At 68.7% G+C, this 57,671-nt stretch carries 40 protein-coding genes (2 of these 40 cut by a window edge); 21 read left to right on the top strand and 19 right to left on the bottom strand.

Annotated elements, in window-relative coordinates; translation table 11 throughout:
- From IF01_RS0127050 to IF01_RS44300, 9 genes are all read left to right on the top strand, one after another.
- Positions 1-2,725, top strand: the 3' portion of a protein-coding gene (locus IF01_RS0127050) for a helix-turn-helix transcriptional regulator (RefSeq protein ID WP_341845507.1). 119 nt of this gene lie to the left of the window's left edge; 2,725 of the gene's 2,844 nt are visible here — the last part of the coding sequence; the start codon falls outside the window, past its left edge; it ends in the stop codon at positions 2,723-2,725.
- A gap of 138 nt (positions 2,726-2,863) precedes the next feature.
- Positions 2,864-4,111, top strand: coding sequence for a PucR family transcriptional regulator (locus IF01_RS0127045; protein WP_030396155.1), 1,248 nt, complete (start codon positions 2,864-2,866; stop codon positions 4,109-4,111).
- 211 nt (positions 4,112-4,322) lie between these two features.
- Positions 4,323-5,174, top strand: coding sequence for an alpha/beta fold hydrolase (locus tag IF01_RS0127040; protein WP_030396154.1), 852 nt, complete (start codon positions 4,323-4,325; stop codon positions 5,172-5,174).
- Between the two features lie 140 nt (positions 5,175-5,314).
- Positions 5,315-6,136, top strand: a complete 822-nt coding sequence (locus IF01_RS0127035) for a helix-turn-helix transcriptional regulator (protein ID WP_244215642.1) — start codon at positions 5,315-5,317, stop codon at positions 6,134-6,136.
- A gap of 19 nt (positions 6,137-6,155) precedes the next feature.
- Positions 6,156-6,869 carry an alpha/beta fold hydrolase gene (locus IF01_RS0127030; RefSeq protein WP_030396152.1) on the top strand — a complete coding sequence of 238 codons (714 nt, stop codon included), beginning with the start codon at positions 6,156-6,158 and terminating at the stop codon, positions 6,867-6,869.
- 152 nt (positions 6,870-7,021) lie between these two features.
- Positions 7,022-7,450 (top strand): SsgA family sporulation/cell division regulator, encoded by a 429-nt coding sequence (locus IF01_RS44305; protein WP_051740837.1) that lies wholly within the window; start codon positions 7,022-7,024, stop codon positions 7,448-7,450.
- Positions 7,451-7,744: 294 nt separating this feature from the next.
- The gene (locus IF01_RS0127020; RefSeq protein ID WP_030396150.1) at positions 7,745-8,578 is read left to right on the top strand and encodes an alpha/beta fold hydrolase; all 834 of its coding nucleotides are present in this window, start codon (positions 7,745-7,747) and stop codon (positions 8,576-8,578) included.
- A 73-nt stretch (positions 8,579-8,651) separates the two neighbouring features.
- Positions 8,652-10,562, top strand: a complete 1,911-nt coding sequence (locus IF01_RS0127015; RefSeq protein WP_030396149.1) for an amidohydrolase — start codon at positions 8,652-8,654, stop codon at positions 10,560-10,562.
- Between the two features lie 616 nt (positions 10,563-11,178).
- Positions 11,179-12,123: a tyrosine-type recombinase/integrase gene (locus IF01_RS44300; protein ID WP_030396148.1), complete on the top strand. Its 945-nt coding sequence runs from the start codon at positions 11,179-11,181 to the stop codon at positions 12,121-12,123.
- A 156-nt stretch (positions 12,124-12,279) separates the two neighbouring features.
- Here IF01_RS44300 and IF01_RS0127000 read toward each other — a convergent pair whose 3' ends face one another.
- From IF01_RS0127000 to IF01_RS0126980, 5 genes are all read right to left on the bottom strand, one after another.
- Positions 12,280-13,029 carry a thioesterase II family protein gene (locus IF01_RS0127000; RefSeq protein ID WP_063764306.1) on the bottom strand — a complete coding sequence of 250 codons (750 nt, stop codon included), beginning with the start codon at positions 13,027-13,029 and terminating at the stop codon, positions 12,280-12,282.
- Positions 13,030-13,189: 160 nt separating this feature from the next.
- On the bottom strand, positions 13,190-14,476 hold the full coding sequence (locus tag IF01_RS0126995; RefSeq protein ID WP_030396146.1) for an MFS transporter: 1,287 nt from the start codon (positions 14,474-14,476) through the stop codon (positions 13,190-13,192).
- 37 nt (positions 14,477-14,513) lie between these two features.
- Positions 14,514-14,708 (bottom strand): MbtH family protein, encoded by a 195-nt coding sequence (locus IF01_RS0126990; protein WP_030396145.1) that lies wholly within the window; start codon positions 14,706-14,708, stop codon positions 14,514-14,516.
- A gap of 5 nt (positions 14,709-14,713) precedes the next feature.
- Positions 14,714-19,369 (bottom strand): non-ribosomal peptide synthetase, encoded by a 4,656-nt coding sequence (locus tag IF01_RS0126985; protein WP_030396144.1) that lies wholly within the window; start codon positions 19,367-19,369, stop codon positions 14,714-14,716.
- Positions 19,366-24,351, bottom strand: a complete 4,986-nt coding sequence (locus tag IF01_RS0126980; RefSeq protein WP_078880332.1) for a non-ribosomal peptide synthetase — start codon at positions 24,349-24,351, stop codon at positions 19,366-19,368. Before IF01_RS0126980 ends, IF01_RS0126985 begins: the two co-directional genes overlap by 4 nt.
- Positions 24,352-24,654: 303 nt before the next feature.
- Here IF01_RS0126980 and IF01_RS45940 point away from each other — a divergent pair, with 303 nt between their 5' ends.
- A complete protein-coding gene (locus IF01_RS45940; protein WP_078880331.1) occupies positions 24,655-25,686 on the top strand; it encodes a winged helix-turn-helix domain-containing protein in 1,032 nt (343 codons plus the stop codon).
- Positions 25,687-26,519: 833 nt separating this feature from the next.
- On the opposite strand, the gene IF01_RS0126975 is transcribed toward IF01_RS45940, so the two are convergent.
- The 3 genes from IF01_RS0126975 to IF01_RS47005 all read right to left on the bottom strand — a co-directional run bounded on the left by IF01_RS0126975 (position 26,520) and on the right by IF01_RS47005 (position 29,183).
- Entirely contained in the window at positions 26,520-26,828 is a 309-nt protein-coding gene (locus IF01_RS0126975) for a DUF6924 domain-containing protein (protein ID WP_157855358.1), read from the bottom strand.
- 271 nt (positions 26,829-27,099) lie between these two features.
- Entirely contained in the window at positions 27,100-27,489 is a 390-nt protein-coding gene (locus IF01_RS48520) for a hypothetical protein (protein ID WP_157855357.1), read from the bottom strand.
- An 83-nt stretch (positions 27,490-27,572) separates the two neighbouring features.
- Positions 27,573-29,183 carry a helix-turn-helix domain-containing protein gene (locus tag IF01_RS47005; RefSeq protein ID WP_157855356.1) on the bottom strand — a complete coding sequence of 537 codons (1,611 nt, stop codon included), beginning with the start codon at positions 29,181-29,183 and terminating at the stop codon, positions 27,573-27,575.
- Between the two features lie 213 nt (positions 29,184-29,396).
- Here IF01_RS47005 and IF01_RS0126965 point away from each other — a divergent pair, with 213 nt between their 5' ends.
- The 4 genes from IF01_RS0126965 to IF01_RS44290 all read left to right on the top strand — a co-directional run bounded on the left by IF01_RS0126965 (position 29,397) and on the right by IF01_RS44290 (position 32,492).
- Entirely contained in the window at positions 29,397-29,597 is a 201-nt protein-coding gene (locus IF01_RS0126965; RefSeq protein WP_375341003.1) for a hypothetical protein, read from the top strand.
- 205 nt (positions 29,598-29,802) lie between these two features.
- A complete protein-coding gene (locus IF01_RS42320) occupies positions 29,803-30,129 on the top strand; it encodes a hypothetical protein (RefSeq protein ID WP_037781251.1) in 327 nt (108 codons plus the stop codon).
- Between the two features lie 98 nt (positions 30,130-30,227).
- On the top strand, positions 30,228-30,950 hold the full coding sequence (locus IF01_RS42315; RefSeq protein ID WP_037781249.1) for a hypothetical protein: 723 nt from the start codon (positions 30,228-30,230) through the stop codon (positions 30,948-30,950).
- 186 nt (positions 30,951-31,136) lie between these two features.
- Positions 31,137-32,492 carry a tyrosine-type recombinase/integrase gene (locus IF01_RS44290; protein ID WP_051756251.1) on the top strand — a complete coding sequence of 452 codons (1,356 nt, stop codon included), beginning with the start codon at positions 31,137-31,139 and terminating at the stop codon, positions 32,490-32,492.
- A gap of 644 nt (positions 32,493-33,136) precedes the next feature.
- Here the strand turns inward: IF01_RS44290 and IF01_RS44285 are convergent.
- Positions 33,137-35,824 carry an NACHT domain-containing protein gene (locus IF01_RS44285; protein ID WP_051756250.1) on the bottom strand — a complete coding sequence of 896 codons (2,688 nt, stop codon included), beginning with the start codon at positions 35,822-35,824 and terminating at the stop codon, positions 33,137-33,139.
- A gap of 267 nt (positions 35,825-36,091) precedes the next feature.
- Positions 36,092-36,406, bottom strand: coding sequence for a hypothetical protein (locus tag IF01_RS0126945; protein ID WP_157855355.1), 315 nt, complete (start codon positions 36,404-36,406; stop codon positions 36,092-36,094).
- A 726-nt stretch (positions 36,407-37,132) separates the two neighbouring features.
- Between IF01_RS0126945 and IF01_RS0126940 the strand changes: the two genes are divergently transcribed.
- From IF01_RS0126940 to IF01_RS0126930, 3 genes are all read left to right on the top strand, one after another.
- Positions 37,133-37,378, top strand: a complete 246-nt coding sequence (locus tag IF01_RS0126940; protein ID WP_030396137.1) for a hypothetical protein — start codon at positions 37,133-37,135, stop codon at positions 37,376-37,378.
- Between the two features lie 10 nt (positions 37,379-37,388).
- The gene (locus tag IF01_RS51590; protein ID WP_078880328.1) at positions 37,389-38,216 is read left to right on the top strand and encodes a helix-turn-helix domain-containing protein; all 828 of its coding nucleotides are present in this window, start codon (positions 37,389-37,391) and stop codon (positions 38,214-38,216) included.
- A gap of 298 nt (positions 38,217-38,514) precedes the next feature.
- Positions 38,515-39,489, top strand: coding sequence for a phosphoadenosine phosphosulfate reductase (locus tag IF01_RS0126930; RefSeq protein WP_244215641.1), 975 nt, complete (start codon positions 38,515-38,517; stop codon positions 39,487-39,489).
- Between the two features lie 37 nt (positions 39,490-39,526).
- On the opposite strand, the gene IF01_RS0126925 is transcribed toward IF01_RS0126930, so the two are convergent.
- From IF01_RS0126925 to IF01_RS0126905, 5 genes are all read right to left on the bottom strand, one after another.
- Positions 39,527-40,045, bottom strand: a complete 519-nt coding sequence (locus tag IF01_RS0126925) for a hypothetical protein (RefSeq protein ID WP_051756249.1) — start codon at positions 40,043-40,045, stop codon at positions 39,527-39,529.
- Positions 40,046-40,237: 192 nt separating this feature from the next.
- A complete protein-coding gene (locus tag IF01_RS0126920) occupies positions 40,238-41,071 on the bottom strand; it encodes a phosphoadenosine phosphosulfate reductase family protein (RefSeq protein ID WP_030396134.1) in 834 nt (277 codons plus the stop codon).
- Entirely contained in the window at positions 41,068-44,679 is a 3,612-nt protein-coding gene (locus IF01_RS0126915) for a hypothetical protein (protein WP_030396133.1), read from the bottom strand. Before IF01_RS0126915 ends, IF01_RS0126920 begins: the two co-directional genes overlap by 4 nt.
- Before the next feature lie 2 nt (positions 44,680-44,681).
- Positions 44,682-45,788 carry a DUF4007 family protein gene (locus IF01_RS0126910; protein WP_030396132.1) on the bottom strand — a complete coding sequence of 369 codons (1,107 nt, stop codon included), beginning with the start codon at positions 45,786-45,788 and terminating at the stop codon, positions 44,682-44,684.
- 61 nt (positions 45,789-45,849) lie between these two features.
- Positions 45,850-47,028, bottom strand: a complete 1,179-nt coding sequence (locus tag IF01_RS0126905; protein ID WP_037781247.1) for a cysteine desulfurase family protein — start codon at positions 47,026-47,028, stop codon at positions 45,850-45,852.
- 524 nt (positions 47,029-47,552) lie between these two features.
- Between IF01_RS0126905 and IF01_RS0126900 the strand changes: the two genes are divergently transcribed.
- Both IF01_RS0126900 and IF01_RS0126895 read left to right on the top strand, forming a co-directional pair.
- The gene (locus IF01_RS0126900; RefSeq protein WP_244215640.1) at positions 47,553-49,883 is read left to right on the top strand and encodes a DUF262 domain-containing HNH endonuclease family protein; all 2,331 of its coding nucleotides are present in this window, start codon (positions 47,553-47,555) and stop codon (positions 49,881-49,883) included.
- Between the two features lie 222 nt (positions 49,884-50,105).
- Positions 50,106-50,600 carry a hypothetical protein gene (locus IF01_RS0126895; protein WP_030396129.1) on the top strand — a complete coding sequence of 165 codons (495 nt, stop codon included), beginning with the start codon at positions 50,106-50,108 and terminating at the stop codon, positions 50,598-50,600.
- On the opposite strand, the gene IF01_RS0126890 is transcribed toward IF01_RS0126895, so the two are convergent.
- Positions 50,566-51,348 carry an IS5 family transposase gene (locus tag IF01_RS0126890; protein ID WP_030396128.1) on the bottom strand — a complete coding sequence of 261 codons (783 nt, stop codon included), beginning with the start codon at positions 51,346-51,348 and terminating at the stop codon, positions 50,566-50,568. The genes IF01_RS0126895 and IF01_RS0126890 overlap by 35 nt on opposite strands.
- 531 nt (positions 51,349-51,879) lie before the next feature.
- On the opposite strand from IF01_RS0126890, the gene IF01_RS0126885 reads away from it, so the two are divergent.
- Positions 51,880-52,218, top strand: a complete 339-nt coding sequence (locus tag IF01_RS0126885; protein ID WP_030396127.1) for a hypothetical protein — start codon at positions 51,880-51,882, stop codon at positions 52,216-52,218.
- Between the two features lie 166 nt (positions 52,219-52,384).
- On the top strand, positions 52,385-53,791 hold the full coding sequence (locus IF01_RS0126880) for an IS1380 family transposase (RefSeq protein WP_030396126.1): 1,407 nt from the start codon (positions 52,385-52,387) through the stop codon (positions 53,789-53,791).
- Here IF01_RS0126880 and IF01_RS0126875 read toward each other — a convergent pair.
- The 3 genes from IF01_RS0126875 to IF01_RS0126865 all read right to left on the bottom strand — a co-directional run.
- Entirely contained in the window at positions 53,771-55,060 is a 1,290-nt protein-coding gene (locus tag IF01_RS0126875) for a hypothetical protein (RefSeq protein WP_208624356.1), read from the bottom strand. The genes IF01_RS0126880 and IF01_RS0126875 overlap by 21 nt on opposite strands.
- The gene (locus IF01_RS0126870; RefSeq protein ID WP_244215639.1) at positions 55,057-56,253 is read right to left on the bottom strand and encodes a tyrosine-type recombinase/integrase; all 1,197 of its coding nucleotides are present in this window, start codon (positions 56,251-56,253) and stop codon (positions 55,057-55,059) included. The genes IF01_RS0126875 and IF01_RS0126870 overlap by 4 nt, the downstream gene beginning before the upstream one ends.
- Positions 56,254-56,659: 406 nt before the next feature.
- On the bottom strand, positions 56,660-57,671 hold the 3' portion of the coding sequence (locus IF01_RS0126865) for a DUF2399 domain-containing protein (RefSeq protein WP_030396123.1). The gene runs 347 nt beyond the window's last position; 1,012 of the gene's 1,359 nt are visible here — the last part of the coding sequence; its start codon lies off the right edge, out of view; the stop codon is at positions 56,660-56,662.

The raw sequence follows: 57,671 nt of genomic DNA, 5'->3' as shown, positions 1-57,671 counted from the left end.
GGCAGGCGGGATCGTCCTCGTCGAAGGCCCTGCGGGCATCGGCAGGTCGCGGATGCTCGCGGAGGCGTCGGCGTCCGCGAAACGGCGCGGGACGAGGGTGTTCCAGGGCGGAGCCGACCCCGACGAACAGTTCGTGCCGCTCGGCCCGTTGCTGGACGGCCTGTTCGCGGGGGAGGAACCGCTCGCGGGTGCCGACCGGCTACGGGACCTCGCCGCGACGCCGGGCCAGCGGTTCTGGCTGCTCCAGGAACTGGGGGACCGCCTGCGGGAGGCCACTCAAAGCGGGCCGCTGCTCATCGTCCTCGACGACCTCCAGTGGTGCGACGAACTGACGCTCCTCACCTTCCACACCCTGGCGGCCGCACTCGCGCCGCACCCGATCCTGTGGCTGGTCGCCGTGCGCCACGGGAGCGTGCCTTCCCGGGTCCGCACGACACTGGACAGGATTCGGCAGGCCGGGGCGCACGAATTGCTTCTGGGGCCGCTCGGTGACCCGGCGGTCGCCCGGATCGCGGAGGACGTCCTGGGCGCGGTTCCCGACCCGGGCGTCCTCCGTGTCGCGCGCCGCGCCGAGGGGGTGCCGCTGCTGCTCGAAGAACTGCTCGACGCGGTGCGGGACGAGGGGCTGGTGACGATCGAGAACGGCACAGCACGGCTCACGGCCGGTTCCCTCTCCCTCACGCAACTGCCGTCCGTCGAGGGCCGGCTGGCCCGGCTTCCCACCGCGGCCCGCGAACTCGTCGAAACGGCGGCCGTGGTGGGAGGCCCCGTCCCCGTGGAGCTGCTGGCCGGGCTGCTCGGCAGACGACCTGCGACGCTGATCGCCACGATCCAGGAATCCCTCGACTCCGGTCTGCTCGTCGAAAGGGACGACCGTCTGGAGTTCCGCCACGAGCTGATCCGTGAGGCTGTGGAAGCCGGACTCCCTCCCGCCCTGCGCCGAACCCTGCGGAACCATGCCGCCGAGCTGCCGCCGGCGCGCGCGGCGTCCCCGATCGAGCCGTGCACGCCGCCGGCCGTGGGCGTGCGGCTCGGCGACCGGACGGCCGTCGAACGGCTGCGTGCCGCCGCGGCCGATCTCGCGGCCACCGCACCCGAAGCAGCGGCGGAGCTCAGCCTCAGAGCCCTGGAACTCACCATGGAGGACCCGGCGCAACGGCCGAAGGTCATCGCCGAGACGCTCCCACTGCTCTGGCAGATGGGGCAGCCGGCCCAGGCACACGACCTGGGGACGTCGGCCCTGGCCGCCGGTGATCTCGGGCCAGACGACGAGGCGCGAATACGCCTCGCCATGGCGCGCCTCGCCAGTCACTTCGATTTCGCCGAGGCCGTCCGCCAGGCCCGTACGGGGGCGGCACTGCCCGGGATCCCGGCCGCACTGCGGGCCCGGCTGCTCGCCCTGTTGTGCCTGGGCCTGTCGCTGGCGGGTGACCCCGAGGGTGCGGAGCAGACCGCTGCCGAGGCGCGGGAGGCCACCGATGCGGCCCAGGACGGCATCGCCCAGGCCACCATGATGGTGGTCGACTCGGCCCTGTGCTTCTACCGGATGGACTGGAACGAGGCGCTCCGCCGGGCGAGCCGGGCGGCCGCCCTGGCGGCCGGACTGGGCATCACCCCTTCGGTCTGGATTCCGGAGGCGCTGTGGCAGTGCCTGCTGCTGACCGTGGCCGGCCGCACCGCGGAGGCGCTCGCGCTCGCCGAGGCCGGGGTCCACGACACCCGCCACCAGGGCCGGGCGGCGGCCGCACGCATGTGGCTCATGCACCGCGCCCGGGCGCTCCTGGACGCCGGGCGGCTGGCGGAAGCCCGGGCCGATGCGGAAGCCGCCGCCGACATGAGGGGTGCGTTCGACGGCGGAGACCTCGCTGAACTCATGCTCCTCTACACGCTGACGCGAGTGGCGATCCACACCGACGACCGCGAAGCCGCTCAGCGGTGCGCGGCGCAGGCGCGGCGCGTGCGGGGTACGGGCGCACCGCTCGCCCGTAGCGTCAGTGCCTGGATTCTGGTACAGCTGGCGGACTTCGACGGCCGGCCCGACCGGGCCCTGGCGGAACTCCACGAGGTGCTGGCGGCGCTCGCCGAGCAACGGCCGGCCCTGGTGAGCCCGGTCGACCCGATGGACACTCCCGCCCTCGTCCGCATAGCCCTGCGCGTCGGCGCAGCCGAGCGGGCCGCTCCGGCCGTCGAGGTGGCCGAGCGGCGAGCCGCGCGCAACCCGGACTTCACGATCCTCGCCGCCAGTGCCGCGCACGCCCGCGGGCTGCTCGACAACGATCTGGCACACCTCATGCGCGCCGTCCGGCTGTACGAGGGGTGCTCACGCCCCATCGCCCGGGCGTCGGCGCTGGAGGACGTCGGACGCAAGCTCGCGACCACCCGCAGGCCCGAGGCGGTGCCGTACCTGGACAAGGCGCTCGTGCTCTACAGCCGGGCAGGCGCCGAGCGGCACGTCGCGCGGGTCCGTCGACGCCTGCGGGCCGCCGGAGTGCGCCGACGCCCCTCACCGGCCGGATCTGCCGAGGAATGGCCCGAGCTGACGGCGTCCGAGCTCCGGGTGGCACGGCTCGTGGTCCAGGGGCTGACGAACCCGCAGGTGGCGGAACAGCTCTCCCTGTCGCCCCACACGGTGGGCTCGCACCTGCGCCGCGCCTACACCAAGCTCGACATCGCCTCCCGCGCGGAGCTGGCCCGACTGGTGGAGAGACGCGACAGCGGAGAGTGATCGCTTCGCATCCCCTGCCGACGCCGTACCTATGGACCCTTCATGCGATGTGCGGACATCGCCGTCTCCTCAAAATGATCAACAGCTGCGGAAAGGAGGCGTTCCGCAGGGAACAGTTGGTCGAGAGAGGAACAGCGCATGACCGCAAGGCTCCAGCGAGCCCGCCCTGGCAGCCCTGGACTCCAGGCGCTCGTCGACGAGCTCGCGGAGCAGCTCGGCCGGTCCGTCGCGATCGATGATCCGCTGGTCCGCGTGGTCTGCACGAGTCGCCACTTCGGGGACGAGGACCCGGTACGCATCGGCACGCTGCTCCAGGGCCGTGCCGACAACGCGACGATCCGCTACGTACTCGCCCAAGGAGTGACCCAGTGGCCCAGGCCCGGATTCATCGAGGGCCGTGACGACCTCGGACTCCTGCCCCGTTACGTCGTGCCGCTGCGCGAGCGCGGGCACCTCCTGGGGCTGCTCATGGTGGTGGCGCCCGAGATGACGCTCGAACCGAAGGAGACCGAAGCCATCGGGCGGGCCGCCGGCCTGATGGCCGCCCAGATGTACGTCGAGCAGCTCGGCGCCGACACCCGGAAGACCGACGAGCAGACCCTGGTCCTGGAACTCGTCGACACCAACGTCGTCACCCGCACCGCCGCGCGTCGGCGGGCCGTGGAACTCGGGCTGCTCGGGGAGGCCGAACAGGTCCTCGTCACCCTGGTCAAGCTGCGCCGCGGCACGGAGCCCGTGCGGCAACGCGAAGCGGCTCTGTGGGGGGCTCTGGACGGCTTCCGGCAAACACGTTCGGCGCACGGCGTCCTCGCGGTCGACCAGGACCGGGCGGTCCTGCTCCAAGTGCGTGAGCGGCCTCCCACCCCGCCCGAGGTCGCCGCCCAGTCGGCCCGCATCCTCGACGAACTCGCCACCTTCCTGGAACCGTCGGCGGCTCCGGTCATCGGTGTCGGCGGGCGTCACCCGGGCCTGCAGCACGCCTGGCGGTCGTACGAGCAGTCCCTCGTCGCGGCCCGGGCCGCGCGCCGGATCCCCTCGCTGCGAAGCATCGGCGACTGGGACCTGCTCGGGGAGTTCGCCGTGCTCCTCCAGCTCCCCGAGCACGCACTGAACGCCTCCCTCGTCCCCGAGCCACTGCGCACCCTGAACGAGGCTCACGGCGACGACCGGCTCCGGGACACCTTGCGCTGCTTCCTCGAACACGCCGGATCGATCCCCAGGACCGCCGAGGCGCTGCGGCTCCACCGCACCTCGCTCTACTACCGCCTGCGCCAGATCCAGGAGATCACCGGACTCGACCTCGACGACGGCGGTCACCGGCTCACGCTGCACCTGGGGCTCAGGATCGAGGAACTCCTCGCCACCGGCGACGACCGGGCCGCCTGATCCCGGCCGGCCCCCACCGGCCCTCGCCGGTCCCCGCCGGCCCTCGCCGGTCCCCGCCGGTCCCCGCCGGTCCCCGCCGCTTCGACAAAGCGAGAAGGATCCGCGACCCGATTCCTACAGCGCGCGGTGGTGGCGGCGAAGGGCCGTGATCGAAGATGTGAGAGACGGCGCGGGCACGACCACAGGCCCGTGGCCAGGGAAGGAAGAGGTCATGAAGGAACTGATCACCACCGACGGGACACGCCTCGCCTACCGGGACACCGGTGGCGAGGGCGTCCCCCTGGTCATGCTCCACGGCTGGGGCCAGACGCAGGCGATGTTCCGCCACCAGGTCGAGAGCCTGTCGCCCGGCCGTCGCGTGATCACCGTCGACTTCCGGGGCCACGGGCTGTCCGACAAGCCGAAGCACGGCTACCGCATCGCCCGGTTCTCCCGCGATGTGCTCGAACTCGTCGACCACCTCGGGCTGGTGCGGTTCGACGCCCTGGGGTGGTCGATGGGCGTCTCGGTGTGGTGGAGCTTCATCGACCAGTACGGCACCGGACGGATCCGGCGCCTCGTCGCCGTCGACCAGCCGGCGGCCGTCGCCGCCGTCCCCTGGACGACCGGGGAGGAGCAGCAGCAGTCCGGCGCCATCTTCGACGTGTCACAGCTCCTCGAACTGCTCGCCGCGCTCGCGGCCCCCGGAGGTGACCGGGTGCGCGCCGACTTCGTGCGCGGCATGTTCTCGGGTGAGCCGGACCCGGAGATCCTCGCCTTCGTCGCACAGGAGATCACCTCGACGCCCGCCCACGCCGGCGTCCCCCTGCTGTTCGACCACTGCGCCCAGGACTGGCGCGACGTGCTTCCCCGGATCGATGTGCCGACCCTGGTGATCGGCTGCGAGGGAAGCCATGTGAACCCCGAGTCGCAGCGCTTCATCGCCCGGCAGATTCCCGGCGCCCGAATCCATGTGTTCACCTCCGAGGCGGCGAATTCGCATTTCCCGTTCCTCGAGAACCCGGCGGCTTTCAACGCGGTGGTGGAGAAGTTCCTCGCCGAGGAACCGGACCTGGGAGCGTAGACCGCCTCCGTTTCCGTTCCGGCGGCCGCGCGAACGGCTGCTCCACCGTAAAGAACCGTAGGCCTGGAGTTCTCATGACCCAGTCAGTGATGTCACGCGCGCCGGAAAAGGAGGAACACCGACCAGCCGCTCTCCGGCCGGTGTCCGCCTCCGAATGGCTCGTCGAGATTCGTTCCGGCATACCGAGCGAGGGGGACGGCAACTTCCTCTATCTCGGGATGCACGTCCGGGGGGCGGCGACCAGTGTCCGCGAAGGCGTCAGAACGGCGCTGGAGCCGCACGACCTGGTCTTCTGCGATCCGGCGAGGCGCCACCTTCTGCAGTTCGGCGACGACTGCCGCATGATCTTCTTCCGGGTGCCCCGCGGCTATCTGGGAGTCACGGAGTCGGAGCTGGACCAGGTGGTGGGTGTTCCCGTGCCGGGTGGCGACGGGCTGGGGGCGCTGGTGTCGGACTTCCTGTCCGCGCTCGCCGACAAGGCCGACTTCCGCCGGTCCAGGCCCGGGGACCGGCTCGCCCGTACGGCCGTCCACCTCCTGTCCGTCCTGCTCATGGAACTCCTCGGAACCGGGGAGGAGGGCGAGGAGGCCGAGGCGCCGACGATCGGCAGCGAGATGCTGTCCCGGATCCGGTGCTTCATCGAGGAGCACCTCATGGACCCGGACCTCTCGCCGGAGTCGATCGCACGCGCCCACCACATCTCCGTCCGGTACCTGCACAAGCTCTTCCAGAACGAGGGCATCACGGTGAGCCAGTGGGTGCGGCGACGTCGGCTGGAGTCCTGCAGGGTCGAACTGGGCCGGTCCAACCGCCGGTTCACCGTGGCGGCGGTGGCGCACCGCTGGGGCTTCAGCAGCCCCTCGCACTTCAGCCGCACTTTCCGGGGCGCGTACGGCATGACCCCGAGCGAATGGCAGTCCTTGGCGTCCTCGGCCGTCGCCGACGCCCCGCACGCGGCCTGACACCGAGAAGAGAACCGCCATGACCACCCCCACCGTCGTCCTCGTACACGGCGGCTTCGGCGACGCAGCGGCCTGGATAGGCGTCATCTCGGAACTGCGCAGCCGCGGCATCCCGGTGATCGCACCGCCGAACCCCCTGCGCGGCCTCGCCTCCGACGCCGCCTACGTCACGTCCGTCGTCTCCCAGATCGCCGGCCCCGTCCTTCTGGTCGGCCACTCCTACGGTGGTGCGCTGATCACCGTGGCCGGCGCCGCGGAGAACGTCGTCGGACTCGTCTACATAGCCGCGTACGTGCTCCACGAGGGCGAGAGCCTCGACGATCTCGACAGACGCTTCCCCGACTCCTCGCTCACGAGCAATCTGAAGAAGTGGACCTACCCGCTCGTCGACGGCGACTCCGCGGTCGAGGTCACCATCGACGAGGCGGCCTTCCCCGCCGTCTTCGCCGCGGACGTGGCGGAGGAGGTCGCCGGAGTCCTGGCAGCGGCCCAACGCCCGGTCGCCACTGCGGCCTTCACCGAGACGGCCTCCGCCGCCGCCTGGCAGCTGAAGCCGTCCTGGGCGCTGGTGGCCGGAGCCGACCGCGCGATCAACCCGGAGGTCCAGCGCTTCGGCGCCGAGCGGGCCGGGTCCGTCGTCGTCGAGCTCCCGGACGCCTCCCACGCCGTCGCCCTGTCGGAGCCCAAGCAGGTCGCCGATCTGATCCGGGACGCCGTGCGGGCGACGAGCTGACCGGAACGCACCGAGTGGCGCGTACGAATCCCGGTTCGTCCGCGCCACGTTGCTTTTCGAATCGCGTGCACCAGAGGTCAAGAACGCGTGCATGGAACGGCTCGACGACATCCGGAACACCGGTAATTTCAATGAAGGCGAAAGGAACCGCAATGCAGCTCCCCCTCGAAAAGACGATCAGCGCGAGACTGATGACAGCAGCGTGTGAATGGCATGAAATGACCTTGCGCATGAGGCATTCGCCGGACGATGCACTGGCAGTCCGAATGGACCTCTTCGCAGCCGAGGACGATCCACCGGCCGCGACCTGGGTATTCGGCCGGGATCTGCTCGCCACCGGGCTCATCCTGCCGACGGGCGAGGGAGACGTGCGCGTCCGGCCCCACGGCGAGGACGAGACGGACGTCGAGCTCATCTCGGGGCAGTCCTGGTGCGTCGTCAGGATGGCGTCGGCCCATGTGCGCGACGTGGTGGCCAGGACGCAGTGCGCCGAGGAGCGATGGGAGGACAAGGCGCAGGCCGAGCTCGACAGGGTTCTGGCGGAGATCCTTTCCAGCGGTATCAGGAATGCGGATTCCTAGGCTTCAAGGACCGCCCGGGCCCGCGCCGAAACGCTGACCATCCGCGTTCGCACAGCCGCTGCCCCGCCACGCCCCCGGCTGCTCCCGCCCGTACTGGCGCAGCCCCGCACCGCCCCGCCCGGTCCGGCCGGGAGAACGACCGGCCGGCGTTTGATCCGGAACTGCCCGGACGGGCCAGAACCGGTGCGTGCAGAGGAAAGCCGCCTCCCCCCGGCTCCCTGGATTCGTCCGTACCGCGTCCCCACCGTGCCGGCCTCCGATGTCGGCAGCACCACACCTGCACGGAGTGCACCCATGCCTTTCCTCCCCGTCGACGAGGAGAACTCCAGCGTCATCAACCTGTACTACGAGGACCACGGCACCGGTCGGCCCGTCGTGCTCATCCACGGCTGGCCGCTCAACGGCGCGTCCTGGGAGAAGCAGGAGGCCGCGCTGCTGGCCGCCGGCCATCGCGTGATCACCTACGACCGCCGCGGCTTCGGCGCCTCCGACAAGCCGTCCTTCGGCTACGACTACGACACCTTCGCGGCCGACCTCGACGCCGTACTCACCCACCTCGACCTGCGCGACGTGGTGCTCGTCGGCTTCTCCATGGGCAGCGGCGAAGTCACCCGCTACCTCGGCACCTACGGCTCGGAGCGCATCTCCAGGGCCGTGATGCTCGGCGTGGTGCCGCCGTTCCTGCTGAAGACCGAGGACAACCCGGACGGTGTCGACGGCATCGTCTTCGAGGAGATCCAAGGCGCCATCCGCGCCGACCGCCCCGCCTTCATCGCCGGATTCCTCGCCGACTTCTACAACGTGGACGTGCTCGGCGGCGACCGGGTGAGCGACCAGGTCGTCCAGTACAGCTGGAACATCGGTGTTTCGGCCTCCGCGAAGGCGACAGCGGACTGCGTCCCGACCTGGCTCACCGACTTCCGCGCGGACCTGCCGAGGATCGACGTCCCCGTCCTGATCATCCACGGCGACGCCGACCGCACCCTGCCGCTGCGCTCGACCGCCGTCCCGCTCTCGAAGGCCATCGCGGGCGCCCGCCTGGTGGTGCTCGAAGGTGCCCCGCACGGTCTCATCTGGACGCACGCCACCGAGGTCAACAAGGAGCTGCTCGCCTTCATCGGCGAGTGATCGACCGCTCCCCGCGCCCTCCTCCGCCTTTTCCTCCGCTCCCCTCTTCTCTGCTCCCCGAAAGCGAGATCGCATGTCGAGCATGCCCGTCGCCGGGATCCGTCCCGGCCCCTCGGCCCCCGACGCCTCCCCCGACCACACCGCCGACCTGGTCGTGCGCAACGCCAAGGTCTACACCGGCGACCCCCTGCGCCCCCGGGCGAGCGCGGTCGCGATCCGCGCCGGACTGATCACCGCCATCGGCGACGACGCCGACGTCCTGCCGCAGGTCGGCCCACGCACCCGCGTGGTCGACGCCCTCGGCCGGCGAGCCGTCCCCGGCCTCAACGACTCGCACCTGCACGTCATCCGGGGCGGCCTCAACTACGTCATGGAGCTGCGCTGGGACGGCGTGCCGACGCTGCGCCAGGCACTGGCCATGCTGCGCGCCCAGGCCGAACGCACCCCTCCGGGCCAGTGGGTGCGGGTGGTGGGCGGCTGGTCCGCCGACCAGTTCGCCGAGCGCCGGCTTCCCACCCTCGCCGAACTCAACGCCGCCGCCCCCGACACCCCGGTGTTCGTGCTGCACCTGTACCAGTCGGCGCTGCTCAACCGGGCGGCACTGCGGGCCGCGAGCTTCACCCGGGACACCCCCGACCCGGTCGGCGGGCAGATCGTGCGCGCACACGACGGTGAGCCGACCGGCATGCTGCTGGCTGCCCCGGGCGCCCTGCTGCTGTACTCCACCCTGGCCAAGGCACCGACCCTGGACGAGGCCGACAAGGCCACCTCCACCCGGCACTTCCTGCGCGAGCTCAACCGCTTCGGGCTCACCTCCGCCATCGACGCGGCGGGCGGCTTCCAGAGCTTCCCGGAGAACTACGGCACCGTCACGGAGCTGGCGAAGAAGGGCCAGCTGACACTCCGGATCGCCTACCACCTCTTCCCGCAGACCGCCGGGCAGGAGCTGGACGACCTGCGGCGCTGGGTGGAGACCGTCCGCCCCGGCGACGGGGACGAATGGCTGCGGCTCAACGGGGCCGGGGAGAACCTCACCTGGGCGGCCGCCGACTTCGAGAACTTCTCCGAACCGCGCCCCGAGCTCGGCCCGTACGAGGCTGGGTTCGAGCAAGCGGTACGCCTGCTGATGGAGCACGACTGGGGCTTCCGGCTGCACGCGAGCTACGACGAGACGATCCGCCGCGACCTGGCGGTCTTCGAGCGACTGGCCGCCGAGGGCCTGTTCCCCGGTGGGAACCGCTGGCTCTTCGACCACGCCGAGACGGTCTCCACCGCGAGCCTGGACCGGATCGCGGCGCTCGGCGGCGCCGTCTCGGTGCAGAACCGGATGTCCTTCCAGGGCGAGGCGTTCGTCCGACGCTACGGCGCGGCCGCGGCCGCCGACGCCCCGCCGGTGCGGGCGATGCTGGAGCGCGGCCTGACGGTGGCCGCCGGCACCGACGCCACCCGGGTCTCCTCCTACAACCCGTGGGTGGCCCTGCACTGGCTGGTCTCCGGACGGGCCGTCAGCGGACGTACGCTCCGCCCGGCCGAGGGCCGGCTGAGCCGCGAGGAGGCGCTGGAGCTGTACACCCTCGGCGGCGCCCGACTCACCGGCGAGGAGGAGGTCAAGGGCCGTCTCCGGGTGGGCTGTTACGCCGACCTCACGGTGCTCAGCGCGGACTACCTCACCGTCCCCGAGGCGGACATCCCGCACATCGAGTCGGTGCTCACCGTGGTCGGCGGCCGCATCGTGTACGGCGCCCAGGAACACGAAGGCCTCGCCCCGGAGTTGCCGGCCGTGGTCCCGCTGTGGAGCCCGGTGGCCCGCTTCGGCGGCTACCAGGCCACCCCGGCGCCGAGCCTGTCCGGTGTCCGGCAGGCCGAGCGGCTGGCCGAGGCGGCGGCCGACTCCGACGAGCAGCGCGCCTGGCGCGCGACCCGCGGCCAGTGGGTGCCCGGGCAGGCTGGCGGCCCCGCGCTCGACGACCCCTGCTTCCTCTGAGCCGCCCGTTCCGAACCACCCGCTTCCGGGCCCGACAGTTTCAACGCCGTGCGCCGCCGGGCCTTGCCGCTCGGGCGGCGCACGGCGCTGCCCGGCGCGAGCCGCGGAAGGGCCGCCTTACGACGTCCCTCGCCTCCCCCGCCCCGTCTCCGTACCCGCCGCGCGGATCCACGACCGCCACTTGGCGCCACCCCGTACGCCACAGTCATCGGCCTCGTCCACCACGCCATGCACATCACCGACCGCCTGCGCCCCGACCCCACGCCCTGCGCGAACAGCTCGACGACCTCGAGGAGACCTTCGCCGACTACACCGACGTCGCCCTGCGACTCACCCCCACTCGACCCCAAGCGCCCCGCCCGCGACCTCCTCGACGCCGAGCACGCCGGACAGCCGCACGACCCCAGCCGCAGCCACTTCGCCCGGCCGTTCACGACCACCTTGCGACCACCAAAGGAAAAGGCCGCCCCCATCATTTCGATGAGAACGGCCCCCGACCTGCATAAACGCTGGTCGGGACGACAGGATTTGAACCTGCGACCCCTTGACCCCCAGCAGGGTGTATCGGCGGTGCGGGTGCCGGGACGGGGGCGGGCGGCAGTTGGGTGCTTGGTGTGTGCGGTTGTTGGAGGAGGCGGGGCACGGGTCGTGGACGTCCTGCGTCGATCTGGCGCCGCAGGACGGCAGGCGTCGTACCCGGCGCCGTGGCGGGTTCGCGACCGAGGCCGAGGCCGCGCAGGAGCTGGCGGCGGTGCTGGAGGGTGAGCTGAGCGGGGCGTACGAGGAGCGCCGTACCACCGTGGCGGACTACCTGTGGGAGTGGCTGGCCGCGCGGAAGGAGGAGCTCACCGTCAACACCTACGCCGGCTACAAGGCCTACGTGGAGAGGGACCTGATCCCGGCGTTCGGGCGCTGCCGGCTGCTGGACCTGCGGCCGAAGCAGATCGAGGCTTGGACGGCCGCGCAACGGAAGGCCGGGCGGGGCCGGGGTCACGCTGTACCGGGTCGTCTCGACGCTGCGCAACGCGCTGAACCACGCGGTGCGCTCCTGGCGGCTGAAGTTCAACCCGGCCGAGCACTGCGTGCCGCCCAAGCCCCACGCCGAGGAACGCACCTGCTGGACACCGGCGCAGGCTGCGGCGTTCCTGCGGCACAACTCCGAGCAGTACGCCGACCAGCCCGGATCGGCCTGCACGACCTGCGCCACACCACGGCCAGCATCATGATCGCCGAAGGCATCTCCATCGCCATCGTCTCCAAGACCCTGCGCCACGCCACCATCGCGACCACCATCAACCTCTACGGCCACCTCCTCAAAGGCTCCGCCGACCAGGCCGTCAACGCCCTCGCCCGAGCACTCGACCAAGCCCAGACGAACCCCTTGACCGCGAAGCTCTCAGTTTGCGGCACGCGTATGTGTACCGGCCCACAACACCTCGCCAGCCTGGATTCTCTCCGTCGGCCGCGCCGCCACCGTCGCCGCGGCCCATTGCGCACCCGGCGCCCCAACGGTCAACTGCCCGGCGGCGTCAGCCAGTTTCTGGGAAAGCCACGGCAGTAAAGAACAATCACCTCACACGGTTCCGTAGCACTGTGGAGCAGGCGAGTGGCTGGGCCAGGGCAACATGCCCGCCGCACCGATGGCCTTCCGGCCGGGGCATCCGACGAGGCGGCACCACCGGAGGACCAGTGGCGCCGCCCGACTGGGTCCCGCCTGTCAGACGACCGCAGGGCGGAGGGCCGATGCGATGACCTCGGCGCGCTGCGGTGTGAGGTAGAAGTGGTCTCCGGTGAATATTGTGATCTTCACGCTGGTCGCGAGCTCGGCCCAGTACTCGATCTCAGAACGCCGCAGGCCCGGGTCGAACTCGCCGAGGTACACATCCACGGGAGTCGAGTCGAGCCTTCCGTCGTGCGCGTGGCGGTACTCGGCCACCAGGTCGGAGTCGGCCTTGAACGTGGGGGCCAGGAACTCCAGGAATCCCGGAGCACCCAGGATCGCGTTGTCGGTTCCACCCAGCCTGCGGAGCTCCGCCATCGCGGACGGCAGGCCGTCGAGACGGGCGAAGGTTCCCGCAACCCTGTGGGGTGCTCCCATCGCGGAGACCACCAGTCGGCTTACCGGAGCATCGACAGCCTCCAGCCGGCGGGCCACCTCGTAGGCTACGAGGGCTCCCATACTGTGCCCGAAGAGGATCACCCGGCGCCCCCGGACCTGGCCCACCTCGTCGGCCAGGATGTCTGCCAGTTGACCGATCCCGGCAACCGGCGGCGCACCGAAGCGGTCCTCGCGCCCCGGATACTGGGCGGCGTGCACCTCGACATGAGCAGGCGCTTCTTCCGCCCAGGGGCCGAAGAAGCTGGCCGCGCCGCCGGCGTGCGGAAAGCAGAACAGCACCGTGTCTGCTCCAGGACGCGATACCTGAGTGCGGAAGGCACCGGAGACGATCGCGCCGCGCTCCGCCATCAGGCGATCACCCGGTCGCACCGTCCGACACGGGCGGAAACCCGGGTACTCCGGACCACTTCGAAAATCGCATAGCGTTTCATTTCTCCCCCAGGTCAATTTCTTCTGCTTTACGAACGAGAACTGTGCGGCTTGTCCGGAGAATGGATACCGTCCCTCGTTACGGCAGCTGCGACGGAAAGGTACGCAACGCCCGCACGTCCTTGGTGAACATCAGCGGCAGGCACGAGAGCAGGCCGATCCCTGCGATCAGCCACAAGGTGGGCCGTGTGCCGATGACCGACCCGAGGTAGCCGCCTGCCAGTGCCCCGATGGGAAGGGTGCCCCAGATGGCGAACCGGATGGAGGCATTCATCCGGGCCTGCATTCCGGTGGGGGTGATGGCCTGGCGCAGACTGACCTGTCCGATGTTGTAGACGGTGATGCCGCACGCCATAACGCCGGTGGTGACGATCAGGGTGGGAACCGCCCGGGCGGGCGCGGCCGTCGCCAGAATGATCACGGCGATTCCCGACATGGACTTGGCGACGATCAGAACCCGGCCGAGACCCATGCGCCTGATGAGCCGACCAGTGAGCGTGGCACCCAGCAGGGCGCCGCAGTTGCCCACAGTCAGCGCGAGCCCGAGTTCTCCTGGGGAGAGTTCGAGGTCGCGAAGCGCGTACGCGGTCAGCACCGCTCCCAGTGCGCCGCTCAGGCCCACGAGGTTGCTGATGCCGGTCGCGAGCGCCAGGGACCGCAGGGTCCGGTGACGGAAGACGAACCTGAGTCCCTCGGCGATCTGTGTGCGCATCCTGGTTTTCTCCCGGGGCGGGGGCACTTCGACCCGCGGCAGCCGGATGAAGCCCAGGAACAGCGCGGACACCAGGTAGCTGACCGAGTTGGTCACAAGGATCAGTGGCGCGGTGATCGCCTGCAGCAGGAGTCCGCCGAGGCTGGGCCCGGCCAGTTCCGCTGCCGAGCGGGAGAACTCCAGTCTGCTGTTGCCGTCCGGGGTCTGTTCCCGGGAGACGACGGTCGGCAGGAACGCCTGGTCCGCGATGTCGAAGAACACCGTGCACAGGCCGATGGCGAATCCGACCCCGCAGAGTACGGGCACGCTCAACAGCCCCGTCAGGTGGCCGATCGGCAGCAGTGCGATGGCCACGGCCCGGCCGATGTCGGCCGTGACCATCACACGCCTGCGGTCCCACCGGTCGAGCAGTGCGCCGGCGGGGAGGCCGACCAGGAGGAACGGTAACGTCTCGAACGCCGATATGAGGCCGAGTTGACCGGTGGACGCCGAAAGGGTCGTCAGTGCCAGCACGGGGATGACGAAGAACGTGATCTGGGTGCCGAACTGACTGACTGTGTGAGCCGCCCACAAGGCCTGGAAGTTGCGCTGCCGCCATACGCTGGTCGGTCGGGCGGCAGCTGTTGCCGGAGTGGCTTCGGAGTCGACTGTCACATTCCCTCGTTCCTGGTCGGTGGTCGCGACGGACCTGCTACTGGGCCGCCGCCAGGTGTTCGCGCAGCGATCGCGGCCGCATGTCGGTCCATTCGGCCTCGATCTGGTCCAGGCACTCCTCGCGGGTTCCGGTGAACCCCGTGGTGGACCATCCGGCGGGCGGCCGTGTGTCGGCGCGCCAAACGGAGTACTGCTCCTCAGTGTTGTACACCACCGTGTAGTTCGCGCTCATATCGGTCAACCTTCCTTGGTCATGGGCATGGTGGGAATCCCGGTCGAATAGTCGCCGAGCGGGAGGGTGAGGTCGGAAGACATGCGCTCGAGCACCGTACGCATGCACTCCAGCAACGCGAGCGCACGGCGGTCCGACACCGCGGCGGTGTCATGGCTCAGCTTGAGCAGCATGGAGGGGTCGGGCCACACGGTCAGCCGGACGGCAGAATCTCCCCGGGACCCGTTGCTCATCGGGTTCCATCCCGCGAGCCGGCCCTGAAGCCCCTCTCCGAACGGGAAGTTCTGCACGATCACCTCCGTGTCGTACAGCGATCCCGGCGCGGTGCCGACCCATCGGTGCAGGTCGATCAGGGAGACGTGTCCATGGGCCGACACCTCCGCATGCTCGGACTGCAGTTGGCGAAGCCAGTCCAGGCACGACATGTCGTCGGGAATGTCGGCCCATACGGGGAGCCTGCTGCCGAGGCTTCCCACGACATCGTCGAGAGCTGGATCCGACCGTCCGGAGAGGACGGTGCCGAAGACGACACAGTCGCTCTCCAGCATCCGGCCCAGCGACAACGCGTAGGCCCCGAGCACCAGGGTGTGCAGGGTCAGCCCGTCGCGCCGCCCGGCTTCGACAAGAGCAGTGGTCTCGTCGAGGCCCAGCCAGACGCGCTGGTGCGCGTACCCGTCGGGTTCGGGCGCCGCCGAGGCCAGCGCCGCCAGGCCCCGGCTCTCGACGCGGGCCCTGCTCTTCCAGAACGCCTCGGCCTGTGCCTCCGAGGTGCGGAAAGCCCTGTCGGTGGCTCCGGCGGCCGGGCGCGCAGGAAGCTGCCAGGGGCGGCCCTCACGGATCGCGTCGTGGACCGTGAAGAGGTCTGCGAGGATGTGCGGGAACGACCATCCGTCGACGACAAGGTATGAGAAGGTCCACAACAGACAGGCCGATCCCGGGCCGAGGTCGAGGACGTGGAGCCGCACCTGGCACGGGTCCTCAGGGGCGACTGGCTCACGCTTGATCCGGGTCAGCAGTTCACCCAGGCGGGCCTGGACTGCTGTGGTGTCGAGTTCCCGCAGGTCGTGCCGTTCGACCGGAACCCGCACGTTGCGATGGACGACCTGCAACGCGGTGTCGCCGTCGCGGTGCAGGGATGTCCGGAGGGCCGGGTGGTGCTCGGCCACCGCCTGCCAGGCCAGCACCAGAGCGTCCGCGTCCGCGTCCGTACCCGTCAGGTCGAAGGCCTCGTGGACCCGGAACAAGCCGGGCCGGGGTGCCGCTCGCAGACGATCGAGGCCCCATTCCTGCAGAGGCCCGGCAGGCTGGACCTCCTCCGCGTCGACGAACCGGGCCAGCAGCCGGACCGCCTCGGCCTCCGAGAGGTCAAGCGCGGACACCAGCATCTCCGGGCTGGACCGGGTCACGGTCGTCGCCCTGTTGCCCCGGGCCCGCTCGGCCGGCGTGGTGTGCTCGACCAGGGCCGCGAGGGTCTGGTGGCGGAACAGGTCGACCACCGCGATGTCCAGTCCGAGCTCCCGGGCCGCCGACACCACCCGAATGGCGAGGATGGAGTCGCCGCCGAGGGCGAAGAAGTTGTCGTCGGGAGCGACATCGGGCACACCCAGCACCTCGGCCCAGACCTGCTGGAGGTCACCCCCTGTCCCGGGGGCGGCGACCGGCGCCGGGGTGCGGTCCCGGTCCGTCGCGGCGCGGGTCAGCGGAGGAAGCCCGGACGGGTCCAGCTTGCCACCCGGTGTTCGCGGCAGCTTCGGCACGATCACGAGGTGCGCGGGGACCATGTAGCCCGGCACCAGCTCCACCAGGTGTGCTCGCACCTCTGCGGAGGTGAGGGCCCGCGGGCCGGCCGCAGGCTCGATGTAAGCGACGATCTCGGTACTTCCCGCAGTCCTGTTGGCCCTGGCCACCGTGTCCGCGACGCCGGGGTGGCTGCGGATCAAGGCCTCCACCTCGCGCAGGCCGACCCGCTGCCCGCGGACCTTCACCACGTCGTCGACCCGTCCGAGGAACCTGAGCTGCCCGTCCGGGCCGATGCGGCCGCGGTCTCCGGTGCGGTACATCCGCTGTCCCGGCACCGGGGAGAAGGGGTCGGGCAGGAAACGGTCAGCCGTCTCCCGCGGGCGATTGTGGTAACCCCGGGACACACTGGGCCCCGCGAGGTACAGCTCGCCCACGAGGCCCGCCTCGACCGGCTTGGACTCGGCGTCGAGCACATAGAGGCGGGTGTCCAGCATCGGAGCCCCGATGGGCAGCACCTCGCCACCCGCGTCCTTGCCGGACACCGCCCGGGAGGACCAGGTCATCGACGTGATGGTCGTCTCGGTCTGGCCGTAGGCGTTCAGGACCTCGACGCCCGTGAGTCGCAGCCAGGCGTCGAGGTCGGCGCGATAGCCGGCCTCGCTGCCGATGACCACGGTCCGGAGCGACGCCGGCAGCTGCCGCGGCGTGCGACGCAGATCGCGGACCCATTCCGCCCAGTACGAGCTCGGCAGGTTGAGCAGGGTCACCCCGTGCTCGGCCACCACGGTCTCGAGGTCCGCCGGGGTGACGGCGTTGTTGCCGATGAGCACGACAGCGCCGCCGACGCACCACAGCGGAACCACCTCTTCGAACGCGACGTCGAAGGACAGCGCGGCGAACTGCAAGGACACGTCCGACGCGGTCAGGTCGACACCTGCGGCGAACAGGCCGGCGTGGTGCGCGAGCGCGTCGTGCCCCACCGCGACCGGCTTGGGGGTCCCCGTGGAACCGGACGTGAACATGATGTAGGCGAGCGAGCCCGGCACCGTCGCACGGTCGGTGACCCGGCCGTCCTCTCCCCCGTCCGCTGCGCCGTCCGCGGTGATCCACGCGAGGTCGATCCCCCACAGTTCGGTCAGCTCCGCACCCCCCGCGAGCGTGTCGGCCACCCCGCGCCTGACGTCGAGCTGGTCGAGCATTGCCCGGACCCGCCTGCGTGGCAGCGTGGTGTCGACAGGCACGATCGCGGTACCGGCGTACCAGGCGCCGAGGACCGCGACGGCCCAGTGCACACCGCGCGAGACCGCCACGACGACGGGCTCCTCCGGCCGCGCCCCGGCGGACAGCCATCGGGCGGCCATCGCGCGGGCTGCTTGGTCGAGTTCGCGATAGGTCATGGTCCGCTCGGCCGAGATCAGCGCGACGGCGTCGGGTGTGCGGGCCGCCTGCGCGGCGATCCGCTGCGAGACCGGGGTGCCGGCCGGAACGGGCCCGTCGGCCGCCGTGCGCCTGCCTTCCAGGACGGAGGGCGCGGCCGCGAACTCCACTTGCGAGAGCCGCCGGTCCTGCTCGGCGACGACGCCGCGCAGGCCCGCCAGATACGCCTCGGCCATCGCAACGACGGTGGCCTCGTCGAAGAGGTCGGTACGGTACTCCCAGTCCGTGAGCACCCCGTCAGCGGACGCCTGGACGCCGAGACTCAGCTCGAACTTGCTCGCTGTGCAGGGCAGGGAGACACGCTCCGCGGTCAGCTCACCGAACGCGGGCGGCTCGTTGTCGAGTTGCTCGAAACTGCAGACCGCCTGGACGAGCGGGGTACTGCCGAGGGTGCGCGGCAGCCGCAGGTGGTCGATGACGTCCTCGAAGGAGAGACCGGTCGCGGCCATCGCACCCAGTCCGGTGTCCCGCACCTGGGACAGCAGTTCAGAGACCAGGGGGTCACCGTCGATCCGCACGTGCAGCGGCCACGTGGTCACGAACATCCCGACGACATCGCGCTCCCGCGCGGTCGTCCGCCCGGCGGACGGGGTGCCGATGACCAGGTCGCGGCTGCCGGTGACCCTGGACAGGAGTGCCGCGTACGTGGCAAGAAGGATCATGTAGGGCGAGACCCGCAACCGTGCGCACGCCGATAGCAGCGCCTGCCACAACTCGTCCGGAACGGCCAGCTGCAACGCGGCACCTGCGGTACTCGGCCGGTCGGTGTACGCCCGGTCGAAGGGCAGCTCGGTGCTGACCGGTGCCTCGCGCAGGGGTCCCGCGAGCCGCTCCAGCTGCGTGGCACCAGCAGGCGCGGACTGTCCCAGGTCGAACCACGAGACCGGTTCCGGCAATGCGGTTGCCTCGCCCCGGGCGTGGTGCCGGTAGAGCGCGCCGAGGTCCCGGTAGACGGTTGCCAGGGCAAGGCCGTCGGCCACCAGGTGGTGCACGACGAGGCACAGCACGTGGTCGTCGGCCGCCAGCCTGAGCAGGACGCTGCGGAGCATCGGTCCCTGCGTGATGACGAAGGGCCGGCGGACCTCCTGGTTCACCCGCGCCAGGGCCGCCTGCTCGGCCGTACCGGGCGAGGCCGAGAAGTCGATCAGCGGCAGCGCGAGGGTCGTCGGCCCGCGGTCCTCGAGCCGGAGCTCGCCGTCGTCGAGAACCCTTGCCCGCAGAATCGGGTGCCGCTCCAGGAGGCCGTTGAGGGCCGTGTGCAGAGCTGTGGAGTCAAGCGGTCCACGCAGTCGCAGCGATGCGTTGATGTGGAAGGCAGCTGAGCCGGCCGCACCGCTGGCGGTGAAGACGGCCTCGTCGTTCACCGAACGGTCCATCTGTTCCGCAGCCCAGAGGCCGCGCTGCGCCGCCGTCAACAACCTGCGTGCGGGGGACCGCGGACCGCTTCCGGGACGGTCCGCGCTCGGACGGTCGGCGGCGGTCATCGGGTCTCCTCGGTCAGGTAGCCTGCGAGGTCGGCGACGGTCGGGTGGGCGAAGAAGGCCGGCAGCGGTACCTCGATGTCGATCTCGTCCTGGATCCGGTGCTGCAGCCGCAGGATCGTCAGCGAGTGGCCGCCGAGCAGGAACAGGTTGTCCCCCCGGTCGACGGCATCGCGGCGCAGGACGTCCGACCAGATGGCGGCGAGCCGGCGCTCCAGCTCGGTCCATCCCTCCGGGGCCGTTCGCGGCCCGCGTCCGGCCGGGGCCGCGGACAGCGCGGGAACCGGAAGCCGTGACCGGTCGACCTTGCCGGACGTGGTCAGTGGAATGTCGTCGAGGACGACGTAACCGGACGGCAGGTAGGACGCCGGCAGCTTGCGCCCGGCGTGAGCGGCGAGCGAGTCCGCGTCGACGGCGTGCCCGGGTGCGGGGCGGACATAGGCGAGCAGGGACTCGGTGGGTGCCTGCGGATGCGGTTGGACGAAAGCCGCCGCCACACCGGGGTGGGCGCGCAGCACATGCTCGATCTCGCCGAGCTCGATGCGCAGACCGCGGATCTTGACCTGGTGGTCCCGGCGGCCGAGGTACTCGATGCGGCCGTCACGCCAACGGACGCGGTCGCCCGTCCGGTACATCCGGTCGCCGGTGACCGCCGTGAACGGGTCCGGAACGAAGCGGTCCGCGTTGAGGCGGGCCCTGCCCACGTAGCCGGACGTCACCACGGGCCCGCCGATGACGAGCTCGCCCTCGCAGCCGTACGGCACCGGTCGGAGGTCGTCGTCGAGGACATAGGCGAGGGAGCCGGGTCCGGGTGTCCCGATCGGCCAGCCGGCCTCGTTGCCGGGCGTCGCCTCGCACGCCACGGCGTAGACGGTGGTCTCGGTGGGGCCGTAGTTGACGCGGACCCATTTCACACCGTCGGCGCGCAGGCGCTCCACCAGGGCATGGCTGCCCGACTCGCCCCCGAGGTTGACCAGTTGGACGCCGTCCGGCACCCGGTGGTCGATCAGGAGTTCCGACATCAGGCTCGGTACGGCGTTGACCTGGCGCGGAACCCTGTCAGCGGGAAGCTTCGGCAGGTCGAAGAGGCTGTCGACCAGGACGACCGAGCCACCGGTGAACAGGGTCGGGAAGATCTCGTTCACCGACATGTCGAAGGAGAAGGACGTCGCGGCGAGGGAGGATCCGAAGAGGTCCCGGTCGACGCCGTCCAGGGTCAGCTGGACGAACCGGGCGAGGTTGCGGTGCGTCGCGCGGCAGCCCTTCGGCTGTCCGGTGCTGCCGGAGGTGTAGATGACCCATGCGGTGGCTTCGGGGTGGGCGGGCCGGAACGGCACCTCCTCCGCGCTCGGCTGCTCGTCGCGCAGGTCGGACACATCGATGACGGACCAGGGGCCGGGCGGTACGGCGTCCCTGGTGGCGGAGTCGACCAGGACCACGCCGGCGTCCGAGTCCCGCAGCATGTGCGAGGTGCGCTCGGCCGGGTGGTTGGGGTCGAGCGGCAGGTACCCCCGGCCGGACAGCAGGATCCCCGTCATGGCGGCGACCGTGTCGGTGGTGCGGCCGAGCAGCAGGGCCACCGGCCGTTCGGAGACCGGCGCCGCGCCGTCGAGGGCCCGGATCACCGCCCGGGCCCGGGTCGCCAGCTGCGCGTAGGTGAGCGAGCCGCGGGTGCTCCACACCGCCGCACGGTCGGGGCCTTCCGCCAGCGCTGCCTCGAACGACTCCAACGCGGTCGGGGCCTCGGCGGGAAGGGCCGGCGAGAGCGAGAGCAGGTCCCGGCTGCGGGTCGGACCGAGGATGTCCACGGAGAGGACGTCGGTGTCGGGGTCGGCCACCACGGCGTCCAGCATCCGCAGGTACGAATCCCCCACGGCGGAGAGGAAGGCAGCGTCGAAGAGGTCGGAGTTGTAGGCCCAGAGCATGGCGATGCGGCTGTCGACCCGGCCGTCGGCTCCCGGCTCCGCCTCGGCGCGCGGGATGACCACGATGTTGAGGTCCACCTTTGCCGAGCCGTTGTCCAGCTCGTAGACGGTGGCGGCCGCTCCGGGCAGCTCCAGGTCCGGCATCCGGGAGTCATTGGCGCTGAACATGATCTGGAAGCCCGGGTTCGCGGTGGGATCGCGGTCGGGGTTGAGACTGCGGACCAGTTCCAGGAAGGGGAACTCCTGGTGTGCCGCCGCTTCGGCCACCGTCTTGCGGGTCGCGTCGAGCAGTGTTCGGAACGCGGAGTCCGCAGGGATCGGGGTGCGTAGCACGACCGGGTTGACGAACATGCCGATGACGTCCTCGACCTCGGCCATCTGCCGGTTCGCGAAGGCGGAGCCGACGACGATGTCCTTCTCACCGGTGAAACGCGCGAGCGTGGCCTGGAAGGCGGCGAGCATCACCGAGTACACCGTGGACCGGGTGTCACGGGCGAGGCGACGCGTCAGTGACGCCGTGCGGGCCGGCACCTCCAGGCGCATCATGCCGCCGCGGAAGCTCTGCGGCGCCTTTCGGGGCCGGCTGGTGGGCAGCGCGGTGGGGGCGGGCCGGTCGGCCAGGCGCTGCAACCAGTAGTCCCTCCTGCGCTCCATCGCAGGCGAGTCCAGAGCCGCGGCCTGCCAGCGCGCGTAGTCGGCGTAGTCGAACTCCACCGGCGGCAGCCCGAGTGCTGTCCCTGCGGCTTCGGCCGTGTAGGCCGCCCTCAGCTCCTTCATGAGCAGCCCGAACGACCAGCCGTCGTGGATGAGGTGGTGCTCGACCAAGACGATCTCGTACTCCTGCTCGTCCTGGCGGACCACCGACCACCGGGCCAGGGGCAGGCTGCCCAGATCGAACGGGGTGGTGATGCGCTCGCGGACGAGCTCCTCGGTGCGGGGGCGGCGTTCAGCGGCCGGCAGCCCGGAAATGTCGATGACCTCGACGTCAGCGTGATCGTCCCGGTCGTGCACCTGCTGGTACGGGACTCCGTCGCGCTCGTGGAACGTGGTGCGGAAGACGGACTGTCGAGCGGTGATCACCTTGATCGCGCGCCGCAGCGCCTCGATGTCGAGCGTGCCGACGACGCGCATGGTCGTCTGCGCGTGGTAGGCGACGTTTCCGGGTGCGAGCCGGTCGAGGAACCACACCTGCTGCTGCTGCGAGGTCAGGGGAGCGGCCTCGCCGGTTCCGGCACGCACGATGGACGGGAACCCCGCGCCGTCCTGCTCGCGGCTCCCGATCACGACCGCCAACCGGGCGATCGTCGGGGCGCTCATGACGTCCTGTACGGTCAGCTCGACCTGCCATGCCCGCCGGACCTGATTGGCGATCTGCATGAGCGCGAGCGAGTGGCCTCCCAGGTCGAACACCGAGTCGTCCACACCGAGTTCGTCGACACGCAGGACCTCACGCCAGATCTCCACCAGGCGGATCTCGACGGGAGTGGCGGGCGCCCGCAGCGGGACGTCGCCGGAACGGCCCCACAGCAGGGGCTGCGGGAGCGCGTCGACATCTATCTTTCCGTTGCTGCGCAGCGGGAGCGCGTCCACGACGACATAGCGGTCGGGGATGTGCGCCGCCGGCAGTGCCTCGCCCAGGTGGGCCCGCAGCAGTCCGGCGGTGGGAACCGAGTGCGGGTCGGTGGGAACGATGTAGGCGACCAGCTGACGAGGCGACCGGTGGTCGCCCGGTGTGGCCAGCACATGAGCGGACGCGACGTGCGGGTGGGCCGTCAGGTGCCGGACAACCTCCTGGGGATGGACACGCTGGCCCCGGATCTTGACCAGGTCGTCCGCGCGGCCGAGGACGCGCAGGTCACCCTTTGCGTCGACGTGCCCTCTGTCGCCCGTGCGGTAGAGACGCGCGCCCGCCCGACCCGAAATCGCGTCGGGGACGAAGCGGTCCGCGGTGAGCACGGGATCCGCGTGGTAGCCCTGCGCGACGCCGGCACCACCGATGTGGATCTCGCCGGTTTCCCCGGGGCCGGCGACGGCACCGGTCTCGTCAAGGACCCAGGCTTCGAGCCCGGAGACGGCCGAGCCGATGGGAAGCGCCTCGGGGTCGTCCTCGCCGATGCCCTCGGTGGGCCCGGAAAAGCGCCGGGTCGTGGCTGTGATCGTGCTCTCGGTCAAACCGTACGCGTTGATGACATCGATCGAGCTGAGCCGGCGCCAGGCGGCCAGGGTGGACCGCCTCGTCATATCGCTGCCCACGATCAGCAGACGCAAGGAGGGGCTGATTCGGCACTCGCCGGACTCCAGCCCACGAACCCACTGCTCCCAGTAGGGGGTGGGAATATTCACGACCGTCACGGCTTCTTCCAGCAGGAAGGCCGAGAACTCCTCGATCGAGGGAGCAGCGGTCGGGAGCACCACGATTTCTGCGCCGGCCCGGAGCGTACTGAAGATCTCTTCGACGGCAACATCGAAGGAGTAGGTCGCGAACTGCAGAACGCGGTCGGACGGCACCAGACCGAACGCGGCGGAAAGCGCGGAAGCATGGTTGGCCAGGCTCGCGTGCGAGATTCGTACGGCCTTCGGCACGCCGGTGGTTCCGGAAGTGAACAGCACGTAGGCGGACTGTTCCGGGTGCAATGGCTTGCTCACCTGGGGGTCGGCCGCCGACGCCATCCCGATCGTCGGAACTCCCGCCGCACCGGCGATCTCGGTCCCGGCGTCCGTAGTCACGCAGAGGTCGGCGAGACCGAGCATGCGCTCCAGGCGGTCACGCGGATGCGAGGGGTCCAACGGCAGGAAAGCCGCGCCGGCCTTTCCCACCGCGAGCAGCGCGGCGACGAAATCGACCCCGCGCGGGAGCATGACCGCCACCACGGACGCGGCCAAGCCCGTCCGAGCGATTCCCGCCGCGAGGCCGTCGGACACGTCGTCCAATTCGGCATACGTGAGCGCGCGGTCCCCGCAGCGGACCGCTGTCTTCCCTGGATCCTGGTGAACCGATCGAGTGAATCCATTCAGGATCGACTGAAAATCCTTGGCACCAGGATGTGAGTCCTCGTTCAAGTCTACCCTCCCGACTGATAGTCGCTACATTGAAGTCCCGATCGACCCGTCGGCGGAATATTAAAATTCGCTGACGATGCACCTATTGGGTAGCTGGTCGGAAACCTTCCATACGCCCGGTTCTGTCCAGTTCCACACATTCGGTCGCTGGGCGCCGTCGACCTGGCCAGGCACCTCTACGTTCAGCCATTCGACGCCGGAGGTCACGTTGTTTCGGCCAGAGCCGAAACCCGCTGGACAATTGACGGGTCCGACCCGGCAGAATCATGGCAACTGTTGGACGAGCCCTGGGGAGGGGCTTCGATGGCCTTACGCATCCACTTCACCGGGGTCGATTTGACCCGTCTCGTACTGGCACCGGCCCGGATCGCGCCGGCGAGTGAGATCGTACTGAGCCTTCAACAGCTACAGAACCGCAACATTTCACCCAGATTCGCCTACTGGCGACAGGACGTCATACGGCAAAGATCGCATGCCGCACAATTGCTTTCGGGACTGATACCTAAAGCCGACTGGTTTCCGAGAACCCTGACTCCTGCTCGAGATATCCTCGATTCCGGCGAAGCTGCGGTCGAGGTCTTTCAAACTCTGACCGATGCACTGACGGGGCTCGCTTCCGCCCGCCAGGCGGCTGGTGGGCGGAACCCGCCGCTCGGTCGCAGCCCCGTTTCGGCGACGGTTATCGGACGCGCCTTGGTGGAGTATCAAGCCCTTGCAATTACGCCGTACGCACGGTCCATCAGAGCACAGTTGGAGACCGAGAGAACCATTCGAAGCCGCCTGATGGCCAGCCGGGGAATCGAGGCTCTTATCACGAGTCTTCATCCGGCGACCCGCTGGAATGCGTCGGTGATGGAAATACCATCCGAGGTAAATCGCGACATATATCTGCGCGGCCGAGGCCTGACCCTGGTCGGGCAATTCTTTTCCGGCCCCCTGCCGCGGCTTGTTTCCGAGTCCGGGACGCCGATCCTGGCGTATCCGGTGGCATTCGCGCCCCGCAGTGCCGGGCCACTTTCCTGCGACGCCTCCGTGAGCGGGACTGTGTCCGAATCACTCGTTGCGATGCTCGGGCGTACGCGCTCGGCCGTTCTTCAGGCCGTCGCCGACACACCCGGAATGACAACAAGTGGCCTCGCCGAGCGCGTACACATCTCGGTGGCATCGGCATCCGAACATGCCACGGTCCTCCGCAAGGCGGGTTTGATCGCGAGCCATCGCCAGCGGGCAACCACCCTGCACTCACCGACATCACTGGGCATCGATCTCATCGACGGAGCCGACCCGAGAGGCAAGCTTCCGGTCGCCCTAGGGCGAGTACCGGTCCTCGTGTAGTTCCCTGCAGCCGTCGAGTACCCGCGATGCTTCGGTCTCTGTGCGACGGGCTCCGATCGGCGTGTAGACAGTTTGGTGAGCCCTGGGAAACCCTGCGGCCCGTCCGGAGCCGCCCGGCCCTACGAGGCCTGCCCACACGAAGGCGTGGGCAGGCCGTGGGGTCATGCGCCTCACTTCACTGGCCGACCGGGTACGGAGGCCCACCCCCATCGCATCTGGCCCACGATCAGGGGCGCCGCGCTGGGCCTGCCCCTGCCAACTGTGAGCACAAGGAGCGGATTTCACAGTGGGACGGCCAGCCATGGGTGCGGGCTCGGGGCAGACCCATGGATTCCTGACGCAAGTCCGTTGGGCGGGATCACCGGACATGCGGCGGAAGGAGCCAGCGACAGACCGAGCCCCAGGAGAACCTGTGGCGCGTTCGACGAAGTCCTGTGCGCGATCACACGGATCGCCGCCGCCCCGCCCCGGAAGAGGTGGAAGCCATGTTCGAGAAGTTCTGTCAGGGTCCTGCGGTGGAGCGCGGCGAAGCCAACGCCCGCCTGGCCCTGTTGATACGGCCCCCGCGATCAGGCCCGGGGCGACGAATCAGGTGGCAGCGGCTTTCAGGGTGGGAGACCCGGCTCGCGAAGAGCTCCTTGTCTTTCTTCCTCGCACGACACCTACTGACATCCATCCACGGGAGGCTGACCAGGACGGCACTTTCAGGAAAGAGTTTGAAGGCCTTGCCAGTTCGGTTGCGTCACGCGCCCAGCCGTGAGTTCGCCCCCACGACCGCCCCGGTTCTGCAATGCCTCGCGGGCGTACCCTCACCCGTCCCGGCCCGTCATGCGTCACTCGCCACCCGTACGCATCGGACCTGGCACTGACTCCGGTCCGGCGGCGCTGCGACCGGTGAGCGAGCCAAGCGCCACCGTGTCCACCAGGACGAGTAGCGGGTGCCGGTAGTCGCCCGGCAGTAGCTTCCTCGCCTCGGCACAGGTCTCAGCCGCGAAGCAGGGATCGTCCACGAGCTCGATGTCGGAAAGGAACCCGTCCTCGTTCGGGGTGGCCAGGACCTTGCGTAGACGCTCCCACGAAGCGGGGCCGGAAAAGTCGGTACGCACCACCAACGTGGCCGAACTGCTGTGAAGTCGAGTCACGGAACGACCGTGCCGCGAAGGAACCGGACCACTCCCGGGACGGTTTTTGCCGTGCGGTCGACGAGCACTTCGGCCGTCGTCCAGCACACATCCGTCGCACCCAGCTTCTGCCCACAACCTGCTCCTGGTCGGCGTGGCCCCCTCAATCAGCAACGGATCCCGGAAGTTGGACCAGAACCCGTTCACATAGGTAGAGCCAGGCGATGTCCTACGAAACAACGGGCGATGGCCCGTTCCAGCAACCAGGGGGCTGAACCCTGACGGATCCGACTCAGCTCGGCGGATGCGGCAGCATGGACTCTGCTACCACCAACTGGCGGGGCAATGCCACGGCTTCCTGCGGTCCGGTGTCTTCGTCCAGGCGGGCGAGTTCGGACAGGGCCGCGGCGTCGCCGGTGGCGGCGACCTCCCGGTAGAGGCCTCGCGCGCCGTTCGTGTCCCCGTGCAGTTCCCTGATCCGTCCCACCTCGGTCAATGCGGCGTGGTAGCCGGCATCGACGGCCGGTCGTGCGAATACGCCTGCTGGGTCGGGCTCCTGTCCGCTCGCCCGTGCCAGTTCGGTCAGGGCGGCGGCGTAGCCTGCCTCGGCGACCTGCCGGTAGAGGGCGTCCGTACCCTTCGTGTCGCCGCCTTGCTCACCCAGTCGGGTGAGCTCGGCCACGACAGTGCCGTGCGCGGCGACAGCGGCGCGCTGAACGAGTGCTTCGGCGCCCTGCAGGTCACCGTGTTGTTCCCTCAGCCGTGCTAGTTCGGTCCGGGAAGCGGTGTATCCGGCGTCGGCGGCCTGCCGGTAGAGGATCTCGGCGCCTTTCCAGCTTTCGGTCTGGGCCCGCAGACGCGCCAACGCGGGCCTGAGAACCGCGTCGGTGTCGTCGGTTGCGATCCGTCCGGCCGCCTGGGGGCGCCGCCCTGCTCCTTGTCCTGTGCCGCTCCGGTGGGCGCTTCGCCCGCGCGGAGGTGCGCGGCCCGGTCCCTGAGCATGGACGCCCATTCCATGCGGTATCTGTCCTGGGCTGCCTCGGCGAGGCGGTCGAGGTCGTCGGGGCTGTCGAGGTGGGCGTAGGCGGCCCACCAGAAGGAAGCGGGTGGGCAGAGTCTCCAGCGAATGGCGCGGCCGTGCTGATCGAGGTAGTCGGCGAGGCGAAAGGAAGAGGAAGAGGTGGCTCCCGCCTCCTCCGGCAGCCCGGCCTGCGTGCCGGGCACCGGCCGGCCGAGGGGACGGTGTGCGCGCCGCGGGTCGATGCGGCGCAGCGGCGCGAGTTTTCCGTGGACGCGTCGGGTGGTGTCTGCGAGGGCGGCCTCGCCCCAGTCGGTGGGGAGTTCCTCCCATTCGTGGTCGTCGAGGTAGCCGGTGGCGGCGGTGACGAGGAAGTCCTGCGGCTGGTGAAGGCCTACGCCGAGTCGGCGGGCATCCATAGCGGCTTTCAGAAGCGCGCGGGTCCGGGGGGCTCCGTGTTCGAAGCGGCGCAGCAGTTCGGGGGCGCCGGCGAGTTCCTGGGCGAGGCGTCCGTGTGCGGCGGCACGGGTGAGGGCGGCGGCGAGGAGTTCGTCCCCGGCTCCGGCGAGAGCTTCAGCCGCGGCCAGCGCCGTACGGGGGAAGGTGTCGGGGACGGTGAGCGTGCGGTAGGCGAGGAGTTCGCGGACGCGGCTGTGCGGGTCGGTGCCGTGGGGCTCCGGCAGGGTCGCGTAGCGGTCGGCGTACTCCGGCCACAGGGTGCCCAGAACGAGGACGGGTGCGCGGTCGGGGTTGTTCAGGAGGGTGTGGAGGGCGGCGGCGATATGTTCGCCTGTCTTCGGGTTGCCGAGGTAGTGCTGGGCCTCGTTGAGCCAGAGCACGGTGCGTGGGCCGACGCGCCCGATGCCCGTGATCGCGGCCTCGGAGCGTGTGGGATCGACCGGGTGCCACAGTCGCCATCCGCTGTCCGAGAGTGGTTGCACGGCTTCCCAGCAGGCCCGTGTCTTGCCCGTCGAGGACGATCCGACCAGCACCAGCATCCGGCTGTGACCGTTCTGCGCTGCGTGCACCGCGTTGGCCAGGACCTCGTCGTGGGCGCGGCGCACGTAGCCGGGTTGGGTCTGCGGTGAGCCGTCGGCGGTGCCGGCGGGGTGGACCTCCAGGACGTGCGGGTCCCAGGTACGGATCGGCCTGCCCGGGGCCGTTTCCGGGACGGTCCCGAGATCTGCTGCTGTCCGGCGGAGCTCCAGCAGTTCCCGGCGCTGCGTCTCGGGCAGGCCGAGTGCGGTCGCCAGGGCGGCGACGGTTTCCGCGGACGGCACGTTCCCGTCGGCACGCAGTGCTTCGTGGACGGTGGTGCGGCCCAGTCCGGCTCTGGCTGCGAGGAGGGTCCTGCTCATGCGGGCGGAGGCCAGACGGTCGGACAGGACCGAGCGCAGGAGTAGGAGTGACTGCTCCCGGTCGCCTTGGCCCTGCGGCCCGTTCATGCGCGCTCCGATCTCCGGTCCGTCGGTGTCCGACGGCGTTCATCATCGTCCAGGGCGGACCCGGACGGACGCCGTTTGCGCCATTTTGGGCCGGACCGACAGCCGAACCGTTCGAAGGACAGCATCGTGGACCGTACTGCCGTTGTTCTGCTCGCCACCGCTCTCGTGGCCGTGTTCGCACTTCTGGTGGCCGCAGCCGCCGGCCTGCTCGCGCGCCTGGACGGAGCGACCTTTCCTGCAGCGCTGACACGCGGCGCCGTAGCCTTCGCCACTGTCCTCACCCTTGCGAGCGCCCTCGCCGGTACCCTGGCCCAGTTCCTCCACTGACCATGGGGCTGGGACGGTCGCCGCCCAGCGGATTCATCGTGACCCTCCAGCGCGGCCCATGCAGATCCCGAACTCCACTTCACCGCAACCGACTTCGCACCCCGGCATAGCGGCCTGCACCTGTGCATCCACTTCCCGTCGGTCGGTCAGAATGAGGCTCGGCATTTGCGACAGTGCACTGCGGCAGTTCTGGAGGTACGGATTCGTGACCCGCTACAGCATCGACCCCGACCGGAGTGAGCTGATCGCCGCCTGGGGAACGGGCGAGGGAGACCTCGCCACCCGAGTCGCCACCCTCCCCGCCGAGGCCGGGACTTCCGTTCTCCTGGGCTTGGCCCGCGCGCTCAGCCACCTTTCCGACGCCGCCTGGCGCACCTACACCCACCCCGCGAGCGCCGCCGGCTCCCAGGAGCCCAACAGCGAGGCCTGGCGCCGCAAGCGGGAGCGCGGTCACTTCGGCGAGGCCCTCGACGCCATCGCCAAGCCGAACCTCCCCAGTGGCGGCTCGATGGTCGTCTCCTACAGCCCCTGATCGAATCCGCGAACCGCGTCGGCCGGGCCCTCCACCACCTCGACAACCCCGACCTCACGAAGGCCGTTCTCGCCGAGGCCGCCACCGAACTCGCCGCTGTGGAGAGTTCCGAACTCGGCGACCTCGGCGGCCGCGCGCGGCAGGCCGTCCTGCTGAGCCGCGAGGACGCCTCCCCCGTCCAGGTCGCCGCCGCCGACCGACTGCTGGAACAGAACCCGTTCGGCACCGCCGAGCTCTTCTCCACCGTCGACCCGACCGCGGCCGCCGTCGCCGCGGCCCACTGGCTCGCCGCCGCGGCCGAGGTCACCGCCGAAGCCTCCGGAGGCAACCCCGCCCAGGTGGTCCTGGAAGCCGACAACATCGAGGCACTCCCCCACGAGACCCCCACCCTCGTCCTCGGCCTCATCGAGGACGGTGCCACCCCGTACGACGTCGTCACCGGCCTCGTACGCCACGCCATGCACGTCGCCGACGGTCTCCTCCCCGACCCCGCCGGCCTGCGCGAACAGCTCGAGAACCTCGAGGACGCCCTCACCGAGTACACCGACGACGAGGAGGCCGACCCGGAGGACACCGGCCTGCGCCTCACCCCCCTCGACCCCCGGCGCCCGGCCCGCGACCTCCTCGAAGACCTCCTCACCGGCATCCACGGCTGCTGGCTCCTCCACACCGAGTACGACGACCTCGACACGGACGAAGACCTCGGCGACGCCCAGGACTGGACCGACGAACAGGCCGAGGAACACCAGCGGCGCAGCCGCGACCGCTTCGCCCAACTCGTCCGCGACACCGCAGCCGCGAACCGAGACCGCCTCGTCTGACCGAGCCCCGAGCGGCAGCGCACTCGGCGCAGCCCGGCGGCCGACCGGTTCTCCCTTGGCCGCTGGTCAAGGGAGAGCCGCAGGTCAATCAGTGTTTTCGTGGCCGGGTGGTCGCACGGTGGTCGCCCCTGCGGGCGCACACTGGAAGGGAGAGACCCGCGCGCTCGACCCTTCGAGGCGATCATCATGCGCTGCTCACCCACCCGCACGTTCGACCGAGGGCGCGTCTACCGGCGCTGCGGCTGCCGCGACGACCACCGCCACCAGCTCGGCACCGCCTGCCCCCGCCTCGCCGCCGACCCCCGCCACGGCACCTGGGTCTTCGCCGTCGACACCCCGCCCGTCGACGGCCACCGACATACCGTTCGCCGCGCCGGCTTCCCCGACGAGATCGACGCCCGCACCGCACTGCGGCGCTTCAACGAGGGCCTGGCCCTGTGCGTCATCACCGACCCCAGGCAGCGCACCGCCGACTACCTGAGGGACTGGCTGAGCGAGACGGAGCTGCGCCTCAAGCCCACCACCATGGCCCGCTACCGCGCCTACACCGAACAGGACCTCATCCCCGCCCTCGGCACCGTCCCCCTGATCGACCTCACCCGCCAGCACCTGCAGGCGTTCGTCACCACCCAACTGCGCCGAGGCCGCGGCAGGGTCACCGTCCACCGGATCCTCGCTGCGCTATCCAGTGCCCTGTCCACCGCCGTCCACGACGGCCGCCTCGCCCGCAACCCCGCCAAACCCCCACTGCTCCCCCGCCCGGCCTCAGCCCCCAGACGCCTGTGGACCGAGGAGCAGACCGCCCGCTTCCTGCGCTTCACCCACGTCACCGACCCCCTCTACGCCGACCTCGCCGAACTCATGATCGGCACCGGCATCCGCAAGGGCGAAGCCCTCGCCCTCCGCTGGGACGACGTCCACCTGACCGAACGCGTCTTCTTCGTCCGCGCCACCCTCTCCGTCGTCGACAACAACCGGCTCCTGCTCACCGCCCCCAAGACCAGGTCCAGCAAGGCATGGGTCGCCCTGTCCGACCGCGTCGTCGACACCCTCGAAGACCGGGCCGCTCCACGGACCTTCGGCGAAACCACCCCCGCCGCCGGCTACGTCTTCCACCGCCACGGCCGCCCCCTGCACCCCAAGAACGTCCTCGACCGCTTCCACCTGCTCTGCGACAGAGCAGGCGTCCCCCGCATCGCGCTGCACGACCTGCGCCACCTCACCGCCAGCTTCGCCACCGCCGCCGGCGTCCCCCTGCCCGTCATCTCCAAGACCCTGCGTCACCGCACCCTGTCCACCAGCGCGAACATCTACACCGACCTGACGTTCCTCGCCGCCCGCGCGGCCGTCGACGCCGTCGGCTGGATCCTCGACAACGCCGACCGCGCCGCACTCGGCCGCACCGTCTGCCGCGCCCGGCGCCCCTGGCACCAGAACCCGCGCCCCCACCGGCAACTGCCCGCACACCAGCAGCCCCGCACAGACGAACCGACCGCACCCTGGCCGATGTGGCCCGGCGACCACCGTGCGACCACCAGCTGACGCCACAACAAGAAGAGCGGGCACTCGGTTTCCCAAGTACCAGCTCTCACAACCGACTTCACAGTCGGGACGACAGGATTTGAACCTGCGACCCCTTGACCCCCAGGCGTCCATAGGCGCTCATCAGGTGTGGTCCCAAAGTGGTCCCCAGGCCGACCGCCCCGCGACAGCTACGGCCCGTGATCGAGACCTGTCGGCCCTTCAGCAAGCGGCGTCGTTCCGGCCCGATTGCCCCTGTGTCGATGCCGTCAGCCGGCCCGCAGGGCCAGCTCCTGCGGGCCGATCATGGTCGCTTACCCATCGGTTGCGGGCAGTGATCTTCCGGGCGGTGTGTCGTCTTGAGCGTGTCGTCGCCGTCTGGTTCTGACGTGCCTCGCGCACCGCCCCTCACACTCTGCCGCCACGCCCGACCGAGCATCGACTCTTGGTCCCAAGATCGCCCGATCGGGCGAAGGGGAAGCTCATGGGACAGCGTGTGCGGCGGGGTCGGGTCTACCGGCGGTGCGGGTGTACGGACGAGCACCGCAAGCAGCTGGGTCCGTGGTGCGTGCGATTGCTGGAGGAGGCGGGTCACGGGTCGTGGACGTACTGCGTCGACCTCGCCCCGGAAGACGGGCAGCGAAGAACCCGTCGACGGGGCGGGTTCACCAGCCGGACCGTGGCGGGAAGCCTGCTACAAGGCCCAATGTGCGGAGGTCTTCCCAGAGCCACGAGTATGCAAGGTCGGTTGCCGGTGTCTCATCTGGGGCGGATAGAGCGGCCTCGCCGACTCTCGGGCGGGCCCAGGGCTCAGAGTCCGGGTGAATCAAGCGGATGACCCGCCGCTTCTCTTCGCGACGGGCGAGATATTCGGCCTCGTCGACCTCCTCCCGTCCGTGTGCCAGGTACCGGAACTCCACCTGATCGCTCTCCTCCACCGGCAGCGGGACCATGCGGAACGAGTATCCGTGTTCGGCGAAGCCGGTCGTGCCGCCGCCACCGGTGCGGGTGACGTAGCCCGTGATGCGGACGGGCAGAATGCACGCCAGCCCCAGCGTAGGGATCAGGCGGGGAAACCATGCCTCGCACATCTCTCTGTAGATGGCCAGGGCATTTGCGTGGACGTGCGTCACGAGCTGTGTCAGAGCGTCATCGCTGAAAAGGTCCATGACCCATCGGCCACCGTCCGAACGATCGGGGCCCGGGTAGGGGCAGAGGATCTTGCCATCCGGCTCGACATCACGGCCGGCCTCGAGGCCATCCACCAGATTTCGCAGGTCCTCCGCGCTGGCCGTCACGGGTCGTCCGGAAGCGAAGGTGACCCGTCTCAGATTCGGCTCGTCGGTGTGTCGACGCGCGGCCCGGACGACTGCCTCGGCCTCGATCGGCGGGACCAGTAGGCCTCGGTCGCCGACAAGTGCACGGCACAGTTCCCACCGACGTTCGAGGGCCGCCGGGCCGGCCAGTCCGTCACTGAGCCTCCGTCGCCGAAGCAGCGGCTCCAACTGCGAGGCAATCCAGTCCAGCGTCCACCGCCACGGCCAGGCCGGGTAGTCAGCTGCAGGCCATCCGTTCTTGGTCGAGCCCTCCGGTCCTCGAAATGCCTTCAGTTCATCCCAGTCGAGGCCTGCTGGCAGCCGAACCACCGTCTCAGCTCCCGCCTCGGTCGCGCTACGGGCCACGGTGAGAAGTCCCGTGTCACTGGCGAGGACACCGACGGTGAGTGACGAGCCCCCTGGGCTGCCGAGCCGAAGAAGGCCCGCCGCCGGGGTGAGTGAGGGGAGCCATGCAGTCAGAGCGCGATGAATCCGTCGAGCGCATTCGACAGCGGGAGGAGGGGAGGAAAGCCCACCGCCTGCCTCCGGCACCGCTTCCCGGACGATCCAGGCGACGACGCCCGGATGGCGAGCCACGATCGGTTCCAGGAGAGCAGCAGAGCGCTCCCATCCGGCACCGGCCACGGCGAGCGCTAGCGGGTAGCGCCAGCGGTCCAGCGCCGCCGGACTGTCCAGTGCCCCGACTGGAAAGCCCTTGGCCAGCACTGCCTTCCCGCCGAAGTATTGCTCGAGCACGGGAAGGCTGAAGGCGATGGTACGCCCGCGCCGGCTGACGAGACGGGACGCGACCAGGACCCGTACCTCCGACTCGCTTTCGATCTCGCCAGCCGGGATCGGTCCCCCCGCCTCAATGGTGAGGACAGCCAGGCGCTCCAGTGCGGACTGCGCCGGATCATGGTCTGCTCCAGGCCGGCGCAAAGCCCGGGCCACGAGGTCGTCCAGGAAGTCCACCCGGGATCGCGGAGCCGCCCGGCCCTCGATGCGGTCCAAACTTGCGATGATCACGAAAAGCGGCAGGAGTAGCGCTTCGCTGACGGCCTCGGACTCGGAGTAGAGGGCGGCACCGGGTCCGCCGACCCGTCGCGCCAATGTGATGGCCTCGTCGTAGCTCATCACCGGATGGGTGATGCGTTCTTCCGTCAGGAGGTCCAGGCCAGGTCGTGCCGTTGCCAGAATCCGGGTGTGGGGCCACGATTTCGCGATCACTCTCGCTTCGGTCAGCAGGTCTGCCGCGCGGCTCGCTCCGGCCTCATCCAGCCCGTCCAGGATGAGCCGGACACCGTTGCGGCTTGGATCGCCCAGAGCTTCAACCATTCGCGCAACCGCAGCCTGCAGCGGTCCGGTAACGTCGCGGGCCGAGAGGTACAGAGGAAGTGGAGCGTCGCGGTCCTCGGTCGCCCCCTCGATGTCGGTCTGATGCAGCCTCTCGACCGTCACTGACTTCCCGGATCCGTAGTCGCCTTCCAGGACCACGACACCTTGCTGCGGCAGGTCCCGGAGTGCATCTCGCTCCCGACCAACCGAAGGGTCGTCAGCGAGTGCGCTGCTCAGGTCGTCATTCAGGCCGGCCGCGGCCCATCGGGCGATCAGCCGTGCGCGGGACAGGACGGCCATCTCCGCGAGTCCTTCCTCGCGCTGCCGTCGGGACCGCTGGACAGCCGACATCCGCTGGCTCACGAGTTCCTCGTGAGCGTCCTTCATGTCGTGCAGTTCCTGCACGGTGAAGTGGCGCCCGTTGTCCCGGTCGACGATGGTGTGGTGCGCCGGGCAGAGCAAGATCATGTTGTGGTAGGAGTTGCGCTCCGACAGAGGCATGCTCGGATCGCCGCGAGGCCCATCGTCCTTCACGGCGACGATGTGGGCTTCCTCCCCAACCGCCACGGCGATGGGATGCCCCTTTGCGTCCGTCTTGCCATCGACAGCCTCGATCAGTGCGGCTCCGCAGTCCCGGAACGCGCACTCGTTGCCAGATCGACCCCACAGCAACCGGCGGTCAGCGTCCCTCAAGCTCGCCACAGCTGCGCACCTCCGATGCCACCTCCAAGCCACAGTAGACCGAGCTACCCACAACTGCGATGGAGCTCACGGCCGCATCGCACTGCCGCACGCCCGGTGACACGGTCCGTCCGGTCCGCCGAGCGCGGCCGGAATGCTTTGCAGGATCGACGGCGTCCGCCACGACCGGCTCCGGGCGAAGGGGGTCAGACTCTGTCGCCGGACATGCCAGGGCCAGGATGCGTAGTTGGCGGCTGCTAGTTCGCCGCGCTTGGCCTCCCGGCGGTTTCAGCTGCCGAACGCTCCTCGGTTCAGCTCTGCTACATCCGCCCGTCGGCGATCGTCGAGTGTGCGTTCCCACCGCAGATTGGAGTAGTAGCAGCGGGCCCGAAGGGGTGGCTCGTCGGTCTCGAAGGTGACGAGGCGGTCAAGTCCGACGGCGCGCAGTGCGGCTCGGGGCTGTGGGGCGGCGTACCCCCACACTCGTTGTCGAGCACCAGCCAAGCCATCGAGCTGGCCCGGAAGCGCACTGCCGAGCTCGGCCTCCGCCGGATCGGCCTGCACGATCTTCGGCCACACCGCCGCCAGCAGCATGATCGCCACCGGAATTCCCCTGGCCGTCGTCTCCAAGACCCTGCGCCACTCCAACTTTGCCATCACCGTCGACCTCTACGGCCGCCTCCTCAAGGACTCCGCCAACAACACCGTCGTCGCCCTGGCCACTGCGCTTGACCGTGCGGATGCCCACTGTGGGGTCACCTCCGTTGACGCCGGGCCGCGCGCCAGCTGCCTCGGCCAACGCCGGCCCCCAGGAGGACGGGCGCCGTACACGGCAGCACCCTCGACCAGACCGAGACGCAGCACAGGGTTGGCCGTCCGGCCACCGCCCACTGCACTGCGTAAGGCTCTCGTTCTCCGTTCGAGCGCAATCCGAGGTCTCTCACCTGGCGTCGGCCGGCGAACCGGTCGGCCCGACCTGCTGAACGCGACTGCGTCTGCGGACCGTACCGACGCCCGGCCCCCTGTCTCAGGGAGGGCCTTACCCGATGCTGCGGACAGATGTGCATCAACTCCGACCGGCTCAGCAAGATCAAATCTGCCGACCTGGGCAGATGTGTCAGCGCCCCCCTTTTCGATCACGCTTCAAAAAAACCTGGGCGCTGACCCCCTTTTGGGACGCGCACACATCAACGCGGCACTCGGACCATGATCATCATTGCTGAAGCGGCCTCCCCGACAGCAGGATCGGGAACACACAAGCGGCCTGACGGACCAACACGTCGACATCCGTCGACCACGCCAGCCCGCCTCGCCGCCAGGGAGGAAATAATGAAGAGCAACCGCCAGAACCTGACCGGGCTCCGGTGCTCCACCGGGACGCCCCGTTGGCGCAACCGAAAGATGCTCCCGCCGGCTCCAGTCGTCATCGTGCTTGTGATCGTGCTCCTCGCCGCGGTTCTGGCTCTCGCCAGCACCCCAACCACCAACATCCTTGAGCTGCTGGCCGGTGCGGTCGCCATTGCAATGCCAGCGGCCAGGGAGATGGCGACCCTGGTCCCTGGTCGCCGTCGCTGAGGCGGCCAACATGGGCCGGCCTCAGAGAAAGCTCGACAGAGGTGCATGGCACCACAGGGCCCAGTTGGCACTCTGGCTCCGCGAACATAAGCAACGGTCCGGACTGACATACCGCGAGATGGCCCAGCAGGCCCCGTTTTCTGCAACAGTTTTCTCTCGCGCAGCCTCGGGGCAGATTGTGCCCACATTGGAGATCGTGGAAGCATTCGCGACAGTATGCAGAGTGGACCCCACACCTGGCCGTGAATTGTGGAAGCGTGCACGGCATGAGAGGGCACGGGCGGCTGGGCGGGGGGTCAATTCGCCTCAGCCAATGCGGCCCGAGTACATCAGAGATCACGCCACGCTTCGCCTCGCCTTGATCGAACTTCATCAGGCGACGGGAGAACTATCGCTGCGAGAACTGGAGCGCCGCGCTCGAAGCTCGGGCGATAATCTCTCTCGCGGCACGATCCACGGCGTCCTGAAGGGTCGCCGCGTGCCGACCAGGCGATTCGTAGGATCCTTCGTGAGGGCGTGCGGGATCCATGAGAGCGCAGCTGGCGTGTGGCTCGCCGGTTGGGACCGTACGGAGCGGAGACGGTCCTTGCAGACCATGGCAGATAAGCCACTGACGTTTACAGAGGGCAACACCGCCCGGTCATTTCGATATGATGCGCAACGCCTCCTAGAGAAATATCGAAAGGATGGCCTTCATCTCGATCTCATGGAGGAAATCCTCATTCGACACTTGGAAGAGACTCGCCGCCGAGACATCGAACTGGGCAAGTCGCGCATTTCCGGTCATAAACATGAGTCACCCTCACCCACAGTTTCAAATACGGGCAAGACTGAATAATCGCCACAAATACTGACACCCTTCGGAAAATTGTCCGATTAAGTGGGCGCGCCACTCGATCAAGGGTGGTCGACTGTCGACCGGTCAGGCGGATTCGCAGGACATGACCTGCGGTCGCCACAGACACGTCCCGCCCGACTGTGGCTCCCCGACAGACCCGCAGGCCCGGTCTGGTCATGACGGTCCCGAGCACTGGCGCTCGCCGGTTGGCGACTGGCCCCGACGCTGAGCTGGCACATTGAGGCAGTCCGCCGGCAGCCGCAAGCCGGGCACCTTGCTGCACTCGCAGGTCCACTCGATGTCCCGCTTCGCCACCCAAGGGGTCGGCGATACGGGACATCGAGCCGCGCGAGATAAACACTTGATCTGTTCGATCATCATCCATAGAGTATCTCAGGTTCGAGTGATCAACCTGGGAGTCTCCATGGGTCAACCGTCAGTAGATGCAATGTCCGGGCGTACGGACTGGACGGCCGGTCCGTTGAGGGCGGTGTCGTACGGGGGCGGCGTTCAGTCCACCGCGCTACTCGTCCTCGCAGCTCGCCGAGAAATCGACTACCCGACGTTCTTGTTCGCGAACGTCGGTGACGATAGCGAGCACCCGGCCACACTCACGTACGTACGCGATGTCGCAGTTCCGTTCGCTGCCAGCGCTGGGATCGATCTCAGGCAGCTCCGGCGGCTGCGGCGCGATGGCGAGTCCGAAACGCTGGTACAACGGCTCAGCAGACCTGACACTCGCTCCATCCCGATCCCAGTTCGCATGGCGAACGGGGCGCCAGGAAGAAGGTCCTGCACAGCTGATTTCAAGATCAAGGTGATCGGACGATGGCTTCGCGAACACGGAGCCACGACCGCCGCACCGGCTCACGTGGGCATCGGAATTTCCGTCGACGAGATCCATCGTGCGAACCGCAGGCGTAGCGAACCGTATGAGCTGATCGAGTACCCGCTTCTGGAGCTCGGGCTTCGGAGGACGGACTGTGTGCGCGTCATTGAGGAAGCGGGGCTTCCCGTCCCTCCGAAAAGTTCGTGCTTCTTCTGCCCCTTTCGCACCGTTGGGGATTGGCACCGTCAGCGGTCGCTGGAGCCCGAGCTCTTCGCCCAGTCGGTGTACATCGAGGAACTGGTCAATCGCCGACGCAAGGCTCTCGGTCGGGATCCGGTGTATCTGACCCGCTACGGCCGTCCGCTGGCCGAGGCGATAGCGGTGGAGCCTCTCGTTGTCGTTGACGACGAAGGGTTGTGCGACTCCGGCTGGTGTATGACGTAGCGTCATCGGGGTTCGCGGCGTGCGGCCTCCTCCCTGACTACTTTTCCGAGGCTGCCTTTCGGCCTCGCGGCTTCTGACTCAGCCGATCACCGGCGAGCAGCCTTGCATGTGCTTCTGGATCAACTGCTCGGCCGCGGGCCTGGGCGTCAGCGATGAGCGTGTCGAGACGCCAGAGCGGTGAACCCGACAGCTTGAGATCCTCGTCCGCAATCGTCCGCCGATTCCGCCATCGAGCGATGGCTCGCTCGTCGGCCCCCAGTACGAGAGCCGCCTCCTTGATCCCTACGATCACCGGGAGGCCCTCCGGGTCCAAGAGACTGTATCCACCTGGGATCGTCGCCTTGTACTGCGCCAGCCGCTCTTCGGTGATCTCCCGCCCACTGTGACCATCGAGCTGAAGGACCGTGGCGAGTAGCCAGTAGGGGTTCCCGGACGCGATGAGGTCGGGCTCGCCGAGGATGCCGTCGGTCCGCCACTTTTGAGATGTCTGGCGCTCGATGCCAAACAGGCCGGCGATCTCGGTGTGGCCGACCAGGTACGGCAGCTGTGCGGCCATGACCAGTGCTTCTCCGGGGGACATCGTCTACTCAGGCCCGGCTCACGTGCGGGCTCCCAAACGATAGCGCTCTCCGGCGTGCCGTACTGGATCTTGGCGGCGCGGCTGAGTTGCTCCGAGCGCCATCGGTACACCTGAGCCCCCGTTGCGGACGGCTGTCGCCGGTCGCAGCGGGGGCTCAGGTGTTATTCGTCAGAGGTGGCAGACGGAGCAGCCTGCCTCGTCGTCGTCCTCGTCGTGGGCGTCGGCGAGGATCTCGAGCAGCGGTCGGTTCGGCTTTACGCGGGTGGCCGCCCTCTCCAGAGCTGCTTGGTGCTTGGCTTCGATCTCCTCGCGGCGCTCGATCAGGTCATGCAGAGACTCGCCCTGGGACCAGGTGTACTCTCGGCCCTGCATCGCAGTGTGCCGGTAGTTGACCTTCTCCTCGTAAGCTATGGCCTTCTCGAAGAGGTCCGGGTGACGGTCCTTCAGCCCGACCCACTCGTGCTTGCGCTGGAAGAAGCAGAAGTAGCAGCCCGAGCGAGTGCGCCACTCGTAGTAGGCCGGCAGGCCGATGCCGGCCTCGTCGAGGATCTTGTCTACGCCGGCGCGGTCGATGCCATCCTCGCGGAATGGGAACACCGCGGTGATGTTCGGCTTGGTGCTGACGTAGCCGAGGCGGTTCTCGTCTGCGCGGATGGCGACGTAGGAGATCACCTCGTCGTCGCCGACCCACTCTTCCAGCGGCTTGATCTTCAGGTTCTTGGTGCACCAGCGCATCTGAGGGCTGGGCAGGGTGCCCTGGTAGACCTCAAGCCAGTGATCGAAGTCGCGGCTGGCGTTCAGCCGGACGATCGGTTTGCCGACTGCGGCTTCAAGGCGGTTGAGGTACTCGTACGTTTCGGGCAGCTCGGCGCCGGTGTCGCAGAAGAAGTACTCCATGTCGGGTACACGGTCGCGCATGTGGATGGCGAGGGCTGAGGAGTCCTTGCCCCCGGACAGGCCGAGTACGTGGCGCTTCTTGGTGCCGGAGCTGGTGTCGCTCACAGCTTCTCCTTCGTCTCGGGGGCCGCGTCGGTGGCGGCGGCGGCCAGGCGTTCGGCGAGGGCGGCGAGCAGGATGCGGGCGCCGTCCGGGCCGAGCGCCTCTTCAGCCTGCCTGATGACACTGACAACGAGCTTGTCGGCTGCCTTGCGTGACTGCTTCGGCACGTGGATGAGGGTGCGTTCCTCGGTGCCCTGGGGGGTGGTGAGCGTGAGAAGGCGGGTGTCGATGCGCCGCGGCGAGGCCGGCTTCTGGGCAACCTCCGGCTCGTCGTTGGTCTCGTAGAGGTGGCTGACTCGGTCGAGGGCGCGGGCGACCTCCTTCACCTTGGCCGGGAAGGCATCCGTGTCGCGGTCGGTGAAGTTGACGAGGGCCTTGTTGAGGAGACGGATGGTGATCGGCTCGAGCCAGTCCTCGTCTGGCAGGTTCTCGTCGAGAACGCGTGAGACGAAGCCCTGCAGGCTGAGTTCGAGGGGTGCGTTGGCGAACCCGCGAAGCCGTTCGGCGAGACCAGAGCGGAGTTCGGCGATCTCGGCAGGGAGGCGGAATTCCTTTGCGAGGGCCGCGACGAGTTGCTGGCGTAGGGCAGCACTCGCGCCGGACAGCTCGTCGAGGGTGGCGACGAGGCCCGCGACGTACGTCTTGGCGCCCTGTTCGTCCTTGGCGGTCTCGGCCAGGACGGGCTCGACTCCCTGAGTAAGGGGCAGGGCGGTGAAGATCAGCTCGTCGGGGTCGGTGGCTTCCTTCAGGACGTCCCGGAGCTTCAGCGCCGGCGCGCTCAGGCGCTTGGTGGCCTTGGCGAAGTCGTCAAGCGCCATGTAGCGGCCGAGGATCGTCCGGGTGACGGCCAGGAGCATGGGGTTACGGGCCGAGCGTGATCGCGGCGCGGTGATGTTCAGGGCCTTGGCGAGTCCTTCGACCACGAGGCGGCGCTGACCGCGGCCGACGGGTGCGGCCTTGACCATGAAGCGGTCCGGGTTGACGTTGAGCCGCTCGATGATCTCCGGGGTCAGCCGCTGGCAGTAGTTGCCGTCCTCGAACAGTGCGATGTCGTCGCTGCGAAGGATCAGGGCAGTGACCACGAGGATCGGGACGACGCCGGCCTTGACGCCGTAGGGCGGCGCCATGAGCTGCTCGTAGATATCGCCCAGAGGGGTCGGTCGGGTGGCCTTGGTCAGCGCTGCCTCGAGGGTGTCCCAGACTTCGGTGACGTTGGCTTCGGCGTTGGCTTCCTTGCTGGGCCTGGAGATTCCGTGGGTGAGGATGGTGTCGGAGTCGACAGCGTTGCCGCTCTCCCCTGCGACGCGGTGGAGGCCGAGGTACTCGACGACTCCGTGGTACATCGCGCGTTCCGCGGAGTAGTTGTCGGGGTCGAAGCCCAGGAGGTGCACGCCCGATCGCTGGATCATGGCGGTGAGCACCTCGCGGCGGGCTCGCGAGCCGTTGCTGGTGAGCTGGTGACGGCCGGCCATCTCGTTGCGGATGCGCGGAGTGTGGGGGTAGACGAGTTCGCATGCCTGGGAGGCGAGGCTGGCGTAGCTGCGCGCTTCGAGAGCTGCGTCGGGCGCGTTGGTGACGTCGGCAGCGGTGTTCCAGAGGTGCCAGGTGGCCTGCGGGCTACGGGGGTTGAACGCTTCGTCGAGCTGCGCTCCGATGAGCTGGGAGATCTCTGCTGCGCGTTCGGCGATCTCCCGGGAGGCGACGTGGTCGATGGTGTCGTCGTCGAGGAGTTCCTCGAGTGCGACGAGGTCGATTCCGGCTTGGAGGACCCGCTCGGGGTTCTGGGTAACGCCGATCAGCACCGGAAGGGGCGAGTTGACGGCAGGCCGGGTGTCGAGGGTGCCGAGGTGGTAGACGATGAGGCCGTCGGCGGCGTCCTTGACCACCTCGGGGCCGTCGATCTTCTCGCCTTCGTGGCTGACCGCTGTGACGAAGTAGCGCAGCATTCCGGTCTGCTGGCTGTGCTTGCCGGCCACTACGGCGGCGGGAAGGACGGTGCCGAGGTGCTTGCTGACGTAGTCGACGACGTCCGCGGGCTTGATCCGGGTGGCGACTTCGCGGACCCGGGCGTCGATGTCGACGTCGGTGCCCTGCCAGACGCGGTATTCGTTGCTGTAGGCGCGGTGAACCACGAAGCCGTCTTGGACGAGCTTGTCCAGCTTGTTCTGCAGGGCTGCGAAGCGGTCCGGGTCGTTGGCGTCGAGTGGGTCGTTGAGCGCGAACTGGATCATGCCGGGCGTTGCGCGCAGGAGACCGTCGGCGTCGATGAGGTTCAGGATGCCGATGACCTTGAGGACTTCCTGGTCTTCATCGGGTAGGCCGTGGGCCTCGTTGAGCCGCATGTCGACCTCGAGCCAGCGGCTGGCGTTCGACGAGGCGAGGATGGTGGTGCGGCCCGATGCGAAGAAGTAGTCGTACAGCTGCGGGAGGCGAACCGTCGAGGCGCGCTCGGGCGCGTCCGAGGACAGCGTCTCCATTGTCCGCCGGACCGTGTGGGGCTCGTCGCTGGCGAGGAAGCCAGTGAGGCTTCGGTCATGCTGGCCGATCTGGGATGCGAGCAGCGGGGCCGCGACAGCGGTCAGCGGGTGCAGAGGGTAAAGGCCGGCGAACATCTCGGCCGAGATGTCGACAACGGAGTTGAGTGCGTGCCCCTCCCTCCACGCCTTCGCGGCAGCTTCTGCCTGGGCCTCGATGAGAGCGCGGCCAGGCTCGGCAACGGCGGACAGGTCGAGGCGGCGGCGCATGAGGTGGACGGCGTCGCCGAGGTTCGGTGCGAAGGTGATGTCCTCGAACCGGCCCTGGATCTTTGCCCATTCCTGGGTCTGGACGGAGCTGGATCGCGCTGCGTAGTCGGTGAACGCCAGGTGCTGGAGCGTGAAGATGAACAGTGGCAGGCCCGAGCGGCCTGCTCCCTTCTCTGCCAGCATCTGGAGCAGGAAGACGTCGCTGTCGGCGTCTCCGGTGTCGCCGGCCGCGGCGAGGTACTCGAGTGTCTTGCCGAACTCGTCGAGGATCAGCAGGACGGGGGCAGCGTCACACAACACGGTGACGGCATCAAGCAGGCACTGCGCAGTCGGGACCTCCCGTTCGGCGCACGCGGCGAGGGCCTGAGCGACGACCTTCGGGGGCCGCTTCTTCCACCTGCGCTCGACGGCTGTCTGCAGGGCTCGGTGAATCGTTGCGGCAAGAGGTTCACGACGGGCTGTGGCAACAGCGCCGAGGAAGCCGTCCGTGGTCAGCTCGTCCCGGACGCGGGACAGCCGCGCGGCGTATCCGGGGCTGGTTGCCGCAACGGCCGCTTCTGCTTCGGCGCGGCGAGCCTTGTCGTGTCCGAGGAAGGCGTCGAAGAGGTTGGAGAGCGTGGACTTGCCGGAGCCGTAGGGGCCGGTGAACGACCATGCGCGGGTACGTCCGAGATCGCCGACGGCGTTGGTGACGCGCTCGAGGACATCGAGGGCGCGCGCGCCGACGTAGGGCGAGTTCAGTTGGCGCTCGCGGACGTCACGTTCGAGGTTGGTGGATCGCAGCTCCGATCCGACCAGGGCGATGCCTTTAGGGAGCTGGAAACTGTCGGTGCTCTGGCGGGAGCGCTGCTTGGTTTTCGTCGTCATGATCAGGAGTTCTCCTCGCCGAACACCAGCTCCTCGGCCTGCTGGGACGTCTTCTTACGCGCACTGCTCACCGCGGTCTTGGCAAGCCCGGGGTAGATCTCGGTCCATCGCTCCGGACTGGGGAACCCGTCCCGATCCCGGACACGGCCGTAGTACTCATCCAAGATGTCCCACGCGAGCGTCTGTGGGGGCTTGAGGTAGGCCAGGCTCCTCTGGCCGAGGGCCTCGACCAGCTGGAGGTCAGGGTGATCATTGATCACGGACTCGATGGCCTTGGCCAACTCAGGCTCCCGCATACGGAACGCGCGGCCCGGTGACCCTTCTTCTGCGGCGAGCCGTGCCAACGTGATCGAGCCAGCGTTCGGGGCGAGCCGAGAGGCGTAGTCCAGGCAGGCGTAGGCGAGCACCGGCGCGGGCAGGTTCGACCGGGATCCGCTGGTGAAGCGCCAGGTCCGCTGCTTGCCCTTGCCCTGCCCTTCCAACAGTCCGAGCTCCCTGAACGGGGACATGAGCAGGTCCTCGAAACTCCCCGGAGACAGCGGGTTGAACTCCTGGTCCAGGGCGTACATCTTGATCAGGCAGTCCACGTCACGGTTGACCGACTCCGCCGCCCGCCACTTGTCCTCGTCGAAGTTCTCATGCACGAAACGCGTGATGACGCTCGTCATCTCTGCGGTCGTAACTCGGGAGCGTGGCGCCAGATTGAACATCACGTACCAGCTGGGCGCTTGGCACTTGGAGTCCGGTTCGGCGGAGAGCAGCCACCAGTGCAGCAGCCAGAGGCTGCCGGTGTCCTCGAGATACGGGTCCGCGCCGTGTTCGTCGAGCAGCCACCGGGCGCGCCATGTCGGTGCGGACAGGCGTGCCTTCTTGGACGGGTCGGTGTGCGCATGCTCCTGGGTCAGCTTGAACGCCTTCGACCAGTAGCGCATCGCGTTGACCATGTTCCGACCGACGCCGAGAAGGACGGGTGCGTCCTCGCGGTAGAAGATGTCGGGGTGATCCTTCACCTGCGTATAGGCCTTGTGCATCCAACCGAACCGCGGCGCGAAGGTCTCGTGGCGGTTGAAATTGAGCTCGACGGCCTCAGCGAGCCGGCTGTCTGACATTCGGGGATGCCTCTCGGTGGGTCAATCGCAGGAAAGAAGGGCTAATAGGGGATAACGTCGGTCACTGTTCGGCGGTAGCGGCCATCAGCAACCGAGTTCGCTCGACCGCTGCAGCAGCGGCGTCGATTGCGCGGTCGACGTCCTCCGTGGTGGTGGCGTATCCCAGGGAGAAGCGCACAGTGGCGTCCGCGTCCTCACGGCTGCGGCCCATTGCCAGCAGGACGTGGCTCGGGCCCGGCGCTCCCGACGAGCAGGCGCTGCCGTCCGATGCCGCTACGTGGGGCATAGCGGCGAGCACCGCGTCGGCCGGCACTCCCGGGAAAGTGACACTGGTCACACCAGGAAGGCGAGGTACCTGCGCCGCATTGATCTGGCAGTCCGACACGCGAGCGGTCAGACCGGCTTCCAGCCTGTCGCGCAGCTCGGACACCCGGGCGGCTTCCGACGGCAGGTTGCGTCGGGCAGCCTCTGCTGCGGCGCCGAGCGCGGCGATGCCGGCCACATTGAGGGTTCCTGCTCGCCATCCACGTTCATGGCCACCTCCGATCAGGAGGGGACGGTGCGGAAGATTGGTTCCGCGGCGGACGAACAGCGCCCCCGCCCCCTGCGGGCCGCCGAACTTGTGAGCGGAGAGCGACAGCAGATCGATGTCCAACTCGGCAAGGTCCAGAGGCAGCCGCCCGACGTACTGCGTCGCGTCAGTGTGGACCAGGGCGCCGGCTTCGTGCGCGGCCTTGGCGATGGGGACCAGATCGGTCAGGACTCCGGTCTCGTTGTTTGCGAGCATGACCGACACCAGGGCGACGTTCCGCCGCTTGAGGGCGTCGTGGAGTGGCTGCAGGTCGAGGACACCATCGCCGTCCACGGGGAGTACGACAAAATCATCGGGTTCCCCTTCAGTGATCGCACGTCCCGCTTCAAGCACGGCAGGGTGTTCGACCGCAGTGGTAACCAGCGCACCCCCGCGGGCCAGCGCGGCCCGCAGAGCGAGGTTGTTCGCCTCTGTTGCTCCCGAGGTGAAGATGATCTCTCCCGGGGAGCAGCTGAGCAGGTCGGCAAGTTGGCGGCGCGCGCCATCGACCCTGGCGGCAGCGTCTCTGCCGAAGTGATGCATGCTTGAGGCGTTGCCGACGCTCTTCAGCGCCGCCAGCGTTGCCTCGAGGGCCTCCGGGCGCAGTGGAGCTGTGGCGTTGTAGTCGAGGTACACGATCTTTGCTTCCGCGGCACGTCCCTCGACCATGTTGCCCCCCTCGTTCCGGCGCGTTCCGACTCTCACTCCTGGCGACTCTCCTCGGCGGGCCGATCTCCTCCGCCAGGAGTGCACTGAGATCCTATCGGTCCGGAGGGACTGCCGACGCGAGCTCACCCAAACCGCCCGGCCGGACACGTTGCGCTACCACCGGGGTCTACCGCTTCCGCGTCCCCCGCATCGCAATCGTCGAACTTTTGCGGCATATGCCAGATATGCCCGGCTCTTCGCATGCGTTTTTCCGGGAGGAACTCACGCATGTCAGCCACTCGGTCTAGGGTGATCGCTGGTCGTGGAATAGCAGGCCGCGACGGTCAGGCTTTGGGCAGGCCGAGGGGGACGGTTGGAAGAAGTAGCGCCGCTACCCAGGGGCACGTGGCGAGGGGGCCGGCAGGAACCGCAGCAGCAATGAAGTTCCGACGACGCGGGCCTGCAGGCCGCCCGCGTCCGCCAAGGAACCGAGAAAGCCGCGATCACCGCGCGAAGAGAGCCTGAACGGCAAACGGAACCGCGAAATGCACGGGAGCTTCATCTTGGAAACCCGAGAAATCTTTGACGCCGCCCCTTACACAGTGGCCCAGTTCCTCAGCGAGACCGGGCAGTGTCTCTACATCCCGCCGTACCAGCGCGCGTACAGCTGGGATGCGAACAAAGTAAAGCGTCTCATTGCAGACGTCGCCCACGGCGTCGAGCAGCTCACGAAGTTCCAGGCTTCGATCTGCTTCATCGGGTCCGTGATCGCGTTGCGCGACCTCGAGTACACCACTGTCGACCCCATCCACCGGCCGATGGTGCCCCCGCGCGTCATGAGCATCATCGACGGTCAGCAACGGATGACCACGCTCCTCCTGCTGACCACCGTCCTGCACGAAGAGATCACGACCCGAGCCAATCGGCTCCCCAAGGGCGGGGGCGAAGCTCGCGATTGGTGCTTCAACCAGGCCGTCGACGTGACGGTACGCCTCACCGACACCTTCGAAGAGGACATGCGCTACGGGGAGGGAGAATTCCGCTTCTACCCTCGCATGATCCGCTCATACCATGACGTCTGGTCCCGCAACAAGGGCGAGGCACAGTACGAGTCTCCGATCGGCTACTACCTCCACCAGTACGCCCAGTACGGGCGCAGCCAGATCGGAACTCAGGAGTACAAGCACACCCCGTTCCTCGAGGGTGAAGCGAAGGATGCCAACGCCCAGGCACACAAGCATCTCGAGGGCACGCGTGTCATCATCCGCCGAGCCCTTCGCCAGGCGGTCTCTCCGCAGCGCCAGGCCAAGGAAGACGAGGCCGAGCTCATCTCCGCCGTAGCCATGGCGGAGTCCAAAGTCCTCCAAGAAGCCCTGTTCAACAGCCCGTTCCCGGAGTTCGTGATGGAGGCAGCTCGCGAGGATGAGCGCATCGCGGCGTTGCTCCGGCTGATCGTCTTCGCCAACTACCTGCTCAACCGGGTGACCGTGGCGGTCGTGACGTCCAAGCACGAGGACTACGGCTTCGACATGTTCGAGGCGCTTAACACGACGGGGCAGCCGCTCACCGCCATCGAGACGTTCAAGCCGAAGGCCATCAAGAACGAGCCGGTGAAGGAGTGGCACACGTCGGAGTCGTATGGCCACTTCGACACGATCGAGAAGTACCTCGATGCCCAGGGAGCCTCGTCGGCAGACAAGCGGCAGACGGCGACGGACAACATCCTCATCCCGTTCGCGCTTCTCAACGATGGATATCGGCTGAGCAAGCGCCTCAGCGAGCAGCGCCGCTACCTTCGCACCTCTTTCGACAAGGAGGCCGGCCAGGCAGAGAAGCGAGTCTTCCTGCAGGCGCTGGCGCAGCTCACCAAGTTTGTCTCCGGCCCGTGGGCCGATCCGAGCAAGCTCCCCGAGTGCTCAGACGCCGAGCTGCGGAACCAGGCCGCCCTGTGCGCGCAGGTGCTGACCGAGGCCAAGCACAACATTGTGATCGCACCGCTCACTCGGTACTACGCGGCTCACCGGCTGGAGCAGGACGACATCGATGGCCGTGCGCGCGAGTTCCTCACTGCCGTCCGTGCCTGCGGTGCGTTCTTCGGCCTGTGGCGAGGAGCCTTCGGCGGCACCAACGGGATTGACAAGGTCTACCGGGACCTCATGGACGAACCGTCCGCCAGCGTCGACGGGTTGAGGTTCAAGCGTCTCGGCCGCCCACTCACCGAGGTGCCGCCTGTGGAAGACATGCTGAGCTTCCTGCGGCAGCAGCTCCAGGAGGCCGGGCTGGCCGAGAAGGATCGCTGGGTCGCGAAGGCTTCGGAGATCACGGTCTATAAGAGCTCCAATCAGCTCACCAAGCTTCTGCTCCTCGCGGCTTCCAATGACTCGACGCCCGATCAGGAGAAGCGCGGCCTGATCGCTCTCGGCAGGAGGGGGCTCCTGAGTACCCTTAACCTCGAGAGCTGGCACGACCAGGCGTTTTCAACCATCGAGCACGTCGCTCCCCAGAAGACGGCACCTGGGTGGGACGCGAAGCTCTACGACGACAACGTCGTCGACGTGTTGGGGAACCTGACCCTTCTCCCCGGGGTGGAGAACTCGTCCGCGAAGCAGCGTCCGTGGCCGATCAAGCGGCTGATGTTCCAGGCTCTCTCCGCCACCACCGTTGAGGAAGCGGAGCGGACGCTGGCGCAGGCCGCTCAGGAAGGCATCGAGATCGGCGATGGTGCTGAGGCCATCATCCGCCGAGCCCGCCATCTTCCCCTGGTCGCAGCGCTTGCCCAGCGAGAGGAGGACTGGACGGTCGAGTTCGTTCAGGAGCGGTCCAAACGTCTGTGCGGCATGGCCTGGGACTCGCTCGCTCCGTGGCTTGGGCTTTAAGCCCAAGACTCACTAACCGCTAGCCCGCGCGTTTCATACGGGGTCGCGTCCGGATCATGATCGGAAGAGCGAAGGTGCCTTCTGAGCTGCAACGATGAGGCTTGTCTAAGAAGCCGTTGTCTTTCCGAGAGTGATTGGTGCGTTTCCGCTGGTCAGGCATAGGGTCGGTGCTTCGGCGGCAGAGACGGGGTGTCGTGTCGTCTCTTCGGTGGAGGTGCCGGGATGCCGTCGGTGATGGGGTTGCTGGAGGAGCACGAACGCGTCGCTCGGCAGCGGGTGGAGGTCCTTCAGGTCGAGCTGCGGGAGGCGGAGGCTGCGTGGGAGCGGTTGGTGATCGCCCGTGAGACGGTGAGCGAGGTCTTGGCGGGACCACGTGCGGGCGAGGAGGCGTCGCCGGTCGTGGTGGCGGGCGAACGGCCGGTTCGGGTCGAGGCGGCGGTGCCGGGTTCGGTCGTGCCGCACTGGCGGGAAGGGCTCGCCCCAACGGTGCTGGCACCGGACTACCAGCGGATCACGGATGTCCTGGCCGGCGGGAACGGGGCGGGCGGGGAGGCGATGGACTGCCGGCAGCTGGCCGGGGCGCTCGGGCTGGAACCGGTTCCCGCGAAGGTTGAGGGGTTGCGGTCGAAGGCGAAGCGTCTGGCCGCGCGGGGCTGGCTGGTCGAGGACCGCCCGGGGCTGTTCAGCGTGCCCGCCGGGCGAGGCGGCGGCTCATGACCATGCTCATCGACCAGCGGATCACCGCCTCCGAGGTATCGGTGCGCGTCTCGTAGTCGCGGGCCAGGCGGCGTGAGCGCATCAACCACGCGAACGTGCGCTCCACCAGCCACCTCTTGGGCAACACGGTGAACCCGGCCGCGTCGTCGTTGCGTTTGACCACCGTCAGCGCGATCCGCAGGACGTCGCGGGCAAGGTCGACCAGGCGCCCGGTGTAGCCGCCGTCGGCCCACACCAGCGTGATGTGCCAGTGCCGTTCGCGCAGCCGGGCCAGCAGCGTCCGTCCGGCCTCGCGGTCGGTGATCGAGGCCGCGGTGACCATCACCGTCAGCAGCAGCCCGAGGGTGTCGACGATGATGTGCCGCTTGCGGCCGTTGACGTTCTTTCCGCCGTCGAAGCCCCGGCTCTCGGCCGGCACCGACGCGGCCGCCTTCACCGATTGCGCGTCGATGATCCCCGCGGTCGGCTCCCGGTCGCGGCCCGCTGCCTTACGGACCCGGTCGCGCAGCCGGTCGTGGAACTCGGCGACCAGGCCCTTGTCGCGCCAGCGCCGGAAGAACGCGTAGACGCGGTCCCACGCGGGGAAGTCCCCGGGCATCGCCCGCCAGGTGATGCCGCCCGCGACCAGGTAGCGCACCGCGTCGACCATCTGTCGGTGGCAATAGCCCTCCGGCCTGCCTCCGCGGCCCTCCAGCCAGCCCGGGACGGGCATCGCGTCGCGCACGACCGCCCACTCCGCGTCGTTCATGTCGGACGGATACCTCGGTCGCCTGTGCGGTTGGTCGCCGGCGTTCCCGAACCGGTGCGCGAGACAATCACACTCCCGGGCAGCTGAGTTGGAGTCAGTCGACGCAAGGGCGTACAACAGCGACAACAGGGCCTCCTGGCGTGCTCAAGGCCTCGACAACCCCGAGCTGCACCAGAGGCCCTGTCTTCATGCTCGGCAATCGGCAAGATCACCCGACCGTGCTGTCCAGTCGAACCCACGTCCACCAAGATCGATACGACAACGGCTTCTAAGGTCCCAGTCGTACCAGCAGGAAGGCGCTTTCTGCGTGCACGCTACCCGGTCACGCCCCAGGCTCGTCGTCCGTGCCGGCTGCTGGTGCGTCGGGCATCGTCCGCGTGAGGTCAGCTCCGGGGATCCGGGTACCGAGTGCGGGGGCGGGGCCTACATGACATGGGGCACCTCCGATCTTTCAAGCGTGATGGTTTGCTGACTGACAGTCACGGAAAGATCCAGGCGGGTCGGCAGTGGGCCGATCAGTGAGGAGACGCCATGTCTGAGACCAACTCAAAGGGCCCCGCCCAGGCGCAGATGTCACCCGAGATGCTTGCAAGCCTCGGGCGGACTCCCACCCCCGAGGCTTCGGCGCCTGCAGAGCCGACCCTGGTCCCGGCTGACCAGGTCAAGCCCGAGGACATCGGCGCACTGTCGATCGAGTACCGCGACGGTAAGCCGGTGATCGTCATTAGCGGCGGCAGGGCGATCCCCAGGCACATCCCGACTGTGAGGCAGGGCGAAGACCTCGACCTCACCGAACACGAAATTAAGCTTTGGATCCCCGAGGGCGTGGTCCAATACACCAGCGCCCAGGAGACTTGGACCTACGAGTAGCTCCGCCCAATGACGTGAAGTAGTGCCTTCAACACACCCAACTAGCCTGCGCGCTTCATACGGGGTCGCGTCCGGATCGTGATCGGAAAAGCGAAAGTGCCTTCTGAGCTGCAACGATGAGGCTTGTCTAAGGTCCCAGTCGTACCAGCAGGAAGGCACTTTCTGCGTGCACGCTACCCGGTCACGCCCCAGGCTCGTCGTCCGTGCCGACGGGCGCGGGGTGGTCAACCACACCGGCTCGCGTCTGTTGACGGATCTGGCCGACGCCACCTCGCTGACCAGCGCCTTCAGTGATGCCCTGCACCGGCTGCGGCCGCGCGGGACCGGGCACGATCCCGGCCGCGTCGCGGTGGACCTGGCGGTGATGCTCGCCGACGGAGGCGAGGCGATCCGGGACCTGGCCGTGCTGCGCGATCAGCGCGATGTGTTCGGGCCGGTCGCCTCCACCCCGACCGCCTTGCGCGTCCTGGCGGGCATCGACACCGACAACCTGAACGCGCTGCGGGCAGCCCGGGCCGCTGCCCGCGAGGTCGCCTGGCTGCAGACCGCCGAGACCAGGGACGGGATACCGCCGGCCCGCGCCGCAGGTCGTCAACTGCCCGGCCTGGTCCTGGACATCGACGCCACCCTGGTCACCTGCCACTCCGAGAAGGAAGAAGCGGCCGCCACCTACAAACGCGGCTTCGGCTACCACCCGATGCTCTGCTTCCTGGACAACACCGGCGAGGCCCTGGCCGGCATCCTGCGGCCCGGCAACGCCGGAGCGAACACCGCAGCTGACCACATCACGGTCCTCGACGCGGCCCTCGCGCAGATTCCCGACGCCCACCGCCACGGCACCCCGATCCTCATCCGCGCCGACAGCGCGGGCAGTGCCAAGACCTTCCTCGCCCACCTACGCGCCCTGCGACAGCGAGGCATCCAAACCATCTTCTCCGTCGGACACGCCGTCACCGAACAGGTCCGCAAGGCCATCCGGGTCCTACCCGACCAGGTCTGGCACCCAGCCCTGGAACAGGACGGGACCCTTCGTGCCGGCGCCGAGGTCGCCGAGCTGACCGGCCTGGTCGACCTCACCGGATACCCGGACGACACCCGCATCATCGTCCGCCGCGAGCGTCCCCACCCAGGCGCCCAGTTGTCCCTGTTCGACCAGGACGAAGGCATGCGCCACCAGGTCTTCCTCACCGACACGCCCGTCGCCGGCGGCGGCTCGATCCAGTACCTGGAGGTCCGCCACCGCGCTCACGCCAGAGTCGAGGACCACATCCGCCGCGGCAAGACCACCGGCTTCGGCCGCTTCCCCTCCCGCCACTTCGCCATCAACCAGGCCTGGCTGGAGCTGTCCCTGACCGCCATCGACCTGCTCGTCTGGGCCCGGACCCTGCTACTGGAAGGCGAGTTGGCCACCGCCGAGCCCAAGAAGCTCCGCTACCGCCTCCTGCACGCTGCGGCCCGGATCACGCGCGGAGCCCGCCGCATATACCTGCGGATCGCTGCCACCTGGCCCTGGCGCCACGAACTGACCGCGGCGTTCAGCCGCCTGGTGGCACTACCCCGACCGGCCACCTGACAGGCCAAGCCGCCCCTGACCACCACGACACGAGGACCCAGGAGCACCTGGCCATCGCGCCGGGCCCTCGGCATGCCCAACGTCTGGCGGCAGCCCCCGCAACCTCCGATACAGGGATCGCTCCAGATCAACCGACGCGAACCGAAACACGGAGGCTAGGGCCCACTGGGCGATGTCCAGGTAGAAGGCCCGAACGAGCGTCTTGACCGCGGGCGCGCTGGAGCGTGGGGTTGTGGTCTCGACGACCTGGCCGTCCGGCATCCGCCGACGGCGGGTAACCGTGTTGACGCGGGCCTTCCAGCCTGCGGCGACCTCCGGTGTCAGGTGGAGCGAGTTGATGTCTTCATGGTGGCGTTCGAGGTCGGCCCAGAAGTTGCTGGCCAGGGCCGCCGCCAGTGTGATCAGGGACTTGTGGTCGAGGGAGGGCTGACGTTCGGTGAGGTAGTCGACGAGGAGGTCCCGAACCGGACGGCAGCGCAGGTCGTAGCGGTCCACGAGTTCCGCCGGAGTCACCTGTCCGGTTCGGGTCTGAAGCCGGATCAGGGTCAACGGAGCGTCCGACGGGAACTGGCCGATTTCGCGCAAGGCGGTGTAGGCGATGCGAACGCCGCGCGCCGCATCGTGGGTGGTCTCCTGAAGCAGGGCGAGAAGATCACCAACGACAATGTCCTCGACGCGGCCACCGAAGGCCGCGAGCAGGGCAGCGACCGCCTTGAGGGCCCCGGAGGCATGACGGGTGGACTGGATGGCCGCGGGGAACTTGGCCTCCAGGCGGGCGAATCCCTCGGGGTCGCGGGTTGTCGCAATGGCGGGCCGGAGGGCGTTGGAGGAACTGGCCGCAAGCCATGCCGGGGACGGGCGGATGACGTCCGCGCAGATCAAGGCCAGTGCCCCGGAGGCAAGGCAGGCCGAGGTCGGCCGTCGACCGATGCTGGTAGAGGCCCAGTTGAGGACGGTGCTGTGCCATCCGGCGGTCGAGTGAGCCGCTGGGCTGGCGTCCCAGCTGGCCTGCCAGGTCGAGCCGGGAAAGGTCTGGAGCCAGGCCAGGATGACGCGGGCGCCGACCATGCGGGTGTACTGGGCGCCCTGCCCTTCGGCGCGGAAGGGGCTCTGTTGGAGGGTGTCGAGCACGTAGTCGGTGTCGGCCTCGGTCATTAGCCAGGGGTCGAGGTTGTGGCGGGGCGGGAACTTCTGCAGCAGCGAGGCTGCCTCGGCGCCAGCGAGCTTGCGGGCAGTCTGCGGCGGCGCCGTGAGTGTTGCGGTGGTCACGCGACGGGCCCCCCGAAGAGGGTGTTCAGCGAGTCCTCGTTGTAGGCGGGGGCGGTGGGAGCCGGCGGCGGGGCGTTCTTCTTCGCTTCCTGGCGGGCGTGATGGGCCAGACCTGCTGAGATGACCTCGTCCCGGCTCGGGCGGAGGTACTTCTGGAGCGTGCTCTGGTCCTTGTGGCCGAGGATGTGCTGGACGTAGACCAGCGACATCGCCGGGTCCTCGGTCATGCGGTAGGTCGCGGTGTGCCGCAGGTCGTGGAGGGTCCAGTTGGCACCCAGGAGCTCGACCGTCCGCGTGAACATGGCGCGGGCGGCGTGGTAGTTGAGTGGCCGCCAGGGGCGTCGCAGGGTCCACCACAGTGGTTGGTTGCGGCCCCGCGGGACTCCCTTGCGCCAGGCAGCCTCCTGGTAAAGCCGGAGCCAAACGAAGGCGTCGGGAGATGCGGGCAGTTGCTGGTAATCCTGGGTTCCTTTGCGGATCACGCCGATGACCTGCTGGCCGGGCAGGGCGTCGCGTTCGGTCGCGGTCAACAGCTCGACCGAGCGGGCGGCGGTGGAGACCCAGAAGGCCAGCAGGGCGCGGTCGCGGTGCGAGCGCAGGCCGGCGAAGACCTCGGTGTACTTGTCGTCCGGTATTCGGCGGGGGATACGCGTAGGGATGGTCGGCCGGTAGCGGCCGGTGCGTTCGTGCTTGAACTCGTCCGCCGGGTTGTGGTGGGCATGAGGCCGGCTGTTGCGGCGGGTGCGGTCCAGCGGGAAGGGGTTGACCAGCAACTTGTTGCTGTTGCGGTTGAGATGAAAGTCGTAGAAGGTCCGCAGGACGGTCTCGCTGTGTGCCCGAGTGGTGGGCGCGTACTTCTTCCCGATGGACGGCTTTCCCGTCACCAGGTTGGGCGTTCCGGGCGCGAGTCGGCCGGTCCGGGGCGTGCGCGCAGCTATCTCTGCGGGATCCTTGCCACGGTGCCGCCAGTGCACACGCACCGGCTTGTCCGCGAGCTGCATCCACAGGGTGAAGTCCCGGGCGTCCTCGCGCACTGCGCGGTCCCACTCGAGGTCGTGTGCCCACAGGAATCGCCACCAGCGCAGCAGATCGTTGCCGTACGAATACAACGTGGTGGCGGGGCTGTCGGCGGCGAGCAGGTCCTTGAAGTAGATCGCGACCGGTTCCACAGTCTGCCCCAGAGGATCGGTCAACCGGTACGGCTCCCACGCGTCTCCTGTCTCGTCCAACCGTCCGATCTCGGGCAGTACAAAGTTCTTCAGATCCCGTTCAAGGGACGTTGATCCACTCACCGCCGGAACTTAACAGAAAGCCCTCTGACCTGCGAAAACGTGTGAGTTAGTTCAGTCAACACACCGCAGGTTCAAATCCTGTCCCCGCTACGACAAAGGCCGGCCCGGCGCACACTGTGCGTCGGGCCGGCCTTGTTAGCTACCAGGGCGGGCCCGCCTTCGGGCGCGGGGCAGAGCACGAAGGTTCGCTGAATATCCTTGGTACGTCAGCTCATTGGAGTTGCCGGGCTCTGGGTACTTGCCGTCGCCCGGGCCCTGGCCATGTGATCCAGGTAGGGCGTTCACGACGGTTCCTTGCCCGCCACGCTCAGGACGGGTCGCTCTCGACGAGTGCCACCACGGCTTCGGTGATGCAGCCCTCCTGTTCGACGGGGTAGCCGCGGCGAAGGCAACCGTCTGCCAGGGCCGCCGCAGGGCTGGCAAGCATGGCGCGGAGGTCTCGCCAGACAGGACTGTCGGGTGGCCAGGGAGCCTGTGGCGGATGAGTTGGGGTCAGTCCGACGTCGCAGATCGTGCTTCGCTGTCGGGCGTGCGGCGTCAGCGAGTTCCAGATGGCGGTGGCGATCCGGACTCCACCGAGGTCGGCGTCGGGGGCGATGATGATGGTGGCTGCCTGTTCGGCGAGGTTGGCGATGTGATGGCGGATGTCGTGGCTCGGCATGCCGGCGTGGTACACGATCCCTGGTGTTCGCCGACTCGTCCGAAGCTCCTCGTAGGCGGCGTCTGCGGCCTGGAGGTTCTCGACAACGATCAGGGTGCGGCTGTGCAGTTGAAGGTTGAGGCCGCGGGTTGCGGCCGGGATGAGGACGATCCCGAGGTCGTCGAGAGGCCGGCGGTGGTCTCCTGGCATCGCTGTGATGGGTCCGCCGAGACCTATCCGGCTGTGCCCGCGCAGGCCGATGGCCTCCGCAAGGGTGGTGGGGACTCCCGACTCGCGTAGCGCTCGGATCGCGTCGTCCCAGGTCTTGGAGTTCCGGGTGTGTGCGAGGGAGAAGGCGCGGGTGCTGGTGTGCCGGGTGCCTTGGTGCAGATCGCTTGCGAGTGCGGTGAGCAGGGCGATGCGTTTGTTCGCGGGTGCGGGCCGTTCCAGTTCACGGGCGAGCGCTTCGTCGAGCTGTCTCAGGTCGTCTTCGACGATTCCTTCGGGGAGCACCTGGAGGTTGGCGATGGCGTCGCGGGCGCGTTGGAGGGCGCGGGTGCGGCGTTGGGTCTGGACGTCGCGGGCTTCCTGGTCGACTCTGGCGTGGCCGCGGCCAGCGGTGGTGAGGTGCCATTGGGTCGGGGCGCCGAGGGCCATGTCGTCGGTTACTTCGCACCGC

Source organism: Kitasatospora purpeofusca (genome assembly GCF_000718025.1).
GTDB lineage: Bacteria > Actinomycetota > Actinomycetes > Streptomycetales > Streptomycetaceae > Kitasatospora > Kitasatospora purpeofusca.
This window is presented reverse-complemented; position numbering and strand designations above follow the sequence as displayed.

Coding starts and splice junctions, on each gene's coding strand:
- IF01_RS0126930 (WP_244215641.1), top strand. CDS start 38,515: ATGTCCCGCTTCGCCACCCAAGGGGTCGGCGATACGGGACATCGAGCC.
- IF01_RS0127040 (WP_030396154.1), top strand. CDS start 4,323: ATGAAGGAACTGATCACCACCGACGGGACACGCCTCGCCTACCGGGAC.
- IF01_RS51590 (WP_078880328.1), top strand. CDS start 37,389: ATGGGCCGGCCTCAGAGAAAGCTCGACAGAGGTGCATGGCACCACAGG.
- IF01_RS0126915 (WP_030396133.1), bottom strand. CDS start 44,679: ATGACGACGAAAACCAAGCAGCGCTCCCGCCAGAGCACCGACAGTTTC.
- IF01_RS45940 (WP_078880331.1), top strand. CDS start 24,655: ATGGCCTTACGCATCCACTTCACCGGGGTCGATTTGACCCGTCTCGTA.
- IF01_RS0126895 (WP_030396129.1), top strand. CDS start 50,106: ATGCCGTCGGTGATGGGGTTGCTGGAGGAGCACGAACGCGTCGCTCGG.
- IF01_RS0126890 (WP_030396128.1), bottom strand. CDS start 51,348: ATGAACGACGCGGAGTGGGCGGTCGTGCGCGACGCGATGCCCGTCCCG.
- IF01_RS44305 (WP_051740837.1), top strand. CDS start 7,022: ATGCAGCTCCCCCTCGAAAAGACGATCAGCGCGAGACTGATGACAGCA.
- IF01_RS0126905 (WP_037781247.1), bottom strand. CDS start 47,028: ATGGTCGAGGGACGTGCCGCGGAAGCAAAGATCGTGTACCTCGACTAC.
- IF01_RS0126900 (WP_244215640.1), top strand. CDS start 47,553: ATGCACGGGAGCTTCATCTTGGAAACCCGAGAAATCTTTGACGCCGCC.
- IF01_RS0126910 (WP_030396132.1), bottom strand. CDS start 45,788: ATGTCAGACAGCCGGCTCGCTGAGGCCGTCGAGCTCAATTTCAACCGC.
- IF01_RS47005 (WP_157855356.1), bottom strand. CDS start 29,183: ATGAGCAGGACCCTCCTCGCAGCCAGAGCCGGACTGGGCCGCACCACC.
- IF01_RS0127000 (WP_063764306.1), bottom strand. CDS start 13,029: ATGGCGGAGCGCGGCGCGATCGTCTCCGGTGCCTTCCGCACTCAGGTA.
- IF01_RS0126885 (WP_030396127.1), top strand. CDS start 51,880: ATGTCTGAGACCAACTCAAAGGGCCCCGCCCAGGCGCAGATGTCACCC.
- IF01_RS44290 (WP_051756251.1), top strand. CDS start 31,137: ATGCGCTGCTCACCCACCCGCACGTTCGACCGAGGGCGCGTCTACCGG.
- IF01_RS0126990 (WP_030396145.1), bottom strand. CDS start 14,708: ATGAGCGCGAACTACACGGTGGTGTACAACACTGAGGAGCAGTACTCC.
- IF01_RS0127015 (WP_030396149.1), top strand. CDS start 8,652: ATGTCGAGCATGCCCGTCGCCGGGATCCGTCCCGGCCCCTCGGCCCCC.
- IF01_RS0126940 (WP_030396137.1), top strand. CDS start 37,133: ATGAAGAGCAACCGCCAGAACCTGACCGGGCTCCGGTGCTCCACCGGG.
- IF01_RS0126985 (WP_030396144.1), bottom strand. CDS start 19,369: ATGACCGCCGCCGACCGTCCGAGCGCGGACCGTCCCGGAAGCGGTCCG.
- IF01_RS0127020 (WP_030396150.1), top strand. CDS start 7,745: ATGCCTTTCCTCCCCGTCGACGAGGAGAACTCCAGCGTCATCAACCTG.
- IF01_RS0127045 (WP_030396155.1), top strand. CDS start 2,864: ATGACCGCAAGGCTCCAGCGAGCCCGCCCTGGCAGCCCTGGACTCCAG.
- IF01_RS0127030 (WP_030396152.1), top strand. CDS start 6,156: ATGACCACCCCCACCGTCGTCCTCGTACACGGCGGCTTCGGCGACGCA.
- IF01_RS0126925 (WP_051756249.1), bottom strand. CDS start 40,045: ATGGCCGCACAGCTGCCGTACCTGGTCGGCCACACCGAGATCGCCGGC.